Annotated in this window: 50 protein-coding genes, 1 tRNA gene, 1 pseudogene and 2 riboswitches; of the genes and pseudogenes, 30 read left to right on the forward strand and 22 right to left on the reverse strand. The window is 69.8% G+C overall.

The window, feature by feature from the left end; genetic code table 11:
* Positions 1 to 237 precede the first annotated feature (237 nt).
* Positions 238 to 525, reverse strand: coding sequence for a hypothetical protein (locus ACBY01_RS12730; RefSeq protein ID WP_416461258.1), 288 nt, complete (start codon positions 523 to 525; stop codon positions 238 to 240).
* 85 nt (positions 526 to 610) lie between these two features.
* On the opposite strand from ACBY01_RS12730, the gene ACBY01_RS12735 reads away from it, so the two are divergent.
* Both ACBY01_RS12735 and ACBY01_RS12740 read left to right on the forward strand, forming a co-directional pair.
* Positions 611 to 1,294 (forward strand): OmpW/AlkL family protein, encoded by a 684-nt coding sequence (locus ACBY01_RS12735; RefSeq protein ID WP_416461306.1) that lies wholly within the window; start codon positions 611 to 613, stop codon positions 1,292 to 1,294.
* A 418-nt stretch (positions 1,295 to 1,712) separates the two neighbouring features.
* On the forward strand, positions 1,713 to 2,423 hold the full coding sequence (locus tag ACBY01_RS12740; protein WP_416461307.1) for a response regulator: 711 nt from the start codon (positions 1,713 to 1,715) through the stop codon (positions 2,421 to 2,423).
* A gap of 285 nt (positions 2,424 to 2,708) precedes the next feature.
* Here the strand turns inward: ACBY01_RS12740 and ccoS are convergent, their stop codons facing one another.
* The 9 genes from ccoS to ACBY01_RS12785 form a co-directional block, all read right to left on the reverse strand.
* A complete protein-coding gene (gene ccoS / locus ACBY01_RS12745) occupies positions 2,709 to 2,879 on the reverse strand; it encodes a cbb3-type cytochrome oxidase assembly protein CcoS (protein WP_416461259.1) in 171 nt (56 codons plus the stop codon).
* Positions 2,876 to 5,020: a heavy metal translocating P-type ATPase gene (locus ACBY01_RS12750; RefSeq protein ID WP_416461260.1), complete on the reverse strand. Its 2,145-nt coding sequence runs from the start codon at positions 5,018 to 5,020 to the stop codon at positions 2,876 to 2,878. The genes ccoS and ACBY01_RS12750 overlap by 4 nt, the downstream gene beginning before the upstream one ends.
* On the reverse strand, positions 5,017 to 5,496 hold the full coding sequence (locus ACBY01_RS12755; RefSeq protein ID WP_416461261.1) for a FixH family protein: 480 nt from the start codon (positions 5,494 to 5,496) through the stop codon (positions 5,017 to 5,019). The genes ACBY01_RS12750 and ACBY01_RS12755 overlap by 4 nt, the downstream gene beginning before the upstream one ends.
* Positions 5,493 to 7,040: a cytochrome c oxidase accessory protein CcoG gene (gene ccoG, locus ACBY01_RS12760; RefSeq protein ID WP_416461262.1), complete on the reverse strand. Its 1,548-nt coding sequence runs from the start codon at positions 7,038 to 7,040 to the stop codon at positions 5,493 to 5,495. The genes ACBY01_RS12755 and ccoG overlap by 4 nt, the downstream gene beginning before the upstream one ends.
* The gene (gene ccoP / locus ACBY01_RS12765) at positions 7,027 to 7,992 is read right to left on the reverse strand and encodes a cytochrome-c oxidase, cbb3-type subunit III (RefSeq protein WP_416461263.1); all 966 of its coding nucleotides are present in this window, start codon (positions 7,990 to 7,992) and stop codon (positions 7,027 to 7,029) included. Before ccoP ends, ccoG begins: the two co-directional genes overlap by 14 nt.
* Entirely contained in the window at positions 7,985 to 8,149 is a 165-nt protein-coding gene (locus tag ACBY01_RS12770; RefSeq protein ID WP_416461264.1) for a cbb3-type cytochrome oxidase subunit 3, read from the reverse strand. The genes ccoP and ACBY01_RS12770 overlap by 8 nt, the downstream gene beginning before the upstream one ends.
* Positions 8,146 to 8,880: a cytochrome-c oxidase, cbb3-type subunit II gene (ccoO, locus tag ACBY01_RS12775; protein ID WP_416461265.1), complete on the reverse strand. Its 735-nt coding sequence runs from the start codon at positions 8,878 to 8,880 to the stop codon at positions 8,146 to 8,148. Before ccoO ends, ACBY01_RS12770 begins: the two co-directional genes overlap by 4 nt.
* An 11-nt stretch (positions 8,881 to 8,891) precedes the next feature.
* A complete protein-coding gene (gene ccoN, locus ACBY01_RS12780; RefSeq protein WP_416461267.1) occupies positions 8,892 to 10,577 on the reverse strand; it encodes a cytochrome-c oxidase, cbb3-type subunit I in 1,686 nt (561 codons plus the stop codon).
* A gap of 122 nt (positions 10,578 to 10,699) precedes the next feature.
* A complete protein-coding gene (locus tag ACBY01_RS12785) occupies positions 10,700 to 10,999 on the reverse strand; it encodes a hypothetical protein (RefSeq protein WP_416461268.1) in 300 nt (99 codons plus the stop codon).
* 252 nt (positions 11,000 to 11,251) lie between these two features.
* Between ACBY01_RS12785 and ACBY01_RS12790 the strand changes: the two genes are divergently transcribed.
* Positions 11,252 to 11,914 (forward strand): Crp/Fnr family transcriptional regulator, encoded by a 663-nt coding sequence (locus ACBY01_RS12790; protein ID WP_416461269.1) that lies wholly within the window; start codon positions 11,252 to 11,254, stop codon positions 11,912 to 11,914.
* A gap of 6 nt (positions 11,915 to 11,920) precedes the next feature.
* Here the strand turns inward: ACBY01_RS12790 and ACBY01_RS12795 are convergent, their stop codons facing one another.
* Entirely contained in the window at positions 11,921 to 12,568 is a 648-nt protein-coding gene (locus ACBY01_RS12795) for a TetR/AcrR family transcriptional regulator (RefSeq protein ID WP_416461270.1), read from the reverse strand.
* Between the two features lie 132 nt (positions 12,569 to 12,700).
* Here ACBY01_RS12795 and ACBY01_RS12800 point away from each other — a divergent pair, with 132 nt between their 5' ends.
* The 4 genes from ACBY01_RS12800 (at position 12,701) to ACBY01_RS12815 (ending at position 19,738) form a co-directional block, all read left to right on the forward strand.
* Entirely contained in the window at positions 12,701 to 13,960 is a 1,260-nt protein-coding gene (locus ACBY01_RS12800; RefSeq protein WP_416461271.1) for an efflux RND transporter periplasmic adaptor subunit, read from the forward strand.
* Positions 13,961 to 13,978: 18 nt separating this feature from the next.
* A complete protein-coding gene (locus ACBY01_RS12805; protein ID WP_416461272.1) occupies positions 13,979 to 17,206 on the forward strand; it encodes a multidrug efflux RND transporter permease subunit in 3,228 nt (1,075 codons plus the stop codon).
* Complete coding sequence (locus ACBY01_RS12810) at positions 17,199 to 18,674, forward strand: efflux transporter outer membrane subunit (protein WP_416461273.1); 1,476 nt, start codon at positions 17,199 to 17,201, stop codon at positions 18,672 to 18,674. Before ACBY01_RS12805 ends, ACBY01_RS12810 begins: the two co-directional genes overlap by 8 nt.
* Positions 18,675 to 18,757: 83 nt before the next feature.
* The gene (locus ACBY01_RS12815) at positions 18,758 to 19,738 is read left to right on the forward strand and encodes an aldo/keto reductase (protein ID WP_416461274.1); all 981 of its coding nucleotides are present in this window, start codon (positions 18,758 to 18,760) and stop codon (positions 19,736 to 19,738) included.
* Positions 19,739 to 19,995: 257 nt separating this feature from the next.
* On the opposite strand, the gene ACBY01_RS12820 is transcribed toward ACBY01_RS12815, so the two are convergent.
* Entirely contained in the window at positions 19,996 to 21,336 is a 1,341-nt protein-coding gene (locus tag ACBY01_RS12820; RefSeq protein WP_416461275.1) for an MFS transporter, read from the reverse strand.
* A gap of 115 nt (positions 21,337 to 21,451) precedes the next feature.
* Here ACBY01_RS12820 and cyoA point away from each other — a divergent pair, with 115 nt between their 5' ends.
* The 14 genes from cyoA to cobS all read left to right on the forward strand — a co-directional run bounded on the left by cyoA (position 21,452) and on the right by cobS (position 34,323).
* Positions 21,452 to 22,573 carry a ubiquinol oxidase subunit II gene (gene cyoA / locus ACBY01_RS12825; RefSeq protein WP_416461276.1) on the forward strand — a complete coding sequence of 374 codons (1,122 nt, stop codon included), beginning with the start codon at positions 21,452 to 21,454 and terminating at the stop codon, positions 22,571 to 22,573.
* 10 nt (positions 22,574 to 22,583) lie between these two features.
* The gene (gene cyoB / locus ACBY01_RS12830) at positions 22,584 to 24,587 is read left to right on the forward strand and encodes a cytochrome o ubiquinol oxidase subunit I (protein WP_416461277.1); all 2,004 of its coding nucleotides are present in this window, start codon (positions 22,584 to 22,586) and stop codon (positions 24,585 to 24,587) included.
* Positions 24,587 to 25,216: a cytochrome o ubiquinol oxidase subunit III gene (gene cyoC, locus ACBY01_RS12835; protein ID WP_416461278.1), complete on the forward strand. Its 630-nt coding sequence runs from the start codon at positions 24,587 to 24,589 to the stop codon at positions 25,214 to 25,216. Before cyoB ends, cyoC begins: the two co-directional genes overlap by 1 nt.
* Positions 25,213 to 25,581, forward strand: a complete 369-nt coding sequence (gene cyoD / locus ACBY01_RS12840; RefSeq protein WP_416461279.1) for a cytochrome o ubiquinol oxidase subunit IV — start codon at positions 25,213 to 25,215, stop codon at positions 25,579 to 25,581. The genes cyoC and cyoD overlap by 4 nt, the downstream gene beginning before the upstream one ends.
* Positions 25,578 to 26,279, forward strand: coding sequence for an SURF1 family protein (locus tag ACBY01_RS12845; RefSeq protein ID WP_416461280.1), 702 nt, complete (start codon positions 25,578 to 25,580; stop codon positions 26,277 to 26,279). The genes cyoD and ACBY01_RS12845 overlap by 4 nt, the downstream gene beginning before the upstream one ends.
* Complete coding sequence (locus ACBY01_RS12850; RefSeq protein WP_416461281.1) at positions 26,276 to 27,553, forward strand: ATP-binding protein; 1,278 nt, start codon at positions 26,276 to 26,278, stop codon at positions 27,551 to 27,553. Before ACBY01_RS12845 ends, ACBY01_RS12850 begins: the two co-directional genes overlap by 4 nt.
* Positions 27,550 to 28,080, forward strand: coding sequence for a response regulator transcription factor (locus ACBY01_RS12855; protein WP_416461282.1), 531 nt, complete (start codon positions 27,550 to 27,552; stop codon positions 28,078 to 28,080). The genes ACBY01_RS12850 and ACBY01_RS12855 overlap by 4 nt, the downstream gene beginning before the upstream one ends.
* Positions 28,081 to 28,146: 66 nt before the next feature.
* A complete protein-coding gene (gene cobO, locus ACBY01_RS12860; protein ID WP_416461283.1) occupies positions 28,147 to 28,755 on the forward strand; it encodes a cob(I)yrinic acid a,c-diamide adenosyltransferase in 609 nt (202 codons plus the stop codon).
* Positions 28,756 to 28,816: 61 nt separating this feature from the next.
* Positions 28,817 to 29,000: riboswitch (cobalamin riboswitch) on the forward strand.
* 132 nt (positions 29,001 to 29,132) lie between these two features.
* A complete protein-coding gene (locus ACBY01_RS12865; protein ID WP_416461284.1) occupies positions 29,133 to 31,076 on the forward strand; it encodes a TonB-dependent receptor plug domain-containing protein in 1,944 nt (647 codons plus the stop codon).
* An 11-nt stretch (positions 31,077 to 31,087) separates the two neighbouring features.
* Positions 31,088 to 31,633 carry a hypothetical protein gene (locus ACBY01_RS12870; RefSeq protein ID WP_416461285.1) on the forward strand — a complete coding sequence of 182 codons (546 nt, stop codon included), beginning with the start codon at positions 31,088 to 31,090 and terminating at the stop codon, positions 31,631 to 31,633.
* Positions 31,633 to 32,040, forward strand: coding sequence for a DUF1636 domain-containing protein (locus ACBY01_RS12875; RefSeq protein WP_416461308.1), 408 nt, complete (start codon positions 31,633 to 31,635; stop codon positions 32,038 to 32,040). The genes ACBY01_RS12870 and ACBY01_RS12875 overlap by 1 nt, the downstream gene beginning before the upstream one ends.
* A complete protein-coding gene (cobT, locus tag ACBY01_RS12880) occupies positions 32,037 to 33,050 on the forward strand; it encodes a nicotinate-nucleotide--dimethylbenzimidazole phosphoribosyltransferase (RefSeq protein ID WP_416461286.1) in 1,014 nt (337 codons plus the stop codon). The genes ACBY01_RS12875 and cobT overlap by 4 nt, the downstream gene beginning before the upstream one ends.
* Positions 33,051 to 33,073: 23 nt before the next feature.
* Complete coding sequence (locus ACBY01_RS12885; RefSeq protein WP_416461309.1) at positions 33,074 to 33,616, forward strand: histidine phosphatase family protein; 543 nt, start codon at positions 33,074 to 33,076, stop codon at positions 33,614 to 33,616.
* Complete coding sequence (gene cobS / locus ACBY01_RS12890; protein ID WP_416461287.1) at positions 33,613 to 34,323, forward strand: adenosylcobinamide-GDP ribazoletransferase; 711 nt, start codon at positions 33,613 to 33,615, stop codon at positions 34,321 to 34,323. The genes ACBY01_RS12885 and cobS overlap by 4 nt, the downstream gene beginning before the upstream one ends.
* Here cobS and ACBY01_RS12895 read toward each other — a convergent pair.
* From ACBY01_RS12895 to ACBY01_RS12905, 3 genes are read right to left on the reverse strand one after another with little or no spacing between them, the layout of a single operon-like run.
* Positions 34,300 to 35,763 carry a cobyric acid synthase gene (locus ACBY01_RS12895; protein WP_416461288.1) on the reverse strand — a complete coding sequence of 488 codons (1,464 nt, stop codon included), beginning with the start codon at positions 35,761 to 35,763 and terminating at the stop codon, positions 34,300 to 34,302. The two genes, cobS and ACBY01_RS12895, sit on opposite strands and share 24 nt — an antisense overlap.
* Positions 35,751 to 36,728 carry an adenosylcobinamide-phosphate synthase CbiB gene (cbiB, locus tag ACBY01_RS12900; protein WP_416461289.1) on the reverse strand — a complete coding sequence of 326 codons (978 nt, stop codon included), beginning with the start codon at positions 36,726 to 36,728 and terminating at the stop codon, positions 35,751 to 35,753. The genes ACBY01_RS12895 and cbiB overlap by 13 nt, the downstream gene beginning before the upstream one ends.
* Positions 36,682 to 37,704, reverse strand: coding sequence for an aminotransferase class I/II-fold pyridoxal phosphate-dependent enzyme (locus ACBY01_RS12905; RefSeq protein ID WP_416461290.1), 1,023 nt, complete (start codon positions 37,702 to 37,704; stop codon positions 36,682 to 36,684). Before ACBY01_RS12905 ends, cbiB begins: the two co-directional genes overlap by 47 nt.
* Positions 37,705 to 37,739: 35 nt before the next feature.
* On the opposite strand from ACBY01_RS12905, the gene cobU reads away from it, so the two are divergent.
* From cobU to ACBY01_RS12940, 7 genes are all read left to right on the forward strand, one after another.
* Positions 37,740 to 38,261: a bifunctional adenosylcobinamide kinase/adenosylcobinamide-phosphate guanylyltransferase gene (gene cobU, locus ACBY01_RS12910; protein ID WP_416461291.1), complete on the forward strand. Its 522-nt coding sequence runs from the start codon at positions 37,740 to 37,742 to the stop codon at positions 38,259 to 38,261.
* Between the two features lie 40 nt (positions 38,262 to 38,301).
* Positions 38,302 to 38,392: riboswitch (glycine riboswitch) on the forward strand.
* A 98-nt stretch (positions 38,393 to 38,490) separates the two neighbouring features.
* Complete coding sequence (locus tag ACBY01_RS12915) at positions 38,491 to 39,873, forward strand: L-serine ammonia-lyase (RefSeq protein WP_416461292.1); 1,383 nt, start codon at positions 38,491 to 38,493, stop codon at positions 39,871 to 39,873.
* Positions 39,874 to 39,913: 40 nt separating this feature from the next.
* Positions 39,914 to 40,660 (forward strand): TlyA family RNA methyltransferase, encoded by a 747-nt coding sequence (locus tag ACBY01_RS12920; protein ID WP_416461293.1) that lies wholly within the window; start codon positions 39,914 to 39,916, stop codon positions 40,658 to 40,660.
* Positions 40,661 to 40,892: 232 nt separating this feature from the next.
* A complete protein-coding gene (locus tag ACBY01_RS12925) occupies positions 40,893 to 41,447 on the forward strand; it encodes a TspO/MBR family protein (protein ID WP_416461294.1) in 555 nt (184 codons plus the stop codon).
* 20 nt (positions 41,448 to 41,467) lie between these two features.
* A complete protein-coding gene (locus tag ACBY01_RS12930) occupies positions 41,468 to 41,761 on the forward strand; it encodes an accessory factor UbiK family protein (RefSeq protein WP_416461295.1) in 294 nt (97 codons plus the stop codon).
* A 158-nt stretch (positions 41,762 to 41,919) separates the two neighbouring features.
* A complete protein-coding gene (locus ACBY01_RS12935) occupies positions 41,920 to 42,420 on the forward strand; it encodes a type III secretion system chaperone family protein (RefSeq protein ID WP_416461296.1) in 501 nt (166 codons plus the stop codon).
* Complete coding sequence (locus ACBY01_RS12940; protein ID WP_416461297.1) at positions 42,417 to 43,229, forward strand: pyrroline-5-carboxylate reductase family protein; 813 nt, start codon at positions 42,417 to 42,419, stop codon at positions 43,227 to 43,229. The genes ACBY01_RS12935 and ACBY01_RS12940 overlap by 4 nt, the downstream gene beginning before the upstream one ends.
* A gap of 126 nt (positions 43,230 to 43,355) precedes the next feature.
* Here the strand turns inward: ACBY01_RS12940 and ACBY01_RS12945 are convergent, their stop codons facing one another.
* Positions 43,356 to 43,847 (reverse strand): MarR family winged helix-turn-helix transcriptional regulator, encoded by a 492-nt coding sequence (locus ACBY01_RS12945; RefSeq protein WP_416461298.1) that lies wholly within the window; start codon positions 43,845 to 43,847, stop codon positions 43,356 to 43,358.
* A gap of 79 nt (positions 43,848 to 43,926) precedes the next feature.
* On the opposite strand from ACBY01_RS12945, the gene ACBY01_RS12950 reads away from it, so the two are divergent.
* Both ACBY01_RS12950 and ACBY01_RS12955 read left to right on the forward strand, forming a co-directional pair.
* Entirely contained in the window at positions 43,927 to 45,027 is a 1,101-nt protein-coding gene (locus tag ACBY01_RS12950) for a branched-chain amino acid aminotransferase (RefSeq protein WP_416461299.1), read from the forward strand.
* Positions 45,028 to 45,071: 44 nt separating this feature from the next.
* Positions 45,072 to 45,146 (forward strand) — tRNA-Gln (locus ACBY01_RS12955).
* Between the two features lie 27 nt (positions 45,147 to 45,173).
* Here the strand turns inward: ACBY01_RS12955 and ACBY01_RS12960 are convergent.
* The 6 genes and pseudogenes from ACBY01_RS12960 to ACBY01_RS12985 form a co-directional block, all read right to left on the reverse strand.
* Positions 45,174 to 45,398: a hypothetical protein gene (locus tag ACBY01_RS12960; protein ID WP_416461300.1), complete on the reverse strand. Its 225-nt coding sequence runs from the start codon at positions 45,396 to 45,398 to the stop codon at positions 45,174 to 45,176.
* Between the two features lie 391 nt (positions 45,399 to 45,789).
* A complete protein-coding gene (locus ACBY01_RS12965) occupies positions 45,790 to 46,251 on the reverse strand; it encodes a hypothetical protein (protein ID WP_416461301.1) in 462 nt (153 codons plus the stop codon).
* Positions 46,252 to 46,366: 115 nt separating this feature from the next.
* Complete coding sequence (locus ACBY01_RS12970; RefSeq protein WP_416461302.1) at positions 46,367 to 46,702, reverse strand: Ogr/Delta-like zinc finger protein; 336 nt, start codon at positions 46,700 to 46,702, stop codon at positions 46,367 to 46,369.
* Complete coding sequence (locus tag ACBY01_RS12975; RefSeq protein WP_416461304.1) at positions 46,699 to 46,905, reverse strand: hypothetical protein; 207 nt, start codon at positions 46,903 to 46,905, stop codon at positions 46,699 to 46,701. Before ACBY01_RS12975 ends, ACBY01_RS12970 begins: the two co-directional genes overlap by 4 nt.
* 129 nt (positions 46,906 to 47,034) lie before the next feature.
* Positions 47,035 to 47,496: an IS5 family transposase gene (locus tag ACBY01_RS12980; protein ID WP_416461305.1), complete on the reverse strand. Its 462-nt coding sequence runs from the start codon at positions 47,494 to 47,496 to the stop codon at positions 47,035 to 47,037.
* Between the two features lie 135 nt (positions 47,497 to 47,631).
* Positions 47,632 to 47,734: pseudogene (locus tag ACBY01_RS12985) on the reverse strand (IS481 family transposase); the annotation flags it as partial.

Genomic DNA, 47,734 nt, shown 5'->3' on the forward strand with positions numbered 1-47,734 from the left:
CACACCGTTCCGCATACGAGAGCTGTCGGTACCTGGTTCCCATCGCAACACCTCAACCTGGTGTTGCACTTCGTTTGTGAACTCGGGGCATCCATTCGCGCTCGGTTTGAGCCTCCAGCGTAGCGCCAATGGATCCTGACTTTCGTCAGGATGACGAGGATTGGTGCTGCCCACGCCTTCTGCGACCTCCTACGACATCCTCGCAGCTACGCGGACACCAGCCGCCCGCGACCCGAACTACTCGTCCGCGTCTTCGCGCTTGCGCGTGCAGGCGGCGTGGCAGCCGCCCTGGCACTGCTTGTCCGGCCCCGGCCGGTTGTCGCCGATCGGGATCGCGATCCGGCCGCCGTGGCAGGTCTCGACCACCAGCACCCGCGTGCCAACCGCGCCGGCCGGCACCGCGAGCATCAGCGCGCCCGCGGCCGACAGGCTCGTGCAGGCGAGGCGGGTGAGAGGGTGGGCGCCGGTCAGCATCGTGCCATCGTCATGCCGGCCGCCGTTCGTCGCCACGTTGACGTTGCGCAAACACGGGTTTGGGCTGGATCAAAGCTGGCGCCCCGCACCGGGCCTAACCCGCGCTCACCCAATTTGAAGGAGACGGGGGATGAACATGACGATGAAGGGCGCGATCCTCGCCGCTCTTGCAGCCGGTGTGGTGGCCACGCCCGCAGCAGCCCAGGACGCAGACCGCGTGGGGGTTGCGGCCGGTGACGTTCTGGTCCGCCTGCGCGGCATCGTCGTGGCACCGAACGAGGAATCGGGCAGCGTGCTGCCGGCATTCCCCGGCGAAGGCGTCAGCGTCAACAACAGCTTCATGCCGGAAGTCGACGTCACCTACATGGCGACCGACAACATCGGCTTCGAACTGATCGCGTCGACCACCAAGCACAAGGCGTCGGGCAAGACCGGCACGACCGGCTCGCTCGGCAAGCTCGCCAGCACCTGGGTGCTGCCGCCGACGCTGACCGCGCAGTACCACCTCAACCCGACCGGCGCGGTGCGTCCGTACGTCGGTGCGGGCGTGAACTACACGATCTTCTGGAACGAGAAGGCGTCGAACTCGCTCGAGGCCGCGGTCGGCGAGACCCGCGTCAAGATGGACGACAGCTTCGGCTGGGCCGCGCAGGTGGGCGTCGATGTCGACATCACGCCGAAGGTCTTCCTGAACCTCGACGTCAAGTACATCGACATCGACACGACCGCGAAGCTCTACACCACCGCCGCCGGCCGTCAGACGGTCGACATCAGCCTCGATCCGCTGGTGTTCGGCGTGGGCCTGGGCATGCGCTTCTAAGCCTCTCCGCAGGAGCGTGAGGGGCCCCGCTCCTCCGCCTCAACCGACTGTTTCGCACAGGACGGAGAGGTGGAGGGGCGGGGCTTTTCGCGTGCATGGGCGGTTTGCGTCGCGCCATGCATCGAGGTCCCCAGGAAGGGCGTTGAGGTTGCCCGCGGTGCTTCGATACGGGTCTTCGTCAGGCTCAGCCCCTACTCAGCACGAACGGTTTCGCTTGGCGGCTTCCTTCTCCAGAGTGGCGCGCCTCGGCGGAAATCACCGTGGTCGGTCGGAGGGGTGCCGCAAGCGTCCTTCTCCCTTCGACGCCGTTTCGCTGGAACCTCCGCGGACGGACGTGGTTTCGGAGGACCTGCCCTCGTCAGGGCAGGCACTCCCACGCGCGCTTCGACCGGCAAGGGTCGGCAACAAAAGGACAGCTATGGCCGCTCCGACGATCCTGGTCGTGGAAGATGACCCGCAACTGCGAACCTTGATCGCACGCGCGCTTCAGGGGAACGGCTTCGTCGTCCGAACCGCCTCCGGCGCCGCGGAAATGTGGGGCTTCCTGGATGCCGACATCGTCGACCTCGTCGTCCTCGACATCATGCTACCGGGACCCAACGGCATCGACCTGTGCCGAGAAATCCGCCGCAAGCGCGACACGCCGATCATCTTCGCCAGCGCCAAGGGGAGCGAGACGGACCGGATCGTCGGGCTCGAACTCGGCGCGGACGACTATCTGCCCAAGCCGTTCAGCACCGAGGAACTGGTCGCGCGCGTCCGGGCGGTACTCCGCCGCACGGCACCGACGGACCAGGGTGCCGGGCGCAGCGCGGAAGCCATCCGGTTCGACGGCTGGACGGTCGATCTGCCCCGGCGCGAATTGCGCTCCGCGCGCGGCGCGATCGTCGACCTGACCGGGGCGGAGTTCGACCTGCTGGTGACGCTGCTCGAGCATCCGCAGCGCATCGTCGCCCGCGAGCGCCTCCTGGAGCTTACCCGCTCCCGCAACGAGGAGACGTCCGATCGCAGCATCGACGTGCTGGTCAGCCGCATCCGGCGCAAGCTGAGCACCAGCGACAAGCCCGCGCCGATCCTCACCATCCGGGGCGTGGGCTACATGCTGAACGTCCCCGTCGAGCGCGGGTGACGGGGCAGGGCGAGCCGTTTCCGCGACGCCTGCTGCGTAGCAACATTTCTCTACATTCGCGCCGCACGGCAGCAAAAACGGCCGTGTAGCGAATGCCTGTCCCATCCCGGGTGCAGGAGAGCGGTATGCCGGAATTCAACTTCGATCTGAACTGGTACGAACTGAGGGGCGCGCTCCTCACCCTGGGCGTCCTGATCGTGTTCGCGGCGTTCGAAGGCTGGCGGTCGCGTTGACGCCGCCGCCTCGCGGCAGCGTGCCCGGCCGGCGATCGGCCGGGCGGATCGCTCAGGCGTCCTCGTCGCGCCCGGGACGATCCTCGTCCTCCTCGATCAGCACGCGCATCGCCGCACCGTCGAGATCCTCGAACTGGCCGGACTTCACCGACCAGAAGAAGGCGGCGAGTCCCGCCAGGCCGAGCAGCAGCGCGATCGGGATGAGGACGGCTAGCCCGTTCATCGCGCCGCGCTCCGCAGCCGCAGCGCGTTCGCGACCACGATCAGCGACGATCCCGACATCGCCAGCGCCGCGATCAGCGGGGTGACGTAGCCCGCGATGGCGAGCGGCACCGCCAGCACGTTGTAGCCGATCGCCAGCGCGAAATTCTGGCGCACCACCCGCATCGTGCGGTGCGCGGCGGCGATCGCCACCGGCACCGGCATCAGCCGGTCGCCCAGGAACAGCAGGTCCGCCGCGGTCTGGCCGACGTCGCTGGCGGACGAAGGCGCGATCGAAACGTGCGCGGCCTTGAGCGCCGGGCCGTCGTTGAGGCCGTCGCCGACCATCAGCACGCGGCGACCGGAGGACTCCAGCCGCTCGATCGCAGCGAACTTGTCGGCCGGCGACAGTTCGGCCGTGGTGTCGACCGCCAGCTGGCGACCGACCGCCTCGACGGCCTGGGCGCGGTCGCCGGAGAGGATGGCGGGGGCCATGCCCTGCGCGCGCAGCCGGGCGACCGCCGCCTCGGCATCGGGACGCAGCGCATCCTCGAAGTGCAGCAGCCGCAGCGGGCCCTCGCCGAGGGCGAAGCCGGTGCTGAGCGCCGTGCCGTCGTGAGCCTGCTCGGTTGCCATCCAGTCAGGGCGACCGAGTCGTGCACGCACGCCATCGACGGTGCCTTGGATGCCGAGCCCCGGCTGCTCCGCCATGTCGGCGAGCGTCGCGGCCTGGACGCCTTCCGCCTCCAGCGCGGCGGCCAGCGCGCGCGACAGCGGGTGGCGGCTGGCGCGCGCCAGGGCGAGCGCGACGGGCCGCTCACCCTCGGTCAGCGGCAGCGTGCCGACCGGGGTCGGGCGGCCGAGCGTGAGCGTGCCGGTCTTGTCGAACAGTGCGACGTCGGCTTCGGCGAGCCGTTCGAGCGCCGAACCGTCCTTGATCAGCACGCCCGCCCGCATCAGCGCGCCCGAGGCGACGACCTGCGCGACCGGAACGGCGAGGCCGAGCGCGCAGGGGCAGGTGATGATCAGCACCGCCACCGCGATCAGCGTCGCGTAATGGGCGCCCGCGCCCGCCAGCATCCAGCCGAGGAAGCTGAGCGCCGCCAGGCTGTGCACCGCGGGGGCATAGAGCCGCGAGGCACGGTCGGCGATGCGGACGTAGCGCGACTTGGTGCCGCCCGCGGCCTCCATCAGCCGGGCGATGTCGGCGATGGCGGTCTTCTCGCCCGCCGCGGTGATCTTGACGGTCAGCGGTCCGTCCATGTTGATCGTGCCGGCGAGCACCCGGCTGCCGGGTGCGACCGCCTCGGGCACGCTCTCGCCGGTGATGAGCGATCGGTCGATGCTGCTGCTCCCCGTTTCGACCACCCCGTCGGCGGCGAGGCGGTCGCCGGCCGCGACCAGCATCCGCATGTTGGGGGCGAGTTCGTCGGCGGCGCGCCAGTGCGGCACGCCCTGCTTGTCGAGCACCTGCGCACCCTGCGCGGTCTGGCGCAGCAGCGCGCCGGCGCTGTCCTGCGCCCGCGCGCGCATCACGCTGTCCAGGAAGCGCCCGGCCAGCAGGAAGAACAGCAGCATCACCGCGCCGTCGAAATAGGCGTCGTGGCCGCCGGTGGCGGTCTCGTAGAGGCTGAGCGCGCAGGCCAGGGTGACGCCGATCGAGATCGGCACGTCCATGTTGGTGCGGCCGTGGCGCAGCGCACCCCAGGCGCTGCGGAAGAAGGGGCGGCCGGCGTAGGCCACCGCCGGCAGCGCGATCAGCGCCGACAGCCAGTGGAACATCTGCCGCGTCGCGCCCTCGGCACCCGACCAGACCGACACCGACAGCAGCATCACGTTCATCGCCGCGAAGCCGGCGACGGCGAGTGCCTTGACCAGCTCGCGGCTCTCGCGGCTGGCGGTGCCGTCGTTGTCGCCCAGGAACGGCTCGGCGGGAAAGCCGATGCGGACGATCGCGTCGCGCACCGCGCCGGTGTCGACCTCCGGCAGGTGCGTCACGCGCACGCGCTTGGCGGTGAAGTTGACCCGCGCGTCGATCACGCCCGGCGTCGCCGCCAGCCCCCCTTCGAGCTTTGCGATGCACCCGGCGCAATGCAGCGTCGGCACGCTGAACTGGCTGGTGGCGCAGCGGTCGCCGTCGGTGAGGGGGGCGGGGGCGTTCATGCAGGGACCTGATCGTCGAAGCGCGCGGTGTCGCGGCCCTCGCGCACGTCGATGCGCAGCAGCCAGCGGCCTTCGGGCAGCGGCTGCTGCGAGGCGAAGGCGCCGCCGCCGACCGCGACGAAGTGCAGCCGCCGCTCGGGCTCGCGGCCGAGCGGATGGGTCGCGACCGCCTCGATCGCCGCGCCGTAGAGCGGGCCGGTCGGCGACGCGGTGACGATGCGGACGATGCGGCTGTCGTCGACGGTCACGTCGAGCTTCCAGCCGAGCGCCTCCTGCGACCGCGCCTTGGCAAGCCAGCCGTTGAACTTCTGGCTCGCGACATAGCTGTTGTCGACGACGGTGCCGCCAAACGTGCCGACGGCGAAGCGTGCCATCACCAGGTTCACCGCGATGATCGTGCCGAACATGGCGACCATGATGGCGAGCATGTGCCAGCCGGTGAAGCGGCGCGGGCGGGCGGGGCGGGGGGCGGTCATTGTCCGGTCTCCGGGCGTTCGAAGAAGTTGGCGTCGGCGTCCTGGCCGCCCTCGTCGTCCAGCGCGCGGACGGTGAAGGACACGTCCTGGCGGGCCGGACCCTTGGCGGGGGCGGCGACGAACACGCGGGTGCGCGCGACCTGATCGGCGGGGACGCTCAGGCGCAGGGTCGAGCCCGCCGTCTCGCGCTTGCCGCCGTCGTTCCACATCGCCACGCCGGACAGCCCCGCGACACCGATCTCCACCTCGCGCGGGCGGTTCTCCATGTTGCGGACCTTGATGGTGTAGGTGTTGCGGATGCTGCCGTCCGACAGCCGCACGTAGAGCGGGTTGCGCGTCTGGCTGACCGACAGGTCGATGCGTGTGCGGGTACCCAGCGCGAACAACATGCCCATGCCGATCCCGGCCCACACCAGCGTGTAGAGGATCGTGCGCAGCCGCAGCAGCCGGCGGAACGGGTGCATCGGCTCGCCGCCTTCGCCGGCGATCACCTCGTCGGCGATGGTGCTGTAGCCGATCAGCCGCGTCGGGCGGCCGATCTTGGTCATGATGTCGTCGCAGGCGTCGATGCACAGCCCGCAGGTGATGCAGCCGATCTGGCTGCCGTTGCGGATGTCGATGCCGGTCGGGCACACCGCGACGCAGGCGTTGCAGTCGATGCAGTCGCCGATCCGCGGCGTCTTCTGCGGGTCGGCCGCCATCGCCACCAGCGACGGGACGCCGACCTGCGGCTCGGCGCCCTGGTCCTGCGTCTCCGGCCGGCGCGCGGCCGGGGCGGCGCGCTTGAGGCCGTGGGTGCGCGGCTCGCCCCGCCAATATTTGTAGGTGACGAGCAGCGACTTCTCGTCGAGCATCGCGCCCTGGATGCGCGGCCACGGGCACATGTAGATGCACACCTGCTCGCGCATCAGCCCGCCCAGCACATAGGTCGTGCCGGTCAGGATCGCGATGGTGGCATAGGCGGCGACCGGCGCCTGGCCGGAGACGACGTCGCCGAACAGCGTCGGCGCGTCGGCGAAGTAGAAGATCCACGCGCCGCCCGTCGCGACCGCGATCGCCAGCCAGATCGCGTGCTTGGCGGTGCGCTTGACGACCTTGGACACGCTCCACGGCGCCTTCTGCAGCCGGATCTGCGCGTTGCGGTCGCCTTCGATGAAGCGCTCGACGTGGACGAACAGGTCGGTCCACACCGTCTGCGGGCACGCATAGCCGCACCAGGCGCGCCCCACCGCGGAGGTCACCAGGAACAGCCCGATGCCCGCCATGATCAGCAGGCCGGCCACGTAATAGAATTCGTGCGGCCAGATCTCGATCGAGAACATGAAGAAGCGGCGGTGGGCGATGTCCACCAGAACGGCCTGATCGGGGGCGTACGGCCCCCGATCCCACCGCAGCCACGGCGTGAAGTAGTAGATGGCGAGGGTGATCGCCATGATCGCCCACTTCACGCGGCGGTAGCTACCGTCCACCGCCTTGGGGAAGATTTTGGTACGGGCCTCGAACAGTTTCTGCTTGGGGCCGGTCAGGTCTTCAGGGCTGGACATTCTGGGGTTGCGCGGCCGGGGTGGCCGCCTCCGGGTTGGACGTGGCGGCCGGAGCGGCCTCCGGCGTCTCGGGCACGAACGCCTCGCCGCCACCCAGCGAGTGGACATAGGCGGCGAGCATCTTGACGGTCACCGGGTCCAGGCGATGACCCCATGCGGGCATCACGCCATATCGCGAATTGGTGACCGTCTCGGTCAGGGTGTCGCGGTCGCCGCCGTACAGCCAGATGCCGTCGGTCAGGTTGGGGGCACCGAACTCCCGCATGCCCTTGCCCTGCGGCCCGTGGCAGGCGACGCAGTTGTTCTCGAACAGGGTGGCGCCGCGGCGCGCCGCATCGCTCGGCTTCTCCTGGCGGGAGATCGTGCGGACGTAGCTCACCACGTCCTGGATCTCGGCCGGCTGGAGGATGCCGTCGCGACCGAAGGCGGGCATCAGCGACATGCGGGTGTCGTCGTTGCCGGGCTGGCGGATGCCGTTGACCAGCGTCTGCTGGATCGTCTTGAGGTCGCCGCCCCACAGCCAGTCGTCGTCGTTGAGGTTCGGATAGCCCTTGCCCCCCGCGGCGCCGGCGCCGTGGCACTGGACGCAATAGACCTTGAACGCCGCACTGCCGCCGGCGACCGCCGCCTGGAACATCTCCGAATTCTCGGGCAGCCGCTCGATCTGGATCCGCGCCAGCTCGCGCTGGATCGGTGCGCGGCGCTCGCCTTCCTTGGCGATCTCCTGCTCCAGCTGGCCGCGGCTCGACCATCCCAGCACGCCCGCGGTCGCGCGGTGGACCATCGGCCAGGCCGGATAGAGCACGACGTAGACGATCGCGAAGACGATCGTGGCGAAGAAGGTGACCAGCCACCAGCGCGGCATCGGCGTATCGAGTTCCTCGATGCCGTCCCATTCGTGGCCGACGGTGCTCGTGCCGGTCTTTTCGTCGATGCGTTTGCGCTCAACCATCGGAGCGGTCCTCTTCCTCGAAGATGCTGTTGGCGGCCCGGTCGTGGTGCTTCCCGGCGTTGCGGCGGAACGTCCATCCCACCAGCACGAGGAACACCACGCTCATGAAGATCAGGCCGTAGCTGTCTGCGAAATGCCGCAGATCGCTGTAGTTCACCGCGGCTGCTCCTGGGCCTCCGCCGACCGGAAGTCGACGGTGGTGCCCAGCATCTGCAGATAGGCGACCAGCGCGTCCATCTCGGTCACCCGGTTGGGATCCCCGTCGAAGTCGCGCGCCTGGACCTTGGGATAGCGCTTGGCGAGCCCCTCGGTATCGCCTTCGCCGACCGCCTGGGTCATCAGGTCCTGGTTCGCCTGCCGGATGTCCTCGTCGGTGTAGGGAACGCCGACGCGGCGCATCGCGGTCAGGTGCTTGCTCATGTCGCCGGCGTCGAGCTCGCGATCCGCCATGAAGGCGTAGGGCGGCATGATCGATTCCGGCACCACCGAGCGCGGGTCCTTCAGGTGCTGGACGTGCCATTCGTCGGAATAGCGGCCGCCGACGCGCGCCAGGTCGGGACCCGTGCGCTTCGACCCCCACTGGAACGGGTGGTCGTACATGCTCTCCGCCGCCAGGCTATAGTGGCCATAGCGCTCGACCTCGTCGCGGAACGGACGGATCTGCTGGCTGTGGCAGTTGTAGCAGCCTTCGCGGATGTAGATGTTGCGTCCGGCGAGCTCGAGCGGGGTGTAGGGGCGGACCCCCTCCACCTTCTCCACCGTGGAGTCGATCCAGAACAGCGGAGCGATCTCCACGATGCCGCCCACGGCCACCGTCAGGAAGGCCAGGACGCCGAGCAGCGTGACGTTACGTTCGATCTTCTTGTGATCGAAAAACTTCGAAGCCATCGTCCTTGTCCTTACTCGGCGGGGGCGGGCTGGGGGTTGCCGGCGGCAGGCGCCGGCACCAGCGGGCGGTCCGCTTCGGGATCGTAGGCGGCGTCGGTCATCGGCGCCTCCTCGCGAAGATCACCCTTGATCGTCTTGTAGACGTTCCAGGCCATCACCAGCGAACCGGTGAGGTAGAACAGCCCGCCGATCACGCGAATCACATAGTAGGGCTTCATCGCGGAGACGACTTCGGCGAAGGCGTAGACCAAGTAGCCGTCGTCGCCGTATTCGCGCCACATCAGGCCCTGGGTGATGCCGGCGACCCACAGCGCGGACGCGTAGAGCACGATGCCCAGCGTCGCGAGCCAGAAGTGCCAGTTCACCATCCGCAGCGAGTAGAGCCGTTCGCGGCCCCACAGGCGCGGTGCCAGATAGTAGATCGCCGCGAAGGTGATCATGCCGTTCCAGCCGAGCGCACCGGAGTGCACGTGACCGACCGTCCATTCGGTGTAGTGGCTGAGCGAGTTCACGGCCTTGATCGACATCATCGGGCCTTCGAAGGTCGCCATGCCGTAGAAGGCCAGCGCGAAGACCATCATGCGGATGATCGGATCGGTGCGGATCTTGTCCCAGGCGCCGTTGAGCGTCATCAGGCCGTTGATCATGCCGCCCCAGCTGGGCATCCACAGCATCACCGAGAACACCATGCCCAGCGTCTGCGCCCAGTCGGGCAGCGCGGTGTAGTGGAGGTGGTGCGGACCCGCCCAGATGTAGAGGAAGATCAGCGACCAGAAGTGGATGATCGACAGCCGATAGCTGTAGACCGGGCGCTCGGCCTGCTTCGGCACGAAATAGTACATCATGCCGAGGAAGCCGGCGGTCAGGAAGAAGCCGACCGCGTTGTGGCCGTACCACCACTGGGTCAGCGCGTCCTGCACGCCCGCGAAGGCGGAGTAGGACTTGGAGCCGACCAGGCTGACCGGCAGCGACAGGTTGTTGACGATGTGGAGCATCGCCACGGTGATGATGAAGCCGAGGTAGAACCAGTTGGCCACGTAGATGTGGGGTTCCGACCGCTTGACGATCGTGCCGACGTAGACCGCCAGATAGGCGACCCAGACGATCGTCAGCCACAGGTCGACGTACCATTCGGGCTCGGCATATTCGCGACCCTCGGTGATGCCGAGGATGTAGCCGGTCGCCGCCAGCACGATGAACAGCTGGTAACCCCAGAACACGAAGTTCGCGAGCTTGGGCGCGAACAGCCGCGCGCGGCAGGTGCGCTGCACGACGTAGAAGCTCGTCGCCAGCAGCGCGTTGCCGCCGAAGGCGAAGATCACCGCCGAGGTGTGCAGCGGGCGCAGGCGACCGAAGGTCGTGAACTCGCTGTTGAGGTTCAGCGCCGGGAACGGCAGCTGCAGCGCGATGACCACGCCGACCAGGAAGCCGACGACTCCCCAGAACACCGTCGCGATCACGCCCCAGCGGATCACGTCGTCGTAGTAGCGGCCCTGAAGCGCCGACGGGCCCGCCAGACGGGCCGGCAGCGCGTTGAAGTCGCTCTTGGCCATCGTCAGGAACGCCGCGGCGAGACCCGCGATCGCCATGATTGCCATGTGCACGGCGAAGCCGGCATCGACCGCCACCGCGGCCCCGAATAGCGCCACGACGGCAAGGAATAACCAAGCCCCGGCGTTTGTGATGATATTGTCCATTAGCCCCTCGCCCGAACAGCGGTTCCAGCTAGCAGGGGCCCTCGACTTCTGCGCCCCCGGCAACATTGATTAGCGTCAAGACGGGCGGCGTCGCAGCGGCACCACCCGTCCTTCGCGGCGGTCTACGGCCGCTGCACCGTCACATCCTGCGATTCCACGAGCGACGACAGCGCGCCGCTGAAGTGCAGCGTGCCCATCAGCAGCAGCCCGGCGGTTCCCAGGCAGAACAGGATCACCGCCAGGATCGAACGGCGCCCCCGCTCGCGTCGACCGCCCGGACGGCTGCGCCCCGCCACGACGTCGTTGTCCGGCGTCTGTGATTCGCGGGCGAGGGTATTGGCGTGCAAGAACGCGTAATAGCCCGACGCCAGCGTCACCAAGATCAACAGGCCGTAGATGCCGGCGATAACTCCGATCGGCATGCGCCATTCCTCCCTGCGCCAACAGTCCCGACGCAGATGCTGCGCCCGGAATCACCGGGTCCGCATGGCACGCGACAGGTCCCTGGGATTTGATGGCGGTCAAAGAACGGAGTTTGACGGGCATCAAAGAAGCATTGCCGGTGCGTGCGTAGCGCCGCCATCTTCGGGAAGGTCGTGGAACGTCCGCGACCACTTCGTCGAAGCGCGCTCGGTCGCGCCGGCGAAGGCGGGGACACGGCCGTGCTGACGTCGATGGCTACCAGCCCGCTGCTGGAGGGGATACCGGACGAACTGGCGGAGCAGCTGCGCCGCGCGGCGGGGGTGCGGACCTACCGCGCCAACCAGACCATCGTCTACGAAGAGGATCCCGCCGACCAGTTCCTGCTGCTGGTCGAGGGGAGGGTGCGCGTCTGGCGGACCTCCACCCGCGGCACGGCGATGACCGTGCACATGCTGGGGCCGGGGGGCATGCCCGGCTGCGTCGCCGCCTTCCGCCAGATCCCCTATCCGGCGACGGTGACCGCGCTGACCGACGTGCGGGCGCTGAGCTGGCCGGCCGAGCGGATGCGCGAGCTGATGACCGCCCATCCGGCGCTCGCCAGCAACTTCGTCCACATCGTCGCCGAGCGGAACCAGGAGATGCTGCAGCGGCTGCACGAGGTGTCGACGCTGCCCGTCGCGCAACGTGTCGCACGCGCGCTGCTGCGGCTGGCCGACGAGGAGCCGGAGGTCGACGGGGCGGTGCAGGTGGCGCTGTCGCGGCAGGACCTGGCGGAGCTCACCGCGACCACGCTGCACACCGTCAGCCGACTGGTGAGCCGCTGGGAACGCGACGGCATCGTCGCGGCCGGACGCAAGCGCGTGCGCATCCTCGACCACGCGCGGCTGGTCGCAGAGGGCGAGGCCGCGGAGTAGCGCGGCTCAGCAGGGCTGGAGCATCGCCCGCGCGAAGATGTCCCAGCGATCGTCGAACTGCGCACGCGAGGCCTCGGACTCGCACTCGGTGCAGCCCGAGCGGCGCGCGCCGCCGTCGATCAGGTCGACCAGCACCTCGCAGATCCGCGCGGGATCGCCGTCGCGCAGGCATCCGGCGGCCTGCGCGTCCTCGATCCGCTCGCGCAGCGGCGCGTTGGCGACCCGCTCCCATTCGAGCAGCTTGCGGCGCATGTCCTCCGAAAAAGCGCCCTCGGCCTGAAGGAAGGACAGGAAGGCGACGTCTTCCGGCGTGATGCAGCATTGGAAGAAGCGCTGGGTCGCCTGCTTGAGCGCGGCGACCGGATCGCTCGCCGTCCCGCCGTCGCATTCCGCCTCGGCATTGGAGCGCATCTCGTCCTCGAACCGCGACAGGTCGCGCTCCACTACCGCTTCGAGCAGCGCCGCCTTGCTGGGATAGCGGCGGTAGATGGTGTGCTTGGTGACGCCGACCGCGATCGCGATCTCGTCCATCGACGCGCCCGAAATGCCTTGGCGGCAGAAGGCGGCACGCGCACCCTCCAGCACCCGGTCGTTGATCGCGGCGGCTTCCTCTCGAGTCGGGCGACCGGCTCCCCGGCGTTCACCACATTTCAATGCAACGGCTCCAGCTTCGATGCCGACCCCGTAGCCCAGTACGCGAAAAAATGCACGGGCTGGTTGATTTATTTATTCGGACCGGTACAGAAAGCGCCGCCCGAACGGGCTCGCCCTCTTGGAGAAACGTTTGTGATCATCGCCCCCTCCTTCGGCCGGCCCGGCCGGACGCTGGTTGTCGTCGCTGGCGCGCTTGCCCTCTCCGGGTGCGGCGGCGGTGCCGAACAACCGCCGGCTCCCCCGCCGCCGCTGGTGACCGCGATCACCGTGCAGGGCGAGGCGGTTCCCAACATCATCGAGCTGCCCGGCCGCATCGAGGCGGTCCGCTCGGCCGAGGTGCGCGCGCGCACCGACGGCATCATCGAACGCCGCCTGTATCAGGAAGGCACCGACGTGAAGGCGGGGACGCCGCTGTTCCGCATCGATCCTCGCGACAAGCAGGCGCAGCTCGCCCAGGCGCGCGCCGCGCTGTCGCGGGCACAGGCGACGCGGACCAACGCCAAGCAGATCGTCGATCGCTATCGCCCGCTGATCGCCGAGAAGGCGGTGAGCGCGCAGGAATATGACGCCGCGCTCGCGACGCTGCGCGGGGCGGACGCCGATGTCGCCGACGCCCGCGCAGCCGTGTCGCGCGCCGAGCTGGAGCTGAGCTACACCACCGTCCGTGCGCCGATCAGCGGCCGCGTCGGACGCGCGCAGGTGACCGAGGGCGCGCTCGCCAGCGCCGCCAGCGCGACGCTGCTGACGACGGTCGAGCAGCTCGAGCCGGTCTATGCCGTGTTCACCGAGTCGAGTTCCGCGCTGCAGGACCTTGCCAACCGGGCGCGCTCCGGTGCACTTGCGCTGCCGTCGCTCTCGGGCGTCGAGGTGCGGCTGGTGCTGGAGAACGGCACCGAATATCCGGTTACGGGCCGCCTCAACTTCGCCGACCTCACGGTCGATCCGACCACCGGCAGCCAGGTGCTGCGTGCGACCTTCGCCAACCCGGCGCGCCAGCTGTTGCCCGGCCAGTTCATCCGCGGCCGCATCACCGCCGGCACCACCCGCGACGGCGTCCAGGTGCCGGCGCGCGCGGTGCAGCTGAGCAACGAGCAGGCCACCGTGATGGTGGTGGGCAAGGACGGCACCGTCGCTGCGCGCACCGTCGAGCTCGGCGGGCAGGTCGGCAGCGGCTGGGTCGTGCGCTCGGGCCTGAAGCCCGGCGAGCAGGTCATCACCGAAGGCTGGCAGAAGGTGCAGCCGGGCCAGAAGGTCCGCGTGCAGGCGCCGCAGGCCGGCGCCAAGCCGGCGCAGAACGGCCAGCCCGCGCAGGGCGGCCAGCCGGCCGCAGGCGCGCCGCGGGGCGCGGAAAAGGGGACGGCCCAGCAGGCCGCCCCGGCCGCCAACCGGTAAGACGAGGACACACCCCTCATGAATCGCTTCTTCGTCTATCACCCGGTGTTCGCCTGGGTGATCGCCGCCTTCATCTCGCTGTTCGGCGTGATCGCGCTGCGGATGCTGCCGATCGAGCAGTATCCGTCGGTGGCGCCGCCGGCGCTCAACCTGGCGCTCAACTACAGCGGCGCGTCGGCCGACGTGCTCGACCGCACGGTGACCTCCATCATCGAGAAGGAGATCAACGGCGTCGACAACTTCCTCTACATGTCGTCGACCAGCCGCTCCAACGGCACCGCGCAGATTACCGTCACCTTCCAGCCGGGCACCGATCTCGACATCGCCCGCACCCAGGTGCAGGACCGCCTGAGCCGCGCCGAACCGCGCCTGCCGCAGGAGGTGCGCGCGCTCGGCATTCAGGTGACGAAGTCCACCGCGGGCTTCCTGGAGGTCATCACCTTCCAGTCCAAGACCGGCCAGATCACCCCGGTCGAGATGGGCAACTTCGCCGACAACAACGTCATCAACGAGCTTCGCCGCGTCGACGGCGTGGGCGACGTGACGCTGTTCGGCTCGCCCTACGCGATGCGCGTGTGGCTCGATCCGGAAAAGCTGGCGGGCTACGGCATGTCGGCGAGCGAGGCGCTCGCCGCGGTGCAGGAGCAGAACAGCCAGACCGCGGGCGGTGCCTTGGGCGGCCAGCCGGTCACTCGCCAGACCGAGTTCACCGCGCAGGTCATCACCCAGAACCGCTTCTCGACCCCCGAACAGTTCCGCCAGATCATCATCCGCGCCAATCCCGACGGTTCGACGATCCGGCTGGGCGACGTCGCCCGGGTCGAGCTCGGCAAGGACAATTACAACTTCAAGCTGACGCTCAACGGCAAGGAGACCGCGGGTCTCGGCATCCAGCTGGCGCCGGGCGCGAACGCGCTCGCCACCGCGGAGGCGATCACCGACCGGATGAAGGAGCTGGAAAGCACCTTCCCGGCGGACATGACCTGGAGCATTCCGTTCACCACGACGCCGTTCATCACCGCGTCGGTCGACAGCGTGATCCACACGCTGATCGAGGCGATGATCCTCGTCTTCCTGGTGATGTTCCTGTTCCTCCAGAATTGGCGCGCGACGCTGATCCCGGCGATCGTGGTTCCCATCGCGCTCGCCGGTGCCTGCCTGGGCCTCTACCTTGCGGGCATGTCGATCAACACGCTGTCGCTGTTCGGCATGGTGGTGGCGATCGGCATCCTGGTCGACGACGCGATCGTCGTCGTCGAGAACGTCGAGCGCATCATGTCGGAGGAGGGGCTGTCGCCCCGCCGCGCGACGGTGAAGGCGATGGGCCAGATCACCGGCGCGATCATCGGCATCACGCTGGTGCTGATCGCGGTGTTCATCCCGATGGCGTTCTTCCCTGGCTCGACCGGGGGCATCTACCGCCAGTTCTCGATCACGCTCGCGGTGTCGATCTTCTTCTCGGCCGTGCTCGCGCTGACGCTGACGCCGGCGCTGTGCGCGACGCTGCTCAAGGCGGAGGACATGCACACCCACGAGAAGGAGCATGCCCCGGTCAAGCCGGGCATCCGCGGCGTGCCGCAGCGCTTCTTCAACTGGTTCAACGACCGCTTCGGCCGCGCGACCGATAAGTACGGCAACACCGTCGGCCGCATGCTCGGCCGCCCGGCGCGCTGGCTCGCGGTGTTCGCGGTGGTGCTGGTGCTCACCGGCCTGCTGTTCGTGCGCATGCCCGGCGGCTTCCTGCCGACCGAGGACCAGGGCTACGTCTTCGTGTCGTACGACGCGGCGCCGGGCGCCACGCTCGAACGGACCGGCGACGCGATCACCAAGGTGGAGAACTTCCTCCACCAGCAGCCGCAGGTCTCCGACATCGTCTCGGTCGCGGGCTTCAACTTCTTCGGTCAGGGCCAGTCGGCGGGCATCTCGTTCGTCAACCTGAAGAACTGGGAGGAGCGCGAGGGCGCCGAGAACAGCTCGACCACGCTGGTCGGCAAGGCCAACGGCTTCTTCCAATCGATCCCCGAAGCGATCATCTTCGCGCTCGATCCGCCGCCGATCCAGGCGCTGGGCAACGCCACCGGCTTCTCGATGAAGATCGAGGACCGCTCGGGCATGGGCTACGAAGCGCTGGTCAACGCCCGCAACCAGATCCTGGCGAAGGCGTCGCAGAGCAAGACGATGGTCGGCGTCCGTCCCGAAGGCCTCGGCCCCGCGCCGCAGCTCTTCGTCGACATCGACCGGGTCCAGGCGCGGGCGCTCGGCCTGCAGATCGCCGACGTCAACCAGACGCTGTCGATCGCCTTCGGATCGTCCTATGCGAACGACTTCATTCGCGAAGGCAATGTGCTGCGCGTCTACATCCAGGCGGAAGCCGAGCAGCGCATGACGCCGGAGGACGTGCTGAGCCTGCGTGTCCGCAACGGCTCCGGGCAGATGGTGCCGTTCTCCGCCTTCACCCAGGTGAAGTGGCAGAACGGTCCGCAGCAGCTCGAACGCTACAACGGCTATCCTGCGCTGACCGTCTCGGGTCAGGCGGCGCCGGGCGCGTCGAGCGGTACCGCGCTCGACGAGATGGAGCAGATCGCCGCCGAAGTGCTGCCCACGGGCATGAGCTTCGAATGGACCGGCACCGCCTATGAACAGAAGCAGGCGGGCAGCCAGATCGGTCTGCTGCTGGGTCTGTCGATGCTGGTGGTGTTCCTGCTGCTCGCCGCGCTCTACGAGAGCTGGGCGATCCCGCTGGCGGTGCTGCTGGTGGTGCCGTTCGGCGTGCTCGGCGCGGTGCTGTTCACCATGCTGCGCGGCTATTCGGTGGACGTCTACTTCAACGTGGGCCTGATCACGATCATCGGTCTCGCCGCGAAGAACGCGATCCTGATCGTCGAGTTCGCGATCGAGGACGAGGAGGGCGACAAGTCGACCTTCGACGCCACGATCGAGGCGGCACGCCAGCGTCTGCGTCCGATCCTGATGACCAGCCTCGCCTTCATCCTCGGCATGGTGCCGCTGGTGATCGCGAGCGGGGCGGGTGCCGCCAGCCGTCATGCGGTCGGCACGGGCGTGATGGGCGGCATGATCGCCGCCACCGCGTTCGGCATCTTCTTCACGCCGGTCTTCTACATCGCCGCCCGCAAGTGGCTGGCGCGCGACAACGACCACGAGGCCGAGGATGCCGCTGCCGAGGAAGAAGAGGCCCGCCGCCGCGCCGAGCGCGGCGACGACGCCGGGGAGCCCGTACATGCGTAAGATCCTGCTCACGCTGGTCGCGACCAGCACGCTCGCCGGCTGCAACTTCGCACCGGAATATCGCCAGCCCGTCGCCCCCGTCTCCGCGTCCTTCCCGGACGCTCCGACGGCGGCGGGGAGCCGGCTCGCGACCGACATCGGCTGGCGCGAGTTCTTCGGCGACCCGCGGCTCCAGGCCTATCTGGACGCGGCGCTGACCAACAACCGCGACCTGGCGCAGGCCGTCGCCCGCATCGATCAGGCCCGCGCGCAGTATCGCATCCAGGACGCCCAGCGGCTCCCGCAGTTGGGCTTGCAGGGGAGTGCGACGCGCACGCGTACCCCGCTCAACGCGCTGGGCTTCGGCGATGCGCTGGGCGGCGACCCCGCCGATCCCGAGGATCCCGAGATCCCGGTCGAGAACCCGCAGCAGAACTCGATCACCTTCAACCAGTATAATCTGGGCGTGGCGGTGACCTCGTTCGAGCTCGACTTCTGGGGTCGCGTCCGCAACCTCAGCGACGCGGCGCGTGCGCGCTACCTGTCGACGGTCGAGGCCGAGCGTGCCTTCCGCCTGTCGCTGGTGAGCCAGGTCGCCGCGACCTACCTCACCGTCCGGGCGGGCGAGGAGCGGATCGCGCTCGCCGAACGGACGGTGACGAGCCGGCGCGAGGGGCTGCGCATCGCCAAGCTGCGCTTCGACCGCGGCGTGACCTCGTCGGTCGACTACAACCAGTCGCAGCTGCTGGTGACGCAGGCGGAGGCCGAGCTTGCCGAGCTGCGCCGCACCACCGGCCAGGCGCAGAACCTGCTGACCGTACTGGTCGGCGGGCCGATCGACCCGGCGACGCTGCCGACGCCCCGCTCGATCAACGATGCGGGTCAGTTCGCCGCGATCGATCCGGGCCTGCCTTCGGCGCTGATCGCCAACCGTCCCGACGTGCTCGGCGCCGAGTACAACCTGCGCGCGGCGAATGCGGACATCGGCGCGGCGCGCGCGGCGTTCTTCCCGAACATCTCGCTCACCGGCAACTACGGCTGGGCGTCGTCGGACCTGGGCGACCTGTTCAAGTCGGGCTTCCAGAGCTGGTCGTTCGGCGGTGCGCTCAACCTGCCGATCTTCGACTGGGGCGCGCGCAAGGCGCAGCTGAACCTGACCCGCGCGCAGGCGGACGAGCTCGTCGCGGCCTATCAGCGCACGGTACAGGAAGCGTTCCGCGAAGTGGCCGACGCGCTGGTCGCGCGCCGCCACTATGCCGAGCAGATCGCCGCGCAGGAGCGCACCGTGGTGGCGCAGCGCAGCCTCGCCCGTACCGCGCAGCTTCGCTACGCCAACGGCATCTCGATCTACCTCGAAGTGCTGGACGCGGAGCGCAACCTGTTCGCGGCCGAGCAGCAGCTGCTCGCGCTGCGCAGCGCCGAACTCCAGAACGGCGTCTCGCTCTACGTCGCGCTGGGTGGCGGGCTGCGCGAGGTGTCGACGCAGTAACGCAGCGCCCTCGGCGCGAAATAGAACGGCCGGCGCGGGATCAGCCTCCCGCGCCGGCCGTTTCGCGTTGCGAGGAGATCGACATGGAATATCGCAAGCTCGGCAGCACCGGCCTCGACGTGTCGCGGCTCTGCCTCGGGTGCATGACCTATGGCGTGCCCGATCGCGGGCCGCATCCCTGGACGCTCGACGAGGAGCGCAGCCGACCGCTGCTGCGTCAGGCGGTGGAGGCGGGGATCAACTTCTTCGACACCGCCAACGTCTATTCGGACGGCACCTCGGAGGAGATCGTCGGCCGCGCGCTCAAGGAATATACCCGCCGCGACGAAGTGGTGATCGCGACCAAGGTCCACGGCCGGATGCATCCCGGCCCCAACGGCGCGGGGCTCAGCCGCAAGGCGATCCTGCAGGAGATCGACAACTCGCTGCGCCGGCTCGGCACCGATTACGTCGACCTGTACCAGATCCACCGCTTCGATCCCGAGGTGCCGATCGAGGAAACGCTGGAGGCGCTGCACGACGTCGTGAAGGCGGGCAAGGCGCGCTACATCGGCGCCTCGTCGATGTACGCGTGGCAGTTCGCGACCATGCTCCACGTGGCGGAGGCGAACGGCTGGACGCGGTTTTCGACGATGCAGGACTACGTCAACCTGCTCTACCGCGAGGAAGAGCGCGAGATGCTGCCGCTGTGCGAGGCGGAGGGGATCGGCGTGATCCCGTGGAGCCCGCTCGCACGCGGCCGGCTGACCCGGCCGTGGAATGCGGAAACCGAGCGGACACGCAGCGACGATTTCGGCCGGACGCTCTACGAGCACACCGCCGACGCCGACCGCAAGGTGATCGAGGCGGTGGCCGAGGTCGCGGCGGGGCGGGGAGTGCCGCCGGCCCAGGTCGCGCTCGCCTGGGTCCTCGCCAAGCCTGCGGTCGCCGCGCCGATCGTCGGCGCCTCCAAACCAGGCCATCTGGAAGATGCGGTCGCCGCGCTCGACCTCGTGCTGAGCGACGAGGAGATCGCGCGGCTGGAGGCGCCCTATGTGCCGCACGCAGTGGTCGGCTTCTCCTGATCCCTGGCTTGGATCGACAGCCACGAATTTCCGTTCGTCTCAAGTAGGGGTCGAGCTTGTCGAGAGCCCGTATCGAGAGAGCCGCGAGTGCCGACCTCTCGATACGCCGTCTCGACAAGCTCGACGGCCACTCGAGGCGAACGGAGGAGTTGGAGGGGGGCGCCGCACTCAAAGGCGAACCGGCCGACGGCTCGCGCAACAAAAAAGGCGGCGGAAGCAGGAGCCTCCGCCGCCTTTTCTCGGGCCAGGGCCGCGCCTTAGTCCAGGCGGCGGGCCAGCTCGCGGTTGAGCCCCAGCGCGACCAGCGTGCCGACCGCACCCGACAGCAGGTAGGCACCTGCCGCGATCAGGCCGAAGTGGTCCGCCAGCCACAGCGCGGCGAACGGCGCGAAGCCGGCGCCGAACAGCCAGGCGAGGTCCGAGGTCAGCGCCGCGCCGGTGTAGCGCGCCCGCTTCGGGAAGTTGCTGGTGACCGCGCCCGACGACTGGCCGAACGACAGGCCGAGCAGGATGAAGCCGACGATCATGAACGCGGTCTCGCCGGCCTCGCCGCCGTTGAGCAGCAGCGGGGCGACGAGCGCGAACACCGCGATCGCGGCGGCGGTGTAGCCCAGCACCGAGCGCCGGCCGATGCGGTCGGCGAGCAGCCCCGAGCAGATGATCGCCACGATGCCGAACACCGCGCCGACCATCTCGATCAGCAGGAAGCGGGTCGTGCTCTCGCGGGTGAAGACATAGACCCACGACAGCGGGAACACCGTCACCATGTGGAACAGCGCGAAGCTCGCCAGCGGCGCGAACGCGCCGATGACGATGTTGCGCCACTGCGCCTTCAGAGTCGCAGGGACCGGCGAGGCGGTCAGTTCGCGCGACTTGAACAGCTCGGTATATTCCGGCGTCACCACCATGCGCAGGCGGGCGAACAGCGCCACCACGTTCAAGGCGAAGGCGACGAAGAACGGATAGCGCCAGCCCCAGCTGAGGAAGTCCTCGGTGCCGAGCGTGCCGAGGAAGTAGGCGAACAGCGCGCTCGCCACGATCAGGCCGATCGGCGCGCCGAGCTGCGGCACCATCGCGTACCAGCCGCGCTTGCGCTCGGGCGCGTTGAGCGCGAGCAGCGAGGCGAGGCCGTCCCAGCTGCCGCCCAGCGCAAGACCCTGGCCGATGCGGAAGATCGCGAGCAGCACCGCCGACGCGGCGCCGACCTGGGCGTAGCTGGGCAGGAAGGCGACCGACACTGTGGAGGTGCCGAGCAGGAAGAGCGCGATCGTCAGCTTGGTGCCGCGGCCGTAGCGATGGTCGACCGCCATGAAGATCTGACTGCCGATCGGCCGCGCGACGAACGCGAGTGCGAACAGCGCGAACGAGGCGAGCGTGGCGGGGACCGTCTCCAGATACGGGAAGACGAAGCGCGGGAACACCAGCACCGACGCGATCGCGTAGACGAAGAAGTCGAAGAACTCCGACGTTCGTCCGATGATCACGCCGATGGCGATGTCGCCGGGGTTCACGTCGTCATGGCCGCGCGAATTCACGACGCGGGCGTCGCGCTCCAGCGACGCGGACGAGGCAGCGGACGAGGCGGGGGCCTGAGCCATTGGGTATTCAACTCTCCGAACGTTCGGTGGCTCCGATAGGCGTCGGGGCGCCGGACGGGGATAGGACAAATTGTCCTATTCCGCAGTTGCGAAGGGAGGGCTAGGCGCCCCGGTGATGTCCCGCAAATTGCCTCCTGTCGCCGCGCGCTGCGGCCTGAGTCTGCCGCTCGTCGCCCTGCTTGGTGGGTGCGACATGGTGGTGCTGAACCCCTCCGGCGACGTGGCGCGCCAGCAGGGCGACCTGGTTCTCTGGTCGACCGGCCTGATGCTGCTGATCATCATCCCCGTGATGGTGCTCACCGTCCTGTTCGCCTGGCGCTACCGCGCCGGCAACAAGGATGCCGAGTACAAGCCCGACTGGGACCACTCGATCATGCTGGAGCTGATCATCTGGTCGGCGCCGCTGCTCATCATCATCGCGCTCGGCGCGCTGACCTGGACCTCGACCCACCTGCTCGATCCCTATCGCGGCCTCGGCCGGCTCTCGCCGACTCAGGCGGTGGCGGCGAACGAGCGGCCGCTGGAGGTGCAGGTCGTCTCGCTCGACTGGAAGTGGCTGTTCATCTACCCCGAACAGGGCGTGGCGACGGTCAACGAGCTGGTCGTGCCGGTCGGTCGCCAGGTGCAGTTCCGCCTGACCTCGTCCAGCGTGATGAACGCCTTCTACGTGCCGGCGATGGCGGGCATGATCTACACCATGCCGGGCATGGAGACGAAGCTCCACGCGGTGATGAACCGTCCGGGGCAGTTCGACGGCATGTCGTCGAACTACAGCGGCGCCGGTTTCTCGCACATGCGGTTCAAGACGCACGCGGTCGACGATGCCGGCTTTGCGCGCTGGGTGTCGGAGGCGAAGGTCGCCAAGCGCCCGCTCGACACCGCGACCTATCTCCAGCTGGAGAAGCCGTCCGAGAAGGTGCCGCCGATGCGCTTCGGTGCGATCGACAAGGGCCTGTTCGACCGCGTGGTCGAGATGTGCCCCGAGCCGAACCATCCCTGCGACGCGCCCCACATGGGCCACGGCGGCCAGCCGGGCGTGAACAACCGCGGCGAGCAGCCGGGCGAACCCAAGGGTGCGCTGTTCAAGCGCAACGAGGAGAAGGGCAGCAGCCCGAACGTGACCAAGCCCCGCGGCCCGGCCGAGGGCACGCAGGACCCGGGCTCGCCCGCGAACCGCAATATGACGCAGCTTCTTCGCCCCCGCACGCCGGGTGCGAGCGCGGCCGACCGCGCATAAAGGCCGAACCATGTCAGACAGCTTTCTCAAGACCATCTTCGGGCGGCTGACGCTCGAGAGTTTCCCGATCCACGAGCCGATCCTGCTCGTCACCTTCGCCGGTGTCGCGCTGGGCGGGATCGCGCTGATCGCGGCGCTGACCTACTTCAAGCTCTGGGGCTATCTCTGGAAGGAGTGGTTCACCACCGTCGATCACAAGCGCATCGGGATCATGTACATCATCCTGGCGCTGATCATGTTCCTGCGCGGCTTCGCCGATGCGGTGATGATGCGCGCGCAGCAGGCGATGGCGTTCGGCGGCAGCGAGGGCTATCTGCCCGCGCACCACTACGACCAGGTCTTCACCGCGCACGGCGTGATCATGATCTTCTTCGTGGCGATGCCGTTCGTCACCGGCCTCATGAACTTCGTGGTGCCGCTGCAGATCGGCGCGCGCGACGTGTCCTTCCCGTTCCTGAACAACTTCAGCTTCTGGATGACGGCGTTCGGCGCGGTGCTGGTGATGATGAGCCTGTTCGTCGGCGAGTTCGCGCGGACCGGCTGGCTGGCGATGGCGCCGCTGTCGGGGCTCGACTATTCGCCCGATGTCGGCGTCGACTATTACATATGGGCGTTGCAGGTCGCCGGCGTCGGCACCTTGTTATCCGGCGTCAACCTGATCGCGACCATCGTCAAGATGCGCGCGCCGGGCATGAGCCTGATGAAGATGCCGGTGTTCACCTGGACGTCGCTTGCCACCAACGTGCTGATCGTCGCGGCCTTCCCGGTGCTGACCGCCGTGCTCGCGCTGCTGTCGCTCGACCGCTACGCCGGCACCAACTTCTTCACGAACACGCTGGGCGGCAACCCGATGATGTACGTGAACATGATCTGGATCTGGGGCCACCCGGAGGTCTACATCCTGATCCTGCCGGCGTTCGGCATCTTCTCGGAAGTCACCTCGACCTTCTCGGGCAAGCGCCTGTTCGGCTACACCTCGATGGTCTACGCGACCCTCGTCATCACGATCCTGTCGTACCTCGTCTGGCTCCATCACTTCTTCACGATGGGCTCGGGCGCGAGCGTGAACTCGTTCTTCGGCATCACGACGATGATCATCTCGATCCCGACGGGCGCGAAGATCTTCAACTGGCTGTTCACCATGTACAAGGGCCGCGTCCGCTTCGAACTGCCGATGATGTGGACGGTCGCGTTCATGCTGACCTTCGTGATCGGCGGCATGACGGGCGTGCTGCTGGCGGTGCCGCCGGCGGACTTCGTGCTCCACAACTCGCTGTTCCTGGTCGCGCACTTCCACAACGTCATCATCGGCGGCGTGCTGTTCGGGCTGTTCGCGGGCGTGAACTACTGGTGGCCCAAGGCCTTCGGCTTCCGCCTCGACCCGTTCTGGGGCAAGGTGAGCTTCTGGTGCTGGGTGGTCGGCTTTTGGGTCGCCTTCACCCCGCTCTACGTGCTCGGCCTGATGGGCGTGACCCGCCGCCTGCGCGTGTTCGACGATCCGTCGCTGCAGATCTGGTTCGTGATCGCCGCGATCGGTGCGGCGCTGGTCGCCGTCGGCATCGCCGCGATGCTGATCCAGTTCGTCGTGAGCTTCCTGCGCCGCGACCAGCTGCGCGACGAGACCGGTGATCCCTGGGGCGGCCGTACGCTGGAGTGGGCGACGTCGTCGCCGCCGCCGGCCTACAACTTCGCGTTCACGCCGATCATCCACGACCTGGATGCCTGGTACGACATGAAGAACCGCAACGCGGTGCGTCCGACGGGTGGCTATCGCGACATCCACATGCCCCGGAACACGGGTGCCGGCCTGATCATCGCCGCGCTGTCGGCGGTCTGCGCCTTCGGCCTGATCTGGTACATGTGGTGGCTCGCGGCCTTCGGGCTGGTGGGCGTGGTCGTCGCGACGATCGTCCACAGCTTCAACTACGACCGCGATTACTACATCCCGGCCGCCGAAGTGACCGAGACCGAAGACGCCTACGGCCGCAAGCTGGCCGCGGCAGGAGCAGCATAATGGCCGAGGCCACGATCCCGCCCGGCGCCCAGGCGCCGATGTTCTACGAACTCGACGAGCATCATCACGACGCCGGGGGCAGCACCATGCTGGGCTTCTGGATGTACCTGATGAGCGACTGCCTCATCTTCGCGATGCTGTTCGCCTGCTACGGCGTGTACAGCGGCAGCCTGGCGGGCGGTCCCGGACCGCACGAGCTGTTCGACCTGAAGCTGGTCGCGGTGAACACCGCGATGCTGCTGCTGTCGTCGATCACCTACGGCTTCGCGATGATCTCGGCGGGGGAGAACAACAAGGGCGGCACGCTCGGCTGGCTGGCCGCGACCGGCCTGTTCGGCCTCGCCTTCCTCGGCATCGAGCTCTACGAGTTCTCGCACCTGATCCACGAGGGCGCGGGGCCGTGGCGCAGCGCCTTCCTGTCGGGCTTCTTCACGCTGGTCGGCACGCACGGGCTGCACGTCACCTTCGGCATCCTGTGGCTGGTGGTGCTGATGGTGCAGGTGAGCCGCGGCGGCCTGATCGCCGCCAACCAGCGCCGGCTGCAGTGCCTGTCGCTGTTCTGGCACTTCCTCGACGTCGTCTGGATCGGCGTCTTCACCTTTGTCTATCTGTTGGGAGTGCTGCGATGAGCGCGGAACACGCCGCCCATCACGCCAGCGGCGAGGCGCATGGTACGCGCCGCGACTATGTGATCGGCTTCCTCCTGTCGGTGCTGCTGACCGCCATCCCGTTCGGGCTGGTGATGACCGGCGCGATCTCGGACCCGCGCTGGACCGCCGGCATCGTGACGGCGATGGCGATGGTGCAGATCGTCGTCCACATGATCTACTTCCTCCACATGAACACCAAGTCGGAGAGCGGCTGGACGCTGATGGCGCTGATCTTCACGATCATCATCGTCGTGATCGTGGTGGCGGGGTCGCTGTGGGTGATGTACCACATGAACCTCAACATGATGCCGGGGATGGCGTCCGAGGCGATGGAAGCGATGTGACGAGAGGGTGCGCCCGGCTCGCGCTGGGCGCACTGCTCGCCCTGATCTTGGCCGCGCTGGTCGCGCTGGGGGTCTGGCAACTCGAGCGCCGAAGCTGGAAGCTGGCGCTGATCGCGCAGGTGGAACGCCGCCTGGACGCGACCCCGATCGCCCCGCCGGGGCCGGAGGCCTGGCCCCGGATCGGCGAGGACGCGGTCTATACCCGGATCGTCGCACGCGGCCGCTACCGGCCGGATGCCGACAGCTATGTGCAGGCGAGCGCCGTGCTCGGTGCCGGCTATTGGGTGCTCACTCCGCTCGACACCGGCCGCTTCACCCTGTTCGTCAACCGCGGCTTCGTCCCCGCCGAGCTGCGCGGGAAGGCGCCGGCACCGTCCGGGCCGGTGACCGTCGAGGGGCTGCTGCGGCTCAGTGAACCCGGCGGCGGGTTCCTCCGCAGCAACGACCCCGCGAGTGGCCGTTGGTACTCGCGGGACGTCGCCGCGCTTGCGGCCACGCACGGCGTCGCACGCCCGGCGCCCTATTTCGTCGACGCCAGCGGTCCGCGGCAGGGATGGCCGCGCGGCGGGCTGACCATCGTGCGGTTCCGCAACAACCATCTGAGCTATGCCCTGACGTGGTTCGGGCTCGCGGCCGGGCTGGTGGTGATGGTGATCGTCGCCCGGCGCCGCGGAAGCGCAGCGGGCGAGGGCGCATGACGCGCAGCCTCGCCTTTCCGTCTCGCGCGGATGCCGGCTCGCGCAACCAGCGGCTGCTCGCGCAGCTGCGCTGGATCGCAGTCGGCGGCCAGCTCGCGGCGATCCTGACGGTGCACTACGGCTTCGGCGTGCGGCTGCCGCTGGTGCCGATGCTCGGCACGCTCGCGGTGCTGGTGGCGCTCAACCTGATCGCGCTGCTGCGCGGCTGGGGGCGGGCGAGCAACCTCCAGGTATTCGCCGCGCTGCTGGTCGACGTCGCCGCGCTCACCGTGCAGCTTTACCTCGCGGGCGGATCGACCAACCCGTTCGTCACGCTCTACCTGTTGCAGGTGGTGATCGGCGCGGTGCTGCTGTCGGCGTGGTCGAGCTGGACGCTCGTTGCGATCACCAGCGCCGCCTTCGCCGGGCTCGCGGTGGCGCATCGGCCGCTGCCGTTGCCGGCGGTGCTGGTCAGCGATCTGTCGCCGGCGTTTGTGGTGGCGAACTGGTTCAACTTCACGCTGGCCGCGATCCTGCTGGTCGCATTCGTCACGCGGATGGCGCGCAACCTGCGCGATCGCGATGCGCATCTCGCGGCGATCCGGCAGCGCGCGGCAGAGGAGGATCACATCGTCCGCATGGGGCTGCTCGCGAGCGGCGCCGCGCACGAGCTCGGCACGCCGCTCGCCTCGCTGTCGGTGGCGCTGGGCGACTGGCGGCAGGAACCGGCGATCGCCGCCAGCCCGCGGCTCGCCGCCGAGATCGACGAGATGCGCGAGGAAATCGCGCGCTGCAAGAAGATCCTGGGCGGCGTGCTGTTCGCCGCCGGCGAGGTGACGGGCGAGGCGCCGGTGCGCACCAGCCTGCACCGCTTTCTGGAGGGGGTCGTCGCCGACTGGGGCCGTGCCGCGCCGATCCCGCTGACGCTGCAGAACCGGCTCGATCCGGACCGGCCGATCGTCGCCGACCGCGCACTCGCCCAGGCGCTCACCAACCTGTTCGACAATGCGGTCGAGGCGGGCGCGCAGGCGATCACCCTGGTGGCGGTGATGGACGGCCCTATATTGATCCTGGCGGTGCGCGACGACGGCCGCGGCTTTCGCGAGGATCTGCTCGCCACCGTGGGCCAGCCGTATCGCACCAGCAAGCAGAGCGGCGGACTGGGGCTGTTCCTGGCGACGAACGTGCTGCGGACACTGGGCGGAACGCTGGCGGCGCAGAACCGCGCGGCCGGGGGTGCGGAGGTGGTGCTGTCGCTGCCGATCGCCTCGCTGGCGCTGGAGGAGAGCGAATGACCGACCGCAGGCTGCTGATCGTCGAGGACGACGCCGTCTTCGCGCGTACGCTCGCGCGGTCGTTCGAGCGGCGGGGCTATCGCTGCGAGATGATCGCCGAGCTTGAGCATCTGCCCGACGTCGTCGCCGCCTTCGCGCCCGAGTTCGCGGTGGTCGACCTGCGGCTGGGCGGCGGCTCCGGCCTTGCCTGCGTCCAGCAGCTCCACGCCGCCGATCCGACGATGCGGATCGTGGTGCTGACCGGCTTCGCGAGCATCGCCACCGCGGTCGAGGCGATCAAGCTGGGCGCCACCAACTATCTGACCAAACCGTCGCACACCGACGAGATCGAGGCGGCGTTCGACCGGCCGCAGGGCGATGCGGAGGTGGAGGTCTCGGCGACCCCGACCTCGATCAAGACGGTGGAGTGGGAGCACATCCATCAGACGCTCGCCGCCAGCGACTTCAACGTGTCGGAGGCGGCGCGCCGGCTGGGCATGCACCGCCGTACGCTGGCTCGAAAGCTGGAGAAGCGGCACCTCTCCTAGGGGCCATCCCGCGCTTGACCCGGGGGGCAACGGCGCCGACTGCGCGTGCAGCAACCGCGGAGGACGATGTTGGAGCAGGATCAGGACGAACGCCACAACGCCAAGATGCGCAAGGTGCAGCTCGCGCGGCAGGCGATGATGGCGACCAAGACGATCGAGAAGGGGCTGCTGATCGTCTACACCGGCCCCGGCAAGGGCAAGACCACCGCCGCCTTCGGCATGGCGATGCGCGCGATCGGCCACGGGATGAAGGTCGGGATCGTCCAGTTCGTGAAGGGCGCGATGGACACCGGCGAGAAGGCGGTGTTCGATGCGCTGTCCGACCATCTCGAGTTCCGCCGCATGGGCGAGGGGTTCACCTGGGACACGCAGGACCGCGCGCGCGACATCGCCGTCGCGCGCACCGCCTGGGACGAGGTGCGGCGGATGCTCGCCGATCCGAGCTACGACATGGTGATCGCCGACGAGCTCAACATCGTGCTGCGCTACGATTATCTGCCGGTCGACGAGGTGCTGGCCGCCGCCGCCGCGCGCGGGCCGATGCAGCACTTCGTCGTCACCGGGCGCAATGCGCCGCAGCCGCTGGTCGACACCGCCGATCTGGTCACCGAGATGACGCAGGTGAAACACCCGTTCCGCAGCGGGGTGAAGGCGCAGGCTGGCATCGAGTTTTGACCTGCCGCAATAGTGCCGGGGTGGTCGCGCCGCGCGATTGACCGGGTGCGGCGGCGGGTCTACCCCGCGGCCTGCGACAGGTTCCCCGGCGACGGGGTGAAAAGGGAACGGGAAAACCCCGGCTGCCCCTGCAACTGTATTCGGCGAGCCACCGCGCCACACGCCATTGGGGTATGCCCTGAGAAGGCGGCGCGGACCGGCACAGACCCGCAAGCCAGGAGACCTGCCTGCCGCAGTCGTCCTTCGATCGGCCAGGGTGCGCCGGGCGGACGGGGTCACCCCGAGCGACGACATCGCCAGCCCGCGTGCCTGCGGGGGCGGGGACGCGCGTCCTCTTCCCTGCTGTGGCGGGCGCTGCATGTTGAAGGGGGTTGCCCATGATCCGTATTCTCGCGCCGTTGCCGCTTCTACCGTTGCCGCTGCTGCTGTCCGTTCCCGCGCTCGGGCAGGAGGCGCCGGCGCCCGATGCCGCCGCGGAACCGACGTCCGACGCCATCGTCGTCACCGCCACCCGCACGCCCATCGCGGCCGATCGCGTCGCCGCTTCGGTGACCGTGCTCGACAAGGCGGCGATCGACCGCGCGCAGGACCTGAGCGTCGCCGACCTGCTGGTGCGTACGCCGGGCGTCACCCTGTCGCGCAACGGCGGCTACGGCACCGCCACCTCGCTGCGCATCCGCGGGGCGGAGACCGACCAGACGGTGGTGGTGATCGACGGCGTCAAGCTCAACGATCCGTCCGCGACCGGCGGCGGCTACAACTTCGCCAACCTCTTGGTGGGCGACGCCTCGCGGATCGAGGTGCTGCGCGGCGCCCAGTCGATCCTGTGGGGCAGCCAGGCGATCGGCGGCGTCGTCAACGTCGTCACGCCGCTGCCGGAAGGGCCGCTGGAGGGCAGCTTCGACGTGGAGGCCGGATCGCGCGACACGGTCAGCGCGCGTGCGGCGCTCGGCGGCCGCACCGGGCCGCTCGCCTGGCGGATCGGCGGCCAGAGCTTCGTCACCGACGGCATCTCCGCGGTCGCGCCGGACTTCGGCGGGCGCGAGCGCGATGGCTACCACAACCGTAGCCTGCAGGGGCGCGCGCTGCTCGATCTCGCCACCGGCGTCAGCGCGGAAGTGCGCGGCTATTACTCGACCGGCCGGGTCGAAATCGACGGCTTCGCCGGCGACAGCCTCGACTATTCCGACAATCGCGAGTTCGTCGGCTATGCCGGGTTGAACGTCGCGCTGCTCGACGGCCGGCTGCGCAACCGCTTCGGCTATGGCTACACCGACACCGACCGCGACAGCTACGCGCGCGAACCGGTGCGGACCAAGACCTTCGATGCGGCCGGGCGCAACCGCCGGTTCGAATATCAGGGCAGCTTCGCCATCGCGACCGGCTGGGACGCGGTGTTCGGCGTCGAGAACGAGCGCTCGCGCTTCCGCTCGGTCTCACCCACCGGCGGCGTCGACGAGCCCGCGCGCGGCAAGGCCGAGCTGACCGGCTTCTACGGTCAGGTCAACGGCACGCTCGTCGACGGGCTGACGCTGACCGGCGGCGTTCGCCACGATGATCACAACCGCTACGGCGGCAAGACGCTGCTGGCCGGCGGGGCGGTGTGGGCGCTGCCCACCGGCACGCTGCTGCGCGCGAGCTATTCCGAAGGCTTCAAGGCGCCGTCGCTCTATCAGCTCTTCTCCGAATACGGCAATCAGGCGCTCGATCCCGAGCGGGCGAAGAGCTGGGAGGCGGGCGTCGAACAGCGGCTGCTCGACGGCGCGCTGACGCTGGGCGCCACCTATTTCGAGCGGCGGACCCGCGACCAGATCGACTATATCAGCTGCACGAGCACGGCCGATCCGCTGTGCGTGACGCCGGGGACCGAGACGGCGCGCTGGGGCTATTACGACAACATCGCCCGTGCCTTCGCCCGCGGCGTCGAGGCGAGCGCTGCCGCCCGGCTAGGCAGCCGAGTCCTGCTCGACGGCAACTACAGCTGGATCGAGGCGGAGAACCGCTCGGGCGACGCCAATGACGGCAACTGGCTGGCACGGCGTCCGCGCCACGCCGCCAACGCCTCGGCCACCTATACGCTGCCGCAGGGGCCGTCGCTCGGCGTGGCGCTGCGCTGGGCGGGCAAGAGCTTCGACGATCTCGCCAACCGTACCCGGCTCGATGACTATACGCTGGTCGACCTGCGCGGCGAGCTGCCGCTGAGCGATGCGGTGCGCCTGTTCGCGCGCGTCGAGAACCTGTTCGACGAGGACTATGCCACCGCCAACCGCTACAACACGCTGGGCCGCAGCGTGTATGCGGGGTTCCGCGGGCGCTTCTGAGGAGACGCGAGATGACGCAAGTTGCTTCGGTGCGGAGCGCCTCGACGCTGTGGATCATGCTGCTGACGCTGGCGAGTGTCGCGACCACGCTGGCGCTGAAATGCGCGACGCCGTTTCCCGCTCTCGCAGCCCTCGCCGCGGTGCACATGCGCCGCAGCGACGGCATCGCGCTGATGCTCGTCGCCTGGGGGGCGAGCCAGCTCGTCGGCTTCTGCCTGCTCGACTATCCGACCACCGCCAACACCTTCGGCTGGGGGGCGGCGATGGGTGCCGCCGCGGTGGCGGGAGCAGTCGCGGCGCACGCTGCTGCCGCACGCCTCCGCAGCGGGCTGCTGGTGTCGCTGGCGGCGAGCTATGTCGCGGCGTTCGTGGTGTTCAAGGTCGTAACTCTGCTCGCCTCGCTGGGGCTGCACGGTGGCGGCGGGGCGTTCGCAGCCGACGTGCTGGTGCGCCAGTTCGCCCGCAACGCCGCGATCCTGGTCGGGCTGCTCGGGATCTATCAGCTGCTCACCGCGGCCGGCGTCCCTGCCGTCCAGTGCGAGCGCGTGCCGGCATGATGCTGAAACCGGTCGCGGACGGGCCCGCGGTGGTGGCGTGTAATACCTGCCGCTTCTCCGCCGACGCGCGCGAGGACGATGAGGGGCGGCGCGGCGGCGCGCGGCTGGTCGAGGCGCTGCGCAGCGTCCAGGCGAGCGATCCCGCCTATGCCGAAGTCGCGGTGCAGGAGATGCCGTGCCTGTTCGCCTGCACCGACTTCTGCACCATCCACCTCCGTGCGCCCGGCAAGGTCGGCTACGTTCTCGGCCGCTTCACGCCCGACGAGGAGGCGGCGCGGGCGATCCTCGACTACGCCCGGCTCTATGCCGAGAGCGAAGCGGGGCAGGTGCCGTTCCGCCAGTGGCCGGCGGGGGTGAAGGGGCATTTCCTCACCCGCACGCCGCCGGCGGGCTACGTCGTCGAATGAGCGGGTTCGCATCGCCCCACGCCTTCGAGCAGGCGCTCCACGGCCTTCGCGCGCCGGACGATGCGGCGCGCGAAGCGGCGGCGGCGCGCCAGGCGGTGCTCACCAAGCCGCCGGGTTCCCTCGGCCGGCTGGAAGAGATCGCGCTGTTCTTCGCCGCTTGGCAGGGGCGCGAGCGGCCGCGGATCGAGCGCGGACGTGCGGTGGTCTTCGCCGGCAACCACGGTGTGGCGGCGCGGGGGGTGAGTGCGTTCCCGCCCGCGGTCACCGCGCAGATGGTCGCCAATTTCGAAGCGGGAGGGGCTGCGATCAACGCGCTCGCCGGCGCGGCGGGGCTCCAATTGCGGGTGGTGCCGCTCGATCTCGACCGGCCGACCGACGACTTCACCGAAGCGCCGGCAATGACCGCCGACGAATGCCTTGCCGCGCTCAACGCGGGCGCGGCGGTGGTCGAGCCGGGGCTGGACCTGCTGGTGCTGGGCGAGATGGGGATCGCCAATTCGACCGCTGCCGCCGCGCTCAGCGCCGCGAGCTTCGGCGGCGGCGCGGCCGAATGGGTTGGGCCGGGGACGGGGGTCCACGGCAGTGCGCTGGCGGCCAAGGGCGCGGTGGTCGACGCCGCGGTCGCGCGCCATCTTCCGGAGGCCGTCGGCGCGTTCAAGACGCTGCGCCGGCTGGGCGGACGCGAGATCGTCGCGATCGCCGGCGCGGTGGTGGCCGCGCGGCAGGCGGGCGTACCGGTGCTGCTCGACGGCTTCATCTGCTGTTCGGCGGTGGCGCCGCTTGCCGTCGCCAACCCGGACATCGTCGCCCACTGCCTCGCTGGTCATCGCTCAGCCGAGCCGGGGCATGCGCGGCTGCTCGACCGGCTCGGGCTCGCGCCCATCCTGTCGCTCGACATGCGGCTTGGCGAGGGGAGTGGGGCGGCGGTTGCGGCCGGCGTGATCCGCGCCGCGCTCGCAGCACACGACCAGATGGCTACCTTCGCCGAGGCGGGCGTAGCGGAGGCGTGACGCCGCCGATCGATCTCCACCTGATGCGGCATGGCGAGCCCAAACTCGCCGGCCGTCTGCTCGGTCATACCGACTGCGCGGTGCTGCCGGCCGGGATCGCCGCCTGCCGCGCGGCCGCCGCGGGGGTGAAGGTCGACCGAGTCGTTACCTCCGACCTGCGCCGGGCGGCGGATTGCGGCGTGGCGATCGCCACCGACCTCTCCGTGCCGTTGCACGTCGACGCGCGCTGGCGCGAACTGGACTTCGGCCAATGGGATGGGCTCGCGACGGCGGACGTCGACGCAGCCGCGCTGGGTCGCTTCTGGGACGACCCCGATGCGGCACCGCCGCCGGCGGGCGAACGCTGGTCGGCGCTGCTCGCGCGCGTTGCCGGAGCACTGGACGCGATCGACGGACCGACGCTCGTCGTCAGCCACGCCGGGGCGATTCGCGCCGCGCTGGTCGCGGCGTGCGGCTTCGATCGGCGGCAGGGCTGGGCGTTCGATCTGCCCTATGGATCGGTGCTGTCGCTGCGGTTGTGGCGCGGCGATGCCCCCGCCGCGCAGATTACGGGACTGCGCGCGTGAAGCGGCTGCTGCTCGCGATCGGCTTTCTCACCCGGCTGCCGGTGCCGCGCGTCGGCGGCGATGCGGGCGACTTCGCCGCGGCGATCCGCTGCTATCCGCTCGTCGGGATGATCGTCGGTCTTGCGGTGGCCGGTGCCGGTTGGCTCGGCGCGCTGGTCGATCCCTGGGTCGGCGCGCTGGCGGCGCTCGGCTGCTGGGTGGCGATCACCGGCGCCCTGCACCTCGACGGGCTCTGCGATCTCGCCGACGGCATCGGCGCGGCGCATGGCGACCGCAGCCGGCTGCTCGCGGTGATGGCCGACCCGCATGTCGGCAGCTTCGGTGTGGTCGCGATCGGGCTGCAACTGCTCGCCAAGCTGCTGCTGCTGCACGCCGTCGGGGGCCAGTGGCTCGCGCTGGTGCTGGTGCCGTTCGCGGCGCGGATCGGCCCGCTCGGCTGGGCGCGCTGGCTGCCGCCGCTCAAGCCGGGGCTGGGCGCGAGCGTCGCGGCGGCCGTGCGGCCGCGCGACCTGTGGGGCTGGGCGCTGATGCTGGCGGGAGCATGCGTGGGCGTGCCGGCGCTGCTCGCCGCGCCGCTGCTGATCGCCGGCGTCGCGTGGTGGCTGCATCGCCGGCTGGGCGGCGTCACCGGCGATGCGCACGGCGCCGGGATCGAGCTGGTCGAAACCGGGCTGCTGCTGGCGCTAGCCGCGATCGGCCAGGGCTGACAGCGCAACCAGCGCGTCGATGTCGACGTAGCGCTCGAGCTCTGCGGCGATCGCGTCGAGCGCGGCGTCGACCGAGGCGCGATGGTCGGGGCCGCTTGCCGCCACCCCCAGCCGTGCCAGCCACGCCCGCCGCTGCCCCGCCGCGCCGAGCAGCCCGTGGACGTAGCTCCCCGTCACCAGCCCGTCGGCGCTGGTCGCCCCCTCGCTGCGCCCGTCGTCGAAGCGGGCAACCGGCCGCGCGGTGTCCGGCCCCGTCGTCCGGCCGAGGTGCATCTCGTACCCTTCGAAGCCCGCGCCGTGGGCGTTGCCGCGCACCTCGACCAGCGCCTTGTCGCCGCCGAGCACCGTCGCCACGTCGAGCAGCCCGAGCCCGGCGACCGTCTCCGCCGGCCCCTCGATCCCGTCGGGATCGGCGATGCTGCGGCCGAGCATCTGGTAGCCGCCGCACAGCCCCAGCACCGGCCGTCCGCGGCGATGATGGGCGAGGATGTCGATGTCCCACCCTTGCGCCCGCACGAACTTCAGGTCGGCGATCGTCGCCTTCGAGCCGGCGAGGACGATCCACTCCGCCTCCGCCGGGATCGGCGTGCCCGGCGGCACCATCACCAGCTCGATGCCGGATTCGAGCCGCAGCGGATCGAGATCGTCGAAGTTGGCGATGTGCGCGGTGATCGGGCAGGCCACCACGACGCGCCCGTCGACCCGCGCCTCGCGCCGCTGAAGCGCGACCGCATCCTCGCTCGGCAGCCGGCCCGCATCGGCGAGCCACGGCACCACCCCGAACCCGCGCCAGCCGGTGCGGTCCTCGATCGCGCGATAGCCGTCGGCGAACAGCGCGGGATCGCCGCGGAACTTGTTGACGAGGAAGCCGTGGATGGTGGCGGCGTCGGCGGGGTCGATCACCGCACGCGTGCCGACCAGCGACGCGATCACCCCGCCGCGATCGATGTCGCCGACCAGCACCACCGGCACGCCCGCGGCGCGCGCGAAGCCCATGTTGGCGATGTCGCCCGATCGCAGGTTGATTTCGGCGGGCGAGCCGGCACCCTCGACCACGACGATGTCGGCCTCATCGAATAGCCGGCGGTAGCTCGCCAGCACCTCGTCGAGCAGCCCCTCGCGCCCCTGTCGCCATTGCGCCGCCTTGAGGATCCCGCGTACCTGGCCGCGCACCACCAGTTGCGAGGTGCGGTCGCCCTGCGGCTTCAACAGCACCGGGTTCATGTCGACGCTGGCGGGAACGCGCGCCGCCAGCGCCTGCGTCGCCTGGGCGCGGCCGATCTCGCCGCCGTCGGGCGTGACCGCGGCGTTGTTCGACATGTTCTGCGGCTTGAACGGGCGCACGCGCAGGCCGCGGTTGGCGAGCGCACGGCACAGGCCCGCGACCAGCACCGACTTGCCGACGTCCGAGCCGGTGCCCTGCAACATTATCGCGCCCATGCGACGGCTCCCGCGATCAGCCAGAGGAGGAGGCACGCGCGGCGATAGACGCGCAGCGCGCGGGCGACGTCGCGCGCATCCGGATCGGCGAAGCTGCCGCCGATCCACGGCTTGGCCGCGACGACGCCGTCATAGGCGATCGGCCCCGCCAGCCGCACGCGCAGCGCGCCCGCCATCGCCGCTTCGGTCCAGCCGGCGTTGGGGGAGGCGTGGCGGTGCGCGTCGCGCAGCATCGTCCGCCAGCCGCGCCCGCCGGCAAGGCAGAGGATCGCGCCACCCAGCCGGGCGGGCGCGAGGTTGGCGAAATCGTCGATCCGCGCCGCGGCCCAGCCGAACGCGCGCCAGCGCGGCTCGCGGTGGCCGATCAGGCTGTCGGCGGTGTTGATCGCCTTGTACGCCCACAGCCCCGGCAGCCCGAGCAGCAGCAGCCAGAACAGCGGCGCCGCGATGCCGTCGCAGAAGCTCTCCGCCAGGCTCTCGATCCCGGCGCGGGCGACGCCGGCCTCGTCGAGCTTCGCGGTGTCGCGGCCGACGATCCGGCCGACTGCGGTGCGCGCCGCGGGAAGGTTCCCCGCCACCAGCGCCGCGGCGACGGGGCGGACGTGATCGTCGAGGCTGCGCTGCGCCAGCCCTGGCGCGGCGAGCAGCGCGACGCCGATCCAGCCGGCCTCGCCGAGCAGCGCGCGGACACCTGCCTCGGCACACCACGCGCCGCCGGCGGCTACGCCGATCAGTAAGGCGACCGTCGCTACCCCGGCAACCCGGCGTGCGCGCTCCGATCGGCCGGGCCGGTTCCAACGCACCTCGCACGCCGCAATCAGCCGCGCGAAGCCGCCGACCGGGTGGCCGACGCGCGCGTACAGGCGGTCGGGCCAGCCGATCGCCGCCTCGGTCGCGAGCGCGAGCAGGGCGATGGGCTCAGCGATCGGACAGCGCCCGATCGAGCCGGTCGAGCGCCGCCGCATTTGCCGGCACGCCGAGGCGCAACCAACGCGGGGCATAGTCGAACGGGCGGGTGAGGATGCCATGCCGGGCAAGCATGGCGAACAGGATGCCGGCGTCGGCTGTCTCGATCAGGCGGAACAGCGGGCAAGCGCCCAACGGGGTCAGCCCATGCGCGCGCAGCACCCGATCGAGTGCTGCGCAGCGCCCAGCAAGGTCGCGGCGGGCTGCTTCGATCCACGCGGCATCGCGATAGGCGGCGGTGCCGATTGCGAGTGCGGCCGCCGATACCGGCCAACTGCCGAGCCGATCGCGCAGCGTTGCAACGAGATCGGGCGCGCCGCATGCGAAGCCCAGCCGGACGCCGGCCAGCCCGAAGAACTTGCCGAACGAGCGGAACACCAGCACGCGATCCCCGGTCGTCAGATGCGGCAGGAGGCTGGCGTCCGGGACGCTGTCTGCGAAGGCTTCATCGACCACCAGCACGCCGCCGCGCTCGCCCAGGCGCCGCGCGATCGCCAGCAACCGCTCGGGCGCGAGCAGCCGGCCGTCGGGGTTGTTCGGGTTGGCGAGCAGCAACGTGCCGTCGGCCACTGTGTCGATCGCTTCGGCTGGGATCGCGGCGGCACCCGGCAGCGCTTCGCCATGCGTGCGATAGCCGGGCGTGACGACGCGCACCGGCGCCGGCAGGCCGAGACCGGCGAGAAGCCGCAGCCCCAGCTCGCTCCCGGGCAGCGCGGTGATCGCGACGGTTTCCGCGCCGAACGCCTGGGCGGCTGCGGCCTCCAGCGCCGCGCGCGCCGCTGCTGAGGGGAGCGCGCGCAAGTCGATGTCCGGCATCGCCGCCGGCTCCCACGCGACCGGGTTGATCCCCGTCGACAGGTCGAGCCAGGGGCGCGGCGCGTCGGGGAAGCAGCGCGCCGCCTCGTCGAGATCGCCGCCGTGGACCATCAGTGCGCGCAATGCCAAAGCCTCGACTTCCTCCGTGCCGGCGTCCATCGGCATTGTGGGCGCAACAGGCAAGGGGCATCGTCATGAGCATCGAACCGCACCGCACGATGCTCGTGCTGGGCGGCGCCCGATCGGGCAAGAGCCGCTACGCGCAGGGGTTGGCGGAGACGGCGGGCGGCCGGCTGGTATTCGTCGCGACGGCGCAGGCGTTCGATGCCGAGATGGCCGACCGCATCCGTCGGCACCGGGAGGATCGCGACGCGCGCTGGACCACGGTGGAGGCGCCGCTCGATCTCGCCGGCGCGATCGCGGCGGCCGATGGCGCGGATGCGGTGCTGCTGGTCGACTGCCTGACCTTGTGGGCGTCGAACCTGCTGCTCGGCGAGGAGGATGCCGAGGCACACATTGCGGCCCTGCTGGAGGCGCTCCGCACGGCGCGTGCGCGCGTGCTGCTGGTCGCGAACGAGGTTGGGCTGGGGATCGTGCCCGACAACGCGTTGGCGCGGCGCTTTCGCGATCTCGCCGGCACGATCAACCAGCGGGTCGCCGCCGCGGTCGGCGGCGTCCACATGACGGTCGCGGGGCTGCCGATCGTCGTCAAGTGACGCAGCGCTTGACACTCGGCCGGCGGCGGCAGAAGCGTGGAGGCGACGACACGGGAGAGATCGGGCGGCAGCCTGGCGCCGAAGGAGCAACCGCCCCGGAAACTCTCAGGCAGAAGGACCGGTCGTCATCAACATCTGGAGAGAGACGCGAACGCGTCCGCCGACGGGATAGCATTCTCAGGCAGGAGGGACAGAGGGGCACGCAGCCGCCATCGGGCGGGGAGTGGATATGCCTGAACCTTCTGCCGAATCCCGCGCCGACGCGCGCCGTGCGATCAGCGTCACCGAATTGTTCACCATCGGCATCGGTCCGTCGAGTTCGCACACCGTCGGACCGATGCGCGCCGCGCACGCCTTTGCCGAGGCCGCGCTCGACGCGATCCAGCCGGTGCGCGTCCGCTGCGAGCTGTTCGGCTCGCTGTCGCTGACCGGGCGCGGCCATGCCACCGACACTGCAGTCATCCTTGGGCTTGCCGGGCATCTGCCCGACGCGGTCGACCCCGACGCAATCCCCGCGATTCTCGCCAGCGTCCGCGATGAAGGCAGGCTTCCGCTGGGCGGGCGGGTGCCGATCGACTTCGCCGCCGAGGACATCGTCTTCTCGCACGAGTTCCTCCCCGGCCATCCCAATGCGGTGCGCTTCACCGCCGCCGACGCGCAGGGCGAGGAAGTCTCGCGCACCTATTTCTCGATCGGCGGCGGGGTGGTCGTGGAGGCCGGGGCTGCGCTGCACATCGCCAACGCCGCGGTGACGCACCCGTTCGATTCGGGCGCCGAGCTGCTGGAGATCGGCGAGGCGACTGGCCTGTCGATCGGCGCGATCGTCCGCCGCAACGAAGGCGCCTGGCGCAGCGAGGGCGAAACCGACGCGTTCCTCGATGCGGTGCGCGATGCGATGCTCGCCTCGATCGAGCGCGGCTGCGCGGCCGAGGGCATTCTGCCGGGTGGGCTCAACGTCCGCCGCCGCGCCAAGGCGCTGCACGCGACGCTGCTCGCCCGCAAGGATCGCGCCGGCCCCGCATCGGTCATGGAATGGATCAGCCTGTGGGCGCTCGCGGTTAACGAGGAGAATGCCGCCGGCGGCCGTGTCGTCACCGCGCCCACCAACGGCGCGGCAGGCGTGATCCCGGCGGTGCTGAAATACTATGAGAGCTTCGTCGAGGGCGCGTCGCCGGAAGGATCGCGCATGCTGCTCGCGACCGCGGCGGCGATCGGTTTCCTCTACAAGAAGCGCGCCTCGATCTCGGCGGCCGAGATGGGCTGCCAGGGGGAGGTCGGCGTCGCCTGTTCGATGGCCGCGGCCGGGCTCGCCGCGGTGCTGGGCGGCACCAACCAGCAGATCGAGAATGCGGCCGAGATCGGCATGGAGCACAATTTGGGCCTCACCTGTGATCCGATCGGCGGACTGGTGCAGGTGCCGTGCATCGAGCGCAACACGATGGGTGCGGTGAAGGCGGTCAACGCCGCGCATCTGGCGCTGCACGGCGACGGCAGCCACGTCGTGCCGCTCGACGCGGTGATCGAGACGATGCGCCAGACCGGCGACCACATGCGCTCCGAGTACAAGGAAACCAGCCTCGGCGGTCTGGCGGTCAACGTCGTCGCCTGCTGAGCGGCTTGCCGCGAGCGGCGTTCCGGGCCATTCGGCGGCGATGAAGATCCGTGCCGACCAGCTGCTCGTCGACCGCGGCCTTGCCGAAAGCCGTACCCGCGCGCAGGCGCTAGTGATGGCGGGGCTGGTGTTCGCCGGCGACCGCAAGATCGACAAGCCCGGCCAGCAGATCGCCGACGACGTCGTGCTCGACGTGCGCGGGCGCGACCATCCCTGGGTGTCGCGCGGCGGGATCAAGCTCGCCCACGGGCTCGACCATTTCGGCTGGGCGGTGGACGGCACGGTCGCGATCGACGTCGGCTCCTCCACCGGCGGCTTTACCGACGTGCTGCTCACCCGCGGCGCGGCGCGAGTCTATACGGTGGACAGCGGCACCAACCAGCTCGCGTGGAAGCTGCGGCAGGACGACCGCGTCGTCGTCCACGAGCAGACCAGCGCCCGCCTGCTCACCGCGGCTCATATCCCCGAACCGATCGACCTGATCGTCTGCGACGCGAGCTTCATCGCGCTCGCCAAGGTGCTCGACGTGCCGCTGGGCTTCGCGAAGCCGGGCGCGCGGCTGCTCGCGCTGGTCAAGCCGCAGTTCGAGGCGGGGCGCAGCGAGGTCGGCAAGGGCGGGGTGGTTCGCGACCCCGCCGTGCACGCGCGCGTCTGCGATGAGGTCGCCGCGTGGCTCACCGGCGGCGGCTGGCGCGTCGAGGGCGTGACGCCGAGCCCGATCACCGGGCCCGAGGGCAACGTCGAGTTCCTGATCGCCGCGCATGCCCCGGACGCCGGCAGCGATTGAAGGGAGCGGCTGGCACCGCCATGCACATGCCTTCGCTTTTCGTCGTCATCCTGACGAAAGTCAGGATCCATTGCCGCTCCGCTAACGCCTCTTGTGTTGCGTGTCTGGATGCTGACCTTCGTCAGCATGACGAAGATGTAAGGAATAGCGAAATCCCGAATAGGGACAGCCCGCTTGCATTGCATCCCGCCGCACCGCAGACACGGCGCAACCGTTGGACAGGATCGAGCGCGTGAACCAAATCGCTTCCCGGGCGCAGCTGCGCGCAGGCTTTCTCCGCTGGGCGATCGTCACGGTGCCGCTGGTGCTGCTGCTCGGGCTGGCGGCGGGGAGCCTGGTGTCCGCCGGCTCCGACAACGCCTGGTACGCCGCGCTCGCCAAGCCGTCCTTCACCCCGCCGGACTGGGCCTTCCCCGTCGCCTGGACGCTGATCTACGTGCTGCTCGGCGTGGCGTTGGCGATGGTGCTCGATGCACGCGGGGCCACAGGCAGAGGGCCGGCGGTTGCGGCGTTCGCGGTGCAGCTGGTGCTCAATCTTGCGTGGATGCCGCTGTTCTTCGGCGCGCACCGCGTGTCGGCGGCGCTGGTGCTGATCCTGGTGCTGCTCGCGCTGGTGTTGCTCACGACCTGGCTGTTCGCCCGCATCCGCCCGCGCGCGGCGCTGCTGTTCGCGCCGTACATCGCCTGGCTTGCGCTTGCGACCGCGCTCACCTGGCAGATCGACCGGCTCAATCCCGATGCGGAGGCTCTTGTACCGGGGGGCGGGTCCGCCCAAATGACACTCTAGACGCGGGAAGGACCTGACACATGCAATCCGAAAACCGGATCTTCGACGATTTCGCCAAGTTCGTGAACGGTGCCGCCGGCACCATCGCCGGGATGGCGCGCGAGGGCGAGAGCGCCGCGCGCGAGCGCGCCCGCGAGTGGATCGGCGGGCTCGACTTCGTCGCACGCGACGAGTTCGAGGCGGTGAAGGCGATGGCCGCCGCCGCCCGCGACGAGGCGGATGCGCTCAAGGCGCGGATCGAGGCGCTCGAGGCACAGCTGGCGAACTCCGCCCCGGCCGCGGTCGAGCCGCTCGCCGGCGACAGCATCGGCTAAGGCCGGGCTGCGGTTGGCGGGAGCGTCCCATCGCGCTTCCGCCACGCCCAGAAGAGTTTTCCCCAGCTTTCTGATCCGGCGGCGCGCGTCGACCTTGTGTCGGGGCGCGCCGCTTGGCAATTTCGCGGCATGATTTCCGCCGCCGTTGAAAGGACCTGATGCTCGACGAAGCCGAGGATGATCGCGACGCTGCCGCGCCGATCGACATGCTGGAGCGCTATTTCGCGGCGCACGGCTGGTCGCATCAGCGCGACGAGGACGAGATCGTCGCCAAGGTCAAGGGAAGCTGGAGCGAGTTGGAGTTGCGTGCGATCTGGCGCGCCGACGACGGGGTGCTCCAGTTCCTGGCCTTCCCCGACGTGCGCGTTGCCGAGGACCGCCGCGGTTCGGTGTACGAGGCGATCGGGCTGGTCAACGAGCAGCTGTGGATCGGCCATTTCGAGCTGTGGTCGTCGAGCGGCATCCTGCTGTTCCGCCACGCCGCGCTGATCGACGCGGACGAGGCGGCGCTCTCGCTCGACCAGGCCGAGGTGCTGGTCGAAAGCGCGATCGACGAGTGCGAACGCTTCTACCCCGTGTTCCAGTTCGTGCTGTGGGGCGGCAAGTCCCCGCGCGAGGCGATCGCCGCCTCGATGATCGAAACGCAGGGCGAGGCATGAGCGCGCCGCTTCCCGGACCGCTCTGGCTGGTCGGCTGCGGCAACATGGCCGGCGCGATGCTGCGCCGCTGGCTCGCCGCCGGCACCGTCGATGCCGGCGACGTGACCGTCATCAATCGCAGCGGCACGCTGCCGATCGAGGGCATTTGCGTCGTCACCGCGGTGCCCGAGGACGCGCCGCCACCCGCGACGCTGATGCTGGGCATGAAGCCGCAGCAACTCGACACCGTCGCCGCGACGGCGGTCGGCCAGCTGCGGCCACGGCTGCTGCTCTCGATCCTCGCCGGCGTGGAGAACGCCACGCTCGCGGCGCGCTTCCAGGCGGAGGCGATCGTGCGGGCGATGCCCAACCTGCCGGTATCGATCGGCAAGGGCGTCGTCGCGCTCCACAGCGACAGCTGCGACGCTGCGCTGCGCGATGCCGCCGCCGCACTGATGGCGCCGCTGGGGCTGGTCGAGTGGATCGGCGACGAGCCGTTGTTCGACGTGGTGACCGCACTGTCGGGCTGCGGACCGGGGTTCGTGTTCCGCTTCGTTGACGCGATGGCCGCCGCCGGTGCCGCACTGGGCCTGCCCAAGGATCAGGCGCAACGGCTGGCGATCGCCACCGTCGAGGGCGCCGGGCTGCTCGCCGGCGACGCCGACGTCTCGCCCGCGACGCTGGCCGACCGGGTGGCGAGTCCCGGCGGCTCGACCCGCGAAGGGCTCAACGTGCTGGATCGCGACGACGCGCTGCGCCGGCTGCTGGCGGAGACGCTGGCGGCCTCGGCCCGGCGCAACGCCGAAATGGCCGCCGCCGCGCGCGGGTAGCTCCCATCGCGCGTTCCCCGGCGGAGGCCGGGGCCCAGTTGCGATGGTGCCGGGGTCGGGCATCTCGCTGCGGCATCCCCGACCGGGCCCCGGCCTCCGCCGGGGAACGGCTGGGTTCCTTCCGGGTCAGCGCTCGCCCAGCGCGCGGATCATCGCGCGGTCGGCGTCGGGGATCAGACTTTCCAGCACGGTCCAGAAACCGGCGACCGCCTCCGGTCCGGCCGCCTGGTACGCCTTGGCGAGCCGCTCGCGCAGCAGCTGGTAGACCCGCGCCTCCAGCGCCGTGCCCTCCGCGGTCAGCCGCAGCAGCCGCTTGCGCGCGTCGCGATCGTCGCTGCGGCTCTCGACCAGCCCGCGCTCGGCGAGGTCGCCGAGCACCCGGCCGAGCGACTGCTTGGTGATCGCCAGCAGCCGCAGCAGCTCGCTCACCGACAGGCTGGGCTTGCGCGCGATGAAGTAGAGCGCGCGATAATGCGCCCGTCCAAGCTTCTGCGCGTCGAGCTCCGCATCGGCGACCCGCGTCAGGCTCGACTGGCCGAAATAGAGCAGCTCGAACCCGCGGCGGATTTCGGTTTCCCGCAGGAACTGCGCCGAGGCGGCGAGGTTTGGGACAGTCATGTTGACCTGTTCTGCCAGTGGCCTTAGGCCACCGCAAGCCGGAACGGCACCGCGCCTTTTTGCGCCGACGGAGCAGACCATGACCGACCAGTCCGATGTTCGCTTTCCTCTGACCCCGAACGCCTCGCCGCTTCCGGCCAGCGAGCGTGCGGAGAAGCTGGTGAGCCCGGGCTTCGGTCGGGTCTTCACCGATCACATGGCGATCGCACGCTGGTCCGACGAGAAGGGCTGGCACGATGCGCAGATCGTCGCGCGCGGGCCCGTGCAGATGGATCCGGCCGCAGCCGTGCTCCATTACGCGCAGGAGATTTTCGAGGGGCTCAAGGCCTATCGGCTGGAGGACGGCGGCATCGGCCTGTTCCGTCCCGAAGAGAATGCCAAACGCTTCCAGCGCTCGGCGAAGCGGCTCGCGATGCCCGAACTGCCCGAGGACCTGTTCCTCGCCTCGTGCCGCGAGCTGTCGCTGGTCGAGCGCGACTGGATCCCGGGGGGCGAGGGCGGGGCGCTCTACCTGCGTCCCTTCATGTTCGCGAGCGAGGTGTTCCTGGGGGTGAAGCCCTCGGCCGAATATCTCTACATCGTGCTCGCCTCGTCGGTCGGCGCCTATTTCAAGGGCGGCGCGCCCAGCGTCTCGCTGTGGGTGTCGCAGGAATACAGCCGTGCGGCGGCCGGCGGCACCGGCGATGCCAAGTGCGGCGGCAACTATGCCGCCAGCCTGGTCGCGCAGGCCGAGGCGATCCGCCAGGGCTGCGACCAAGTCGTGTTCCTCGACGCGGCCGAACGCCGCTGGATCGAGGAACTGGGCGGCATGAACATCTTCTTCGTCTTCGACGACGGCAGCATGCAGACGCCGCCGCTGACCGGCACGATCCTGCCGGGCATCACCCGCGATTCGATCCTGCGCATCGCCCGCGACCAGGGGCTCACCGTCCGCGAGGAGCGCTACGGCATCGACCAGTGGGAGGCGGATGCGAAGAGCGGCCGCCTGCGCGAGGCGTTCGCCTGCGGCACCGCCGCGGTGGTGACGCCGATCGGCAAGGTCTCCTCGCCCGACGGCAGCTTCTCGATCGGCAACGGCGGCCCCGGCGAGCGCACGATGGCGCTGCGCGAGACGCTGGAGAACCTCCAGCGCGGCCGCGCCGCCGATCCCTATGGCTGGCTCGAGCGGATCGACGGATAACCCCTTCCCACGACGCCCGCGCCCGGTATAAGGCGCGCGGCTGTTGGGGCGTCGCCAAGCGGTAAGGCAACGGTTTTTGGTACCGTCATACGCAGGTTCGAATCCTGCCGCCCCAGCCATCTGTTTTCCTTGCGTTTATTCCCCCTTTACAGGTTGTTGCGGATAGCAGCGGCGTGCGCGGCTGCAGCGGCGGCGTGCCGGTCGAGTGCGTCTGCAATCGCGCGCAGGTCGGTGGTCGCGACGCCGCGGGATGCTTCGAGCTTGGCCCGGAAGGAGCGGCGCTCGATGCGCAGCGCCGCAGCCGCGCGGGCTGTGCCGAACAGGTCGGCGGCCTCCCGCAGCAGCGTTATCCGGCGTGCACGCTCGCCCATGCTGAGCCTGTTTTTAGGCTCGCTCTTTTCCGCCTCCTTGATCGGTTCACCACATGGGCGGGGGGCGGCGGGGGATTGGGTGGCAATCGCTGACGAGGGCGAGGACGGGACGGTGCCCGTCGACGTGAATCGTAGCGAACCGGCCGCGCACGGCGAGGACATCGCAATGCGCGCCGCGGGGGCCGAGGCCGAGGAAGACCGCGCGGTCGCCGCTGGCCACGGCGCCGGTCGGTTGGCGCGGGGCTCCATCACCGCTGGCCCTTGGCATCGGCGAAGGTCTTCACGATCAGCACCGGGATGCAGAGCATCGCGACAACGATGCCGCCGGCGAGGACCAGGGCGCGCAGAGTGCGGCGGGTCATCTCCCGCCGTTTGAGGACGCGGCGGGCGGTCACAGGCCCTCTCCGGCGGGATCGCAGCGGGTGCAGCTGGTCGTCGTCGCCCAGCTGGGCATGTCGTGATCTTGGGTCGAGGTGCCGCAGCCGCGGCAGACGCGCGGGTGGCGACGCGGATCCGCGTCGGCGAGCTGCTGGTAGACGTCGGCATCGAACGGCATCACCGCGGCGATCGCCTCGAGCGTTTCCCGCCTGCGGGCGCGGACGCCCGGCGCCTCAAGCATGATCAGGATCGAGACGAAGTCCTCGCGAGCCGCGAGCATGTCGGCGGACAGTTCGCCGGCCCCGACCAACGCGGTACACAGGTCGGTCAGGCGCGCGGCGAGGTCGCGGATATCCAGCCCCACCGCCTTGCGGCGCAGGCGCAGATAGCCCTCGGGGGTCAGCGGCTGCGCGTCAGGAACGCGGGGGAGGAACCGCGTGCGCGGCGACGTAGCGAAAGCGTGGCGGTGGAGCATGACGGGCATCCTTTCGGGGCACGGGGCAAAGCTGGGGCGATGCCGGCAGCGGGGTCGCAGCCGGGGGGAAGGGGCACTCGGGGAGAAGCGGGAGCGCGGCGCGGGCCGCGATGGATCAGCCGCTCATGGGATCAGGCGCGCGGGCGACGCTGGGGCCGTCCTCATTGGCGGGCACGCGGGTGTCGTCGTTGGCGGGCAGGGGGAGGCGCTTGGGGCCCAGGTTGCGGTTGCCGAAGGGCAGGTGGACCAGCGGGCTCGGCATCGCGCTGGGCACGATGGTGCGCACCGCCTCCAGCTGGGCGACGAAGGTGTGGCCGCAGTGGTGGTTGGTGCAGACGTAATCGAGCTCCCGCACCAGCGGCGCGATCTGGGCGCTGCTGCGCACGATCGCGCGCGATCGGCAGTGTGGGCAATCGAAGGTGGGCTGGCGCGGACGCGCGATGCGACTCATTGGTGGGAACCCCCGGCTTTCCCGACCGGCCCCGCGCCGGTCTTGAGGAAACTGAACAGCCGGCGCTTGACGGCGGCGACGGCGCTCTCGGCCTCGTCGGCCTCCAGCAGCGCGCGCTGCACGTCGTTGGGGCTGTGGCCGGGCTGACAGACCGGCAAACTGGCGGCGATCAGGTCGCCGAATTCGCGAGCGGCGGTCGCCACCTCGCCGGAAAGGGTGCGCGCGCAGGCGGTGCGCTCGGCAACGACGATCTCCAGCTTGGCGGCATAGGCGTCGTGCAGCGGCGCATTCTCGCCGCCAGCAGCGATGAAGGCGGCGTCGAGCGCGATCGCCTAGGCGAAGCTGGGGCAGGAGGTCGTCGCCTCGTTGGTCCAGTCGCGGATGCACGCGATCGAGCGACCGGCGACCGCCGCCGCCGCCGGGTAGCCGAGGCGACCGGCGATCTGCAGCACGGCATCCGCCGAGGTGTCGGGGGTTTTTGCCGTCGCGGCCTGCTGGTGGGCGCGAATGGAGGTGCTGTCGATCATCTGGATGTCACCGTCGTGCGCAGCGGTGATGGCGTTCATCAGCCGATCCCAGACGTCCGCCTTTCGCCATCGCACGAAGCGGTTGTAGCAGGTGGTACGCGGACCATAGCGCTCGGGCAGGTCGCGCCACGGCGCGCCGGATCGTAATACCCAGAAGATGCCGTTCAGCACGCGGCGGTCGTCGACACGCGGCACGCCCCGGGGCTTGTTCGGTAACGGCGGCTCAATCACGCGCCATTCGTAGTCGGTCAGATCATATCGGCTCATGCCAACGCTGAGTCAGTGTTCTGCTCGGCAGTAAAGTCGGCAATTTGGAATCAGATTGCGGACACAGCTTTGCATTGCATGTCCGTCCTGCTGTGCCCAGAACCGCGCGGCGGTCGATGCTTCACCGCCCATTCGCTAGGTGTTCAGTCCCGGCATCTGGTGGATCGGATTGACGATGAAGCGTTCTGGCTCTGAGGTCCAGAGCTTGGCGATGTATTCGTAGGGTGTGAGGCCGCTG

It is taken from the genome of Sphingomonas mangrovi, from assembly GCF_047975845.1.
In the GTDB taxonomy this organism is placed as follows: Bacteria; Pseudomonadota; Alphaproteobacteria; order Sphingomonadales; family Sphingomonadaceae; genus Sphingomonas.

What these genes read in the sequence shown, in the direction of transcription:
- ACBY01_RS12735 (WP_416461306.1), top strand. Translation starts at nt 611, where the DNA reads ATGACGATGAAGGGCGCGATCCTCGCCGCTCTTGCAGCCGGTGTGGTG.
- ACBY01_RS12740 (WP_416461307.1), top strand. Translation starts at nt 1,713, where the DNA reads ATGGCCGCTCCGACGATCCTGGTCGTGGAAGATGACCCGCAACTGCGA.
- ccoS (WP_416461259.1), bottom strand. Translation starts at nt 2,879, where the DNA reads ATGAACGGGCTAGCCGTCCTCATCCCGATCGCGCTGCTGCTCGGCCTG.
- ACBY01_RS12750 (WP_416461260.1), bottom strand. Translation starts at nt 5,020, where the DNA reads ATGAACGCCCCCGCCCCCCTCACCGACGGCGACCGCTGCGCCACCAGC.
- ACBY01_RS12755 (WP_416461261.1), bottom strand. Translation starts at nt 5,496, where the DNA reads ATGACCGCCCCCCGCCCCGCCCGCCCGCGCCGCTTCACCGGCTGGCAC.
- ccoG (WP_416461262.1), bottom strand. Translation starts at nt 7,040, where the DNA reads ATGTCCAGCCCTGAAGACCTGACCGGCCCCAAGCAGAAACTGTTCGAG.
- ccoP (WP_416461263.1), bottom strand. Translation starts at nt 7,992, where the DNA reads ATGGTTGAGCGCAAACGCATCGACGAAAAGACCGGCACGAGCACCGTC.
- ccoO (WP_416461265.1), bottom strand. Translation starts at nt 8,880, where the DNA reads ATGGCTTCGAAGTTTTTCGATCACAAGAAGATCGAACGTAACGTCACG.
- ccoN (WP_416461267.1), bottom strand. Translation starts at nt 10,577, where the DNA reads ATGGACAATATCATCACAAACGCCGGGGCTTGGTTATTCCTTGCCGTC.
- ACBY01_RS12785 (WP_416461268.1), bottom strand. Translation starts at nt 10,999, where the DNA reads ATGCCGATCGGAGTTATCGCCGGCATCTACGGCCTGTTGATCTTGGTG.
- ACBY01_RS12790 (WP_416461269.1), top strand. Translation starts at nt 11,252, where the DNA reads ATGGCTACCAGCCCGCTGCTGGAGGGGATACCGGACGAACTGGCGGAG.
- ACBY01_RS12805 (WP_416461272.1), top strand. Translation starts at nt 13,979, where the DNA reads ATGAATCGCTTCTTCGTCTATCACCCGGTGTTCGCCTGGGTGATCGCC.
- ACBY01_RS12810 (WP_416461273.1), top strand. Translation starts at nt 17,199, where the DNA reads ATGCGTAAGATCCTGCTCACGCTGGTCGCGACCAGCACGCTCGCCGGC.
- ACBY01_RS12815 (WP_416461274.1), top strand. Translation starts at nt 18,758, where the DNA reads ATGGAATATCGCAAGCTCGGCAGCACCGGCCTCGACGTGTCGCGGCTC.
- ACBY01_RS12820 (WP_416461275.1), bottom strand. Translation starts at nt 21,336, where the DNA reads ATGGCTCAGGCCCCCGCCTCGTCCGCTGCCTCGTCCGCGTCGCTGGAG.
- cyoA (WP_416461276.1), top strand. Translation starts at nt 21,452, where the DNA reads ATGTCCCGCAAATTGCCTCCTGTCGCCGCGCGCTGCGGCCTGAGTCTG.
- cyoB (WP_416461277.1), top strand. Translation starts at nt 22,584, where the DNA reads ATGTCAGACAGCTTTCTCAAGACCATCTTCGGGCGGCTGACGCTCGAG.
- cyoC (WP_416461278.1), top strand. Translation starts at nt 24,587, where the DNA reads ATGGCCGAGGCCACGATCCCGCCCGGCGCCCAGGCGCCGATGTTCTAC.
- cyoD (WP_416461279.1), top strand. Translation starts at nt 25,213, where the DNA reads ATGAGCGCGGAACACGCCGCCCATCACGCCAGCGGCGAGGCGCATGGT.
- ACBY01_RS12850 (WP_416461281.1), top strand. Translation starts at nt 26,276, where the DNA reads ATGACGCGCAGCCTCGCCTTTCCGTCTCGCGCGGATGCCGGCTCGCGC.
- ACBY01_RS12855 (WP_416461282.1), top strand. Translation starts at nt 27,550, where the DNA reads ATGACCGACCGCAGGCTGCTGATCGTCGAGGACGACGCCGTCTTCGCG.
- cobO (WP_416461283.1), top strand. Translation starts at nt 28,147, where the DNA reads ATGTTGGAGCAGGATCAGGACGAACGCCACAACGCCAAGATGCGCAAG.
- ACBY01_RS12865 (WP_416461284.1), top strand. Translation starts at nt 29,133, where the DNA reads ATGATCCGTATTCTCGCGCCGTTGCCGCTTCTACCGTTGCCGCTGCTG.
- ACBY01_RS12870 (WP_416461285.1), top strand. Translation starts at nt 31,088, where the DNA reads ATGACGCAAGTTGCTTCGGTGCGGAGCGCCTCGACGCTGTGGATCATG.
- ACBY01_RS12875 (WP_416461308.1), top strand. Translation starts at nt 31,633, where the DNA reads ATGCTGAAACCGGTCGCGGACGGGCCCGCGGTGGTGGCGTGTAATACC.
- cobT (WP_416461286.1), top strand. Translation starts at nt 32,037, where the DNA reads ATGAGCGGGTTCGCATCGCCCCACGCCTTCGAGCAGGCGCTCCACGGC.
- ACBY01_RS12885 (WP_416461309.1), top strand. Translation starts at nt 33,074, where the DNA reads ATGCGGCATGGCGAGCCCAAACTCGCCGGCCGTCTGCTCGGTCATACC.
- ACBY01_RS12895 (WP_416461288.1), bottom strand. Translation starts at nt 35,763, where the DNA reads ATGGGCGCGATAATGTTGCAGGGCACCGGCTCGGACGTCGGCAAGTCG.
- cbiB (WP_416461289.1), bottom strand. Translation starts at nt 36,728, where the DNA reads ATGCGGCGGCGCTCGACCGGCTCGATCGGGCGCTGTCCGATCGCTGAG.
- ACBY01_RS12905 (WP_416461290.1), bottom strand. Translation starts at nt 37,704, where the DNA reads ATGGACGCCGGCACGGAGGAAGTCGAGGCTTTGGCATTGCGCGCACTG.
- cobU (WP_416461291.1), top strand. Translation starts at nt 37,740, where the DNA reads ATGAGCATCGAACCGCACCGCACGATGCTCGTGCTGGGCGGCGCCCGA.
- ACBY01_RS12915 (WP_416461292.1), top strand. Translation starts at nt 38,491, where the DNA reads ATGCCTGAACCTTCTGCCGAATCCCGCGCCGACGCGCGCCGTGCGATC.
- ACBY01_RS12920 (WP_416461293.1), top strand. Translation starts at nt 39,914, where the DNA reads ATGAAGATCCGTGCCGACCAGCTGCTCGTCGACCGCGGCCTTGCCGAA.
- ACBY01_RS12930 (WP_416461295.1), top strand. Translation starts at nt 41,468, where the DNA reads ATGCAATCCGAAAACCGGATCTTCGACGATTTCGCCAAGTTCGTGAAC.
- ACBY01_RS12935 (WP_416461296.1), top strand. Translation starts at nt 41,920, where the DNA reads ATGCTCGACGAAGCCGAGGATGATCGCGACGCTGCCGCGCCGATCGAC.
- ACBY01_RS12940 (WP_416461297.1), top strand. Translation starts at nt 42,417, where the DNA reads ATGAGCGCGCCGCTTCCCGGACCGCTCTGGCTGGTCGGCTGCGGCAAC.
- ACBY01_RS12945 (WP_416461298.1), bottom strand. Translation starts at nt 43,847, where the DNA reads ATGACTGTCCCAAACCTCGCCGCCTCGGCGCAGTTCCTGCGGGAAACC.
- ACBY01_RS12950 (WP_416461299.1), top strand. Translation starts at nt 43,927, where the DNA reads ATGACCGACCAGTCCGATGTTCGCTTTCCTCTGACCCCGAACGCCTCG.
- ACBY01_RS12960 (WP_416461300.1), bottom strand. Translation starts at nt 45,398, where the DNA reads ATGGGCGAGCGTGCACGCCGGATAACGCTGCTGCGGGAGGCCGCCGAC.
- ACBY01_RS12965 (WP_416461301.1), bottom strand. Translation starts at nt 46,251, where the DNA reads ATGCTCCACCGCCACGCTTTCGCTACGTCGCCGCGCACGCGGTTCCTC.
- ACBY01_RS12970 (WP_416461302.1), bottom strand. Translation starts at nt 46,702, where the DNA reads ATGAGTCGCATCGCGCGTCCGCGCCAGCCCACCTTCGATTGCCCACAC.
- ACBY01_RS12980 (WP_416461305.1), bottom strand. Translation starts at nt 47,496, where the DNA reads ATGAGCCGATATGATCTGACCGACTACGAATGGCGCGTGATTGAGCCG.